Here is a 57,671-nt window from a genome sequence, read left to right as displayed (position 1 = left end):
TGACGGTCCTCCAGCGGGGCTTCCGCTCGCCGCGGGCCTTCGTCGAGGCGCACCGCCGCCCCGAGCCGCCGTACCACGCCGGCCCGGCCGCCGCGGACCTCGGCGCCACGTCGATGGTCGACGTCAGCGACGGCCTGGTGGCCGACCTCGGCCACGTCGCCGCGGCCAGCGGGGTGGACATCGACCTGCGCGCCGCCGACTTCGACGTCCCCGCGCAGATGGCCGACATCGGGCAGGCGGTCGGCGTGGACCCGCTGCTGTGGGTGCTGTCCGGCGGCGAGGACCACGCCATCGTGGCGACCTTCCCCAAGAGCGTGCAGCTGCCCGCCCGGTGGCGGGTGGTCGGCGAGGTCGTGCGCACCGCCCGGCCCGGCCGCGGCGGCCGGGTCACCGTCGACGGGGCGCCGTGGGAACGGGTCGGCGGCTGGGACCACTTCGCCGCCGAGTGACCCCGAACGGGTGAGCCGGGGCCGGGCGCGGTGGGGCCGCCGGGACGGTGGCAGCGCGTAGTCTTGCCGTGGTGCCGGGGCGGCCGACCCGTCCGGCCCGGCCGCCCGGTGCCGACCGGCCCGGACCGTTGACGACTCGGGGCCGCCCCGCCCCAGGGAGACCAGGCCACCATGCGTATCGGCGTCCTCACCAGCGGCGGCGACTGCCCCGGCCTCAACGCGGTCATCCGCTCGATCGTCCACCGCGGCACCGACGTGCACGGGGACGAGATCATCGGCATCGAGGACGGCTTCCTCGGCCTGATCGAGGGGCGGGCCCGCACGGTCTCGCACGACGACGTCACCGGTCTGCTCACCCTCGGCGGCACCGTACTCGGCTCCGCCCGGGTACGGCGGGACCGCATCGAGCAGGCCGTCCGGGAGTCCCGCTCCCTCGCCGCCGGCCTCGGCATCGAGGCCCTGATCACCATCGGCGGCGAGGGCACGCTGACCGCCGCCGGGATGTTCAGCGACGCCGGGCTGCCGGTGGTCGGGGTGCCCAAGACCATCGACAACGACATCGACGCCACCGACGTCACCTTCGGCTTCGACACCGCCGTGCACGTCGCCACCGAGGCGATCGACCGGCTGAAGACCACCGCCGAGTCGCACCAACGGGTGATGGTGGTGGAGCTGATGGGACGGCACACCGGCTGGATCACCCTCACGGCGGGCATGGCCGGCGGCGCCCACGGCATCCTGATCCCGGAGAAGCCGTTCGACATCGAGGCCGTGGCGCGGATGGTCGAGGAGCGCTTCCGGCGCGGCAAGAAGTTCGCCATCATCGCCGTCGCCGAGGGCGCCCGGCCGATGCCCGGCACCCTGCGCTTCGACCACGGCGGCCTCGACCAGTACGGCCACCAGACCTTCGGCGGCATCGGCAACAAGCTGGCCCGCGAGCTGGAGGAGATCCTCGGCACCGAGGCCCGGCCGGTGATCCTCGGCCACACCCAGCGCGGCGGCTGCCCGACCGCCCGCGACCGGGCACTCGCCACCCGCTTCGGCTGGCACGCCGTCGAGGCCGTCCACAAGGGCGCCTTCGGGCACTTCACGGCCCTGCGCGGCACCGAGATCGAGCTGCTGCCGATCGCCGACGGCGTACGCGAACTCAAGACGGTCCCCGAGTACCGGTGGCTGGAGTCGGAAGCGGTGCTCTGAGGCCTCCCCGGTAGGTTGTCGGGCATGGCTTCGACTGAACCGTCCTCCGTGTCCGCCGCCGGCTCCGCCGCTCCGCCCCGTGTGCTCACGGTGGCCGGATCGGACAGCGGCGGGGGTGCCGGCATCCAGGCCGACCTCAAGGCGATGCTCGCGCTCGGCGTGCACGGGATGAGCGTGATCACCGCCGTCACCGCGCAGAACTCGCTGGGCGTCCAGGGCTACTGGGAGCTGCCCGCGGAGGCCGTCCGGGCGCAGTTCCGCAGCGTGGTCGACGACATCGGCGTGCAGGCGGTGAAGACGGGCATGCTGGCCTCGGTCGAGCTGGTCGAGACCGTCTCCGAGCTGCTGACCGGCATCGGCGCGCCGGTCGTGGTCGACCCGGTCGGGGTGTCCAAGCACGGGGACGCGCTGCTCGCCGCCGAGGCGGTCGCCACCGTCCGCGAGCGGCTGCTGCCGGTCGCGACGGTCGCCACCCCCAACCTGCACGAGGTGGCGCAGCTCACCGGCGTGGTCGTCGAGGACGAGAAGGACCTGCCGGCCGCCGCCGAGGCCGTGCTCGCCCTCGGGCCGCGCTGGGCGCTGGTCAAGGGCGGCCACCTGGCCGGCGAGGCCGTCGACCTGCTGGCCGGCGCCGACGGGGAGCGTCACTGGTACCGGGCGGCGCGCTACGACAACCGGCACACCCACGGCACCGGCTGCACCCTGGCCAGCGCGGTCGCCGCCGAGCTCGCCAAGGGCAGCGCCGTGCCGGAGGCCGTCGGCGCCGCCAAGGAGTACGTCACCGGCGCGATCGCGGCCGGCTTCGCCCTGGGTGCCGGGATCGGCCCGGTCGACCACGCGTGGCGCATCCGCGGCTGACCGCCACATCCCCGCGGGGGCCGGCGACGGCTCCCGCGGACCGCGCCGCGCGACCGGCCGGGCCGATCGGGCCGGCCGGACGGGAAAAGCAGGAAAGCCGACCCACCCGAGGGTGGATCGGCTGTCCGGAGGACCGGCTTACCGGTCTGCGCGTCAGCGCGAGACCTTACCGGCCTTGATGCACGAGGTGCAGACGTTGAGCCGCTTCGGCGTCCGCCCAATCACAGCGCGCACCGTCTGGATGTTGGGGTTCCAACGACGGGGGGTACGGCGGTGAGAGTGGGAGATGCTGTTGCCGAAGCCCGGCCCCTTGCCGCAGACGTCGCAGTTGGCAGCCACAGGAGTCACTCCAAGACTTCAGATCAGGTACGTTCGAAAACCCCGGCTGAACCCACCGGCACCACGCACGTGGAGCGAATCGGATCAAGGGGTGAGCCCGGGTTGTTCCAGGCAACCGGGAGAGCATACAACGGCTGCTCCCGAGCTACGAAACTACCATGTCGGGGCCGGTGATCGTGCCCGGGCGCCGCGCGGGCCCCGGACGCTCCCGGCCGCGACGCCCCCGCCCGGCCCCGATAACCTGCCAGCATCGCCCCACAGCCACCGCCTCCGGTCAGCCCGCGCGCCGGCGGGCGTTCCCGTGGCGTTCACCCGGAGGAGACCTGGTGCTGGACACGCTCGACGCCACGGCCGTCCGCACCTGGTGCCGCCTGGCGCTGACCGCCCTCGGTCAGGCCCGGGAGGAGATCGACGCGCTCAACGTCTACCCCGTCCCGGACGGCGACACCGGCACCAACCTCTACCTGACCGTCGAGGCAGCCGCCGAGGCCGCCGAGGAGGCCGCCGGCGACCCGGCCTCCGACGGCGACGGCCTCGGACCGATCACCGCGGCGATGGCCCGCGGCGCGCTCATCGGCGCCCGCGGCAACTCCGGCGTGATCCTCGCCCAGTGGCTGCGCGGCCTCGCCGAGGGCCTGGCCGACGGCGGCGACGCCCCCGCCCTGCGCCGCGCCCTGCCGCGCGCCGCCGAGGCCGCCTACCGGGCCGTCGCCGACCCGGTCGAGGGCACCCTGCTCACCGTCGCCGCCGAGGCCGCCCGCGCCGCCGCGGCCGAGGACGGCAGCCTCGCCGACACCGCCCGCACCGCCTGCGCCGCCGCCCGTACCGCCCTCCAGCACACCCCGGAGCAGCTCGACGTCCTCGCCGAGGCCGGCGTGGTCGACGCCGGCGGGCGCGGACTGGTCGCCGTCCTCGGCGCGCTCGCCGACACCGTCCTCGGCCACACCCCGATGGGACCGATGGCGCTGCGGCACGAGACCGTCCGGCCGCTCCCCGCCCACCACGACAGCTGCGAGGGCCACGCGCGGCTGCCCGGCCACCCCGCCTTCGAGGTCATCTACCTGCTGGAGGCCGAGGAGGACGCGATGCCCGCCCTGCGCACCCGCCTCGCCGCCCTCGGCGACTCCCTGGTGGTCGGCGGCGGCGACGGCCTGTGGAACGTCCACGTGCACGTCGACGACGCCGGCGCCGCCGTCGAGGCCGGCGTGGAGGCGGGCCGGCCCTACCGGATCCGGATCACCCACTTCGCCGAGGCGGCGGCCCGTGCCGGCGCCACCGGAAGCGGCTCCGAGCCCTCCGCCCCCGCCCGGGCCGTACTCAGCGTGGTCAGCGGCCACGGCCTCGCCGAGCTCTGCGAGCAGGCCGGCTCGGCCGTGCTGCACGCCGACCCGGACCGCCCGCCGGTCAGCGCCGAGCTCGCCGACGCCGTCCGCCGCTGCGCCGCCCGCGAGGTGATCGTGCTGCTCAACGACCCCGAACTGCGCGCCGCCGCCGGGGCCGCCGCCGACCAGCTCCGCGAGGAGGGCCTGCGGATCGCCGTGCTGCCCACCCGCTCCCCGGTCCAGGGACTCGCCGCGCTCGCCGTCCACGACGCCGGCCGCCGCTTCGACGAGGACGTGGTCGCCATGACCTCCGCGGCCGGCGCCACCCGGCACGCCGAACTCGCCGTCGCCGAGGGCGAGTCCTGGACGATGGCCGGCGTCTGCCAGGCCGGCGACGTGCTAGGCCTGATCGACGGCGACGTCGCCGTCATCGGCACCGACACCGCCGAGACCGCCGGCACCCTGCTCGACCGGATGCTCGCCGCCGGCGGTGAACTCGTCACCCTCGTGCTCGGCGCCGACGCCCCCGAGCACCTCGCCGAGGACCTCGTCGCCCACGCCCGGCGGCAGCGCCCCGAGGTCGACACCGTCGTCTACCACGGCGGCCAGGAGTCCGAGCTGCTGCTCATCGGCGTGGAGTGAGTCCGGGTGGGCCCGCACTGTCGTCGCCGTGGTGTCCAATAGGGCGTGATGGGCGCTCTCGATGAACCACTGACCAAGCTGGTCGGCGACCGCACCGCCAAGGTCCTCGCCGACTCCCTCAAGCTGCGCACGGTCGGCGACCTGCTGCACCACTACCCGCGGCGGTACGTCGAGCGCGGCCAGCTCACCAGCCTCGACGAGCTGGAGGTGGACGAGCACGCCACCGTCCTCGCCCGGATCGAGAAGGTCACCCTCATCCCGTTCCGCGGCCGCAAGGGCGACCGGCTGGAGGTGATCGTCACCGACGGCCGCAGCCGGCTCACCCTCGTCTTCTTCAACCAGGGCTGGCGGCAGAAGGAGCTCCGCCCCGGTGCGCAGGGCCTGTTCGCCGGCAAGGTCGGCCTCTTCAACCGCACCCGGCAGCTCGCCTCGCCCGACTACCAGCTGCTCGACGAGGACGCCGACAGCGGCGCCGCCAGCGCCTTCGCCGGCCGGCTCATCCCGGTCTACCCGGCCAGCGCCCAGATGCCCAGCTGGAAGCTGGTCAAGTGCGTCGAGGTCGCCCTGGACAAGCACCTCGAGGACGTCGGCGAACCGCTGCCCGCCGAGCTGCGCACCGCCCACGGCCTGATCCCGCTGCCCGAGGCCCTCGAACTCATCCACCGGCCGCGCACCCAGGCCGACCGCGAACGCGCCCAGGACCGGCTGCGCTGGGACGAGGCCTTCGTCCTGCAGGTCGCCCTCGCCCGCCGCCGCGCCGCCGACTCGGCGCTGCCCGCCACCGCCCGGCACCGCCGCCCCGCCGGCCTGCTCGACGCCTTCGACGAGCGGCTGCCCTTCCGGCTGACGGACGGTCAGCAGAAGGTGTGCGCCGAGATCTTCGACGACCTCGCGAGCGAGCACCCGATGCACCGGCTGCTGCAGGGCGAGGTCGGCTCCGGCAAGACCCTCGTCGCGCTGCGCGCCATGCTCGGCGTCGTCGACGCGGGCGGCCAGGCCGTGATGCTCGCCCCCACCGAGGTGCTCGCCCAGCAGCACCACCGCTCGATCGTGGAGATGATGGGCGACCTCGCCGAGGGCGGCATGCTCGGCGGCTCCGAACTCGGCACCAAGGTGGTGCTGCTCACCGGTTCCATGGGCGTGCCCGCCCGCCGCCAGGCGATGCTCGACATGGCCTGCGGCGACGCCGGGATCACCGTCGGCACGCACGCCCTGATCGAGGACAAGGTGCAGTTCCAGGATCTCGGCCTGGTCGTCGTCGACGAGCAGCACCGGTTCGGCGTCGAGCAGCGCGACGCGCTGCGCGCCAAGGGAGAGCGGCCGGCGCACCTGCTGGTGATGACGGCGACGCCGATCCCGCGCACCGTCGCCATGACCGTCTTCGGCGACCTGGAGACCTCCGTCCTCGACCAGCTGCCGGCCGGCCGCTCGCCGATCTCCAGCCACGTGGTGCCGGCCGCCGAGAAGCCCAACTTCCTCGCCCGCACCTGGGAGCGGGTACGCGAGGAGGTCGGCAAGGGCCACCAGGCGTACGTGGTCTGCCCGCGGATCGGCGACGAGCCCGAGGAGCCCCGGAAGAAGCGGAGGTCCTCCGAGGAGGACCTGGAGGACGTCGGCGCGGAGAGCGACGACCGGCGGCCGCCGCTGTCCGTGGTCGAGACGGCCGAGATGCTCGTGAAGGGGCCGCTCGCCGGCCTGCGGATCGAAATCCTGCACGGCCGGCTCGCGCCGGAGGCCAAGGACGACGTCATGAAACGCTTCGCGGCCGGCCAGGTCGACGTGCTGGTCGCCACCACCGTCATCGAGGTCGGCGTCAACGTCCCCAACTCCACCGTGATGGTCATCATGGACGCCGACCGCTTCGGCGTCTCCCAGCTGCACCAGCTGCGCGGCCGGGTCGGGCGCGGCAGCGCCGCCGGGCTCTGCCTGCTGGTCACCGACATGCCGGCGGCGAGCCCCGCCCGGGCCCGGCTGGACGCGGTGGCCGGCACCCTGGACGGCTTCGAGCTCTCCCGGATCGACCTGGAGCAGCGCCGCGAGGGCGACGTGCTCGGTCAGGCGCAGTCGGGCGTGAAGTCCTCGCTCAAGGTGCTCAGCGTCCTGGCGGACGAGGAGGTCATCGCCACCGCCCGCGAGGAGGCCACCCGCCTGGTCGCCGCCGACCCGGATCTCGCGGCCCATCCCGACCTGCGCACCGCCCTGGAGAGCCTGCTCGACGAGGACCGCGCCGAGTACCTGGAGAAGGGCTGACGGGCCGGCCCCGGGGCCCGGCGACTGTCAGTGCCCGGAGGGAGAATGGTGTTGTTCGGGCGCACTCCCAACATGCTTGCCCGGCACGACACTTGGGGGTCTCCATGGCATTCCGTCATCTCAACGAGCTGCCGCTCGGCGACAAGGTCTTCCGGATCGAGCTCGCGAGCGAGGACGACCGCGAGGTCACCCTCACCCTGAACGGCTGGCGCGAAGGGGCGGCCGCCACCCCGTTCGCCTCCGGCCGGCTCCGGCTGCCGGTGGAGGACGTCGCCAGCCTGCGCATCGCGCTCAACCGGGCGCTGCGCGCCCTCGCGATCGTCGCCGACGTCTCCGAGCCGATCCCCGACCGCGACGTGCTGCGCGAGCTGTACCCGGGCCACGGCGCCCCCTGGGTGCCGCAGCACGAGGAGGAGCTCGTCCGCCGCTTCCACGGCGGCGAGACGATCGCCCGGATCGCCGCCCGCTATGGCCGCACGCCGGACTCCGTCCGCACCAAGCTCCGCGAGCTCGGCCACGACCCGCGCCGCCCCGAGCACTGCCCGCCGGACGGCTGCCTGTCCTGGTCGCGGTTCGCCTCGCCGGCGCTGCTGGGGTCGGCCGCACCGGCCGAGTGACGCGTCCGGCCGCGCGGCGCGCTTGAATGGGGGAGCCCCGCCGCTCGCCGGCGGGGCTCCCCAGCGACAGGCACGAGAGGACCGCGCACCCCATGACCCGCGTCATCGCCGGCACCGCCGGCGGCCGCCGGCTGGCCGTACCGCCCGGCCGGACCACCCGCCCCACCTCCGACAAGGCGCGGGAGGCGATGTTCTCCACGCTGGAGGCGCTGCGCGGCACCGTGCACGGGGCGCGGATGCTCGACCTGTTCGGCGGGTCCGGCGCGGTCGGCCTGGAGGCGCTCTCCCGCGGCGCGGAGCACGCGCTGATGGTGGAGTCGGACGCGAGCGCGGCCCGGGTGATCCGGGAGAACGTGCGCACCCTGGGCCTGCCGGGCGCCGAGGTGCGCGCCGACCGGGCCGAGCGGGTGATCGCCGGGCCCGCCCCGGCGGCCCCGTACGACCTGGTGTTCATGGACCCGCCGTACTCGGTGACGGACGACCAGGTGCGCGAGATGCTGATCACACTCCGTGCAGGGGGCTGGATCGCGGAGGACGTTCTGGTCACCGTGGAACGCAGCACCCGCGGTGGCGGGTTCGGCTGGCCGGAGGGCTTCGAAGCGCTGCGCTCGCGCAGGTACGGCGAGGGCACCCTCTGGTACGGTCGCGCCGCCGACGAGGCCGATCGACACTCGTAGCACCGGTTACCCCACAAGGGAGCACACGACATGCGCCGCGCCGTCTGTCCGGGGTCCTTCGACCCCATCACCAACGGACACCTCGACATCATCGAGCGGGCCTCGCGGCTCTACGACGTGGTCCATGTCGCCGTCCTGATCAACAAGAACAAGCAGGGCATGTTCACCATCGAGGAGCGCATCGGGCTCATCGAGGAGACCACCGCCAAGCTCGGGAACGTGCAGGTCGAGTCGCACAACGGCCTGCTGGTCGACTTCTGTCGGGAGCGCGGCATCCCGGCGATCATCAAGGGCCTGCGGGCGGTCAGCGACTTCGACTACGAGCTGCAGATGGCCCAGATGAACCACGGGCTCACGGGTGTCGAGACGCTCTTCGTGCCCACGTCGCCGACCTACAGCTTCCTCTCCTCGACCCTGGTCAAGGAGGTGGCCTCGCTCGGCGGCGACGTCTCGCACCTGCTGCCCGCGACGGTGCACCGCCGGCTGGTCGACCGGATCGCCGAGCGCAGCGGCTGACGACGCCGAGCGCAGCGGCTGACGACGCCGGGCGCAGCGGCCGGCGGTGGGGGGCGCGCCCGGGTCGGAACGACTGCGGCCGAAACGGACAATCCTGGCGAACCGTCACAACCCCCGGCCGGCCGGAACGGTCCGGCCGCGCCGGATGTTGTGAGCCGCGCCCCCTGTGGCCGTACAGTCTGTAGTCCTGCCCCGCGGCGACTCTGTGCCGCCGGGGCCTGCCTCCGCCAGGATCCCCGGCGGCACACGGAAAGACAGAAGCGCCCGTGGACGTGCAGCAGCAACTGGACGAGATCGTCGCGTCGGTGGAGAACGCCCGCGCCATGCCGATGTCGGCGTCGTGCGTGGTGAACCGGGCCGACCTGGTCGGCATGCTCCGCGACCTGAAGGCCGCGCTGCCCGCCGAGCTCGCGCAGGCCCAGTCGGTGGTCGCCGACCACCAGCAGATGGTCGCGGACGCGCACGCCCAGGCCGAGGAGATCATCCGCGGGGCGCACGACGAGCGCGGCTCGCTCATCTCCGACACCGAGGTCGTGATGCGCGCCCGGGCGGAGGCGGACCGGATCCTCGCCGAGGCCCGCGCCGAGGTGGAGGCCAAGCGCGCCGAGGCCGACGACTACGTCGACTCCAAGCTCGCCAACTTCGAGGTCGTGCTGACCAAGACGCTCGGCGCGGTCGGCCGCGGCCGGCAGAAGCTGCGCGGCGCGGGCGTGTACGAGCCGGAGGACGGCACGGGCGAGGACGGCGAGGAGTTCCAGCCGCGGGTCAGCCCGAGCCCGGAGGCCGACGAGTACGTCGACGCCAAGCTCGCCACCCTGGAGGCGGTGCTCGGCGCCACCCTGGAGGCGGTCGGCAAGGGCCGCGACAAGCTGCTCGGCAAGAAGCCGATCGACGAGCTCGGCGCCTACCTGGCCGCCGCCGACGAGGCCCAGCAGCAGAAGGACCGTGCCGAGGCGGTCGCCGCCGGCTTCGCGACCGAGGGCGAGGAGCAGCCCTGGTACCGCGAGGAGGTGCCACAGCAGCAGGCCTGGCCCGACCAGACGCCCGCCGCGGCCGGCTGGCAGAACCCGGGCGAGGACCCGTACGGCAACCAGGGCGCCCCGCAGTACGCCGACGTGTACGGCGGCGGCTACGACCCCTCCGCGGGCGGCCAGGCCGACCCGTACGGCAACCAGTACGGCTACCAGCAGCCCGCCGCGGCCTACCAGGGGCAGGAGGGCGTGGCGGACGGCTACTACCAGCAGCAGGGCTACCAGGCCGACCCGTACGGCAACCAGTACGGCTACCAGCAGCAGCCGCAGGCCCAGCTGCCGCACCAGCAGCAGGCCGGTCTGGACGAGACGAGCTTCTTCGACACCAGCATGATCGACATGACCCGGCTGAGGGAGCTCGGCGGCCGCTGACGGACGGAGGGTCGGGCACCGACTTTGGGCCTGGCCCGAGTCTCCGGTAGTCTGACCACTCCGGCCTGTTCGCACCGGCCCCGTCGCGTGCCCGCACACCGGCCACGCACACCCCCGAAGAAGGATCCGCGGAACGCAGGGATGCGTACCGCCCCCCAGGAAGTCAGGACACCTTGAACCGCCTCGACCACCGCGACCCACTCGTGTTCGACACGCACGAACTCGGTCGTCGCCCCGGCTCGATGCGCACGGTGTCGCGGACCCTGGAGGCCCCGCAGGGCCTGGGCATCGCGGACGTCATCGGGGTGCCGGAGAAGAGCGGGATCTCCCTGGAGCTCCGCCTGGAGTCGGTCGTCGAGGGCGTGCTGGTCACCGGCACCGCCGAGACGCACGTCGAGGGCGAGTGCGTGCGCTGCCTGGAGCCGATGGAGGACGACCTGGAGGTCGACTTCCAGGAGCTCTACTACTACCCGGAGTCCGACGAGCGCCACCGCGCCCGGACGGCCGGGACGGAGGACCTCGACGAGGACTCCGAGGACGAGACTTACCGACTGGAGGGCGACTTCTTCGACCTCCAGCCGGTGCTGCGTGACGCGGTGGTGCTCGCACTGCCGCTGCAGCCGGTGTGCCAGGACGACTGCCTGGGCCTCTGCCCCGAGTGCGGGGCACGCCTGAGCGACGACCCGGCCCACCACCACGACGCCGTCGACCCCCGGTGGGCGGCTCTGCAGGGACTCTCCGCCGCCCCCGGCGACGAGGGTGACGAGAACAAGAACAGCGACACCCGTGAGGGTCTCGCCGAGAACCAGGAGAAGTAGCCGTGGCTGTTCCGAAGCGGAAGATGTCGCGCAGCAACACGCGCCACCGCCGGTCCAACTGGAAGGCCGTCGCGCCCGCGCTCGTCGCGTGCGACCGCTGCCACGAGCCGAAGCTCGCGCACATCGCGTGCCCGAGCTGCGGCACGTACAACCGTCGCCAGGTCCTCTCGGTCTGATCGGCGGGGTGCACGGATCGATGTCGGACGGCAACTCCTCCCGCAAGCCGGGCCCTTCGAACGGGGGCAAGGGCGGCGGGCCGGCCTCGACCGAATACGACGTCCTGGAAGGGCGCCTCGGGTACGAGCTCGAGCGCGCCCTTCTGGTACGCGCCCTCACCCACCGCTCGTACGCGTACGAGAACGGCGGGCTGCCCACCAACGAGCGCCTCGAGTTCCTCGGCGACTCGGTGCTGGGCCTGGTGGTGACCGACACCCTCTACCGCCTCCACCCGGAGGTCGCCGAGGGCACGCTCGCCAAACTCCGCGCCGCGGTGGTGAACTCCCGCGCGCTCGCCGAGGTCGGCCGCGGCCTGGAGCTCGGCACCTTCATCCGCCTCGGCAAGGGCGAGGAAGGCACCGGCGGCCGCGACAAGTCGTCGATCCTCGCCGACACCGTCGAGGCCGTGATCGGCGCCGTCTACCTCGACCGCGGCCTGGACGCCGCCACCGAGTTCGTCCACCGGCTGTTCGACCCGCTGATCGAAGAGTCCTCGCAGCTCGGCGCCGGCCTGGACTGGAAGACCAGCCTCCAGGAGCTCACCGCCGCCGTCGGCATCGGCGTGCCGGAGTACGTGGTCTCCGAGTCCGGCCCCGACCACGAGAAGACCTTCGACGCCGCCGCGCGCGTCGCCGGCCAGGACTTCGGGCACGGCAGCGGCCGCTCGAAGAAGGAGGCCGAGCAGAAGGCCGCCGAGAGCGCGTGGCGCGCCATCAAGGCCAAGTACGCCGAGAGCACGCCCGACACCACCGGCTGAGGCGGCCCGCATGCCCGAGCTCCCCGAGGTCGAGGTGGTCCGCCGCGGCCTGGCCCGCTGGACGGCCGGCCGCACCGTCGCCGAGGTGCAGGTCCTGCACCCGCGCTCGGTCCGCCGGCACACCGCCGGCGGCCAGGACTTCGCCGCCCGCCTCGTCGGCACCACCTTCGGCGAGGCCCACCGCCGCGGCAAGTACCTCTGGGTGCCGCTCCCCGGCACCGGCCACTCGATGGTCGGCCACCTCGGCATGAGCGGACAGCTGCTCGTCCAGGACCCGGCCGCCCCCGACGAGACCCACCTGCGGGTGCGGTTCCGGTTCACGGACGGCGGCCGCGAACTGCGCTTCGTCGACCAGCGGACCTTCGGCGGCCTCGCGGTCGAGGAGGCCGAGGACGGCGATCCGGAGGCCACCCCCGTCTCGCTCGCCCACATCGCCCGCGACCCGCTCGACGGACGCTTCGACGACGCCGCCTTCGTCACCGCACTGCGGGCCCGGCGAACGACCGTCAAGCGGGCCCTGCTCGACCAGACGCTGATCAGCGGCGTCGGCAACATCTACGCCGACGAGTCGCTCTGGCGCGCCAAGCTCCACTACGACCGGCCCACCGCCGGCATCACCCGCCCCCGCGCCGCCGAACTCCTCGGCCACGCCCGGGACGTGATGAACGCGGCGCTCGCCGTCGGCGGCACCACCTTCGACAGCCTCTACGTCAACGTGAACGGCGAGAGCGGCTACTTCGCCCGCGACCTCGACGCCTACGGGCGCGAGGGCGCGCCCTGCCACCGCTGCGGGACACCGATCCGCCGCGCCGCGTGGATGAACCGCTCCAGCTACTTCTGCCCCCGCTGCCAGCCCGTACCGCGTCAGCGGTAGATGCACGGCAGACCGCCAGGGGCGCGGGGAACTGCGTAATGGGGGAGCGGGCCGCCGTAGAGACTCAGGGCCTGATCGACTGCGTACCGGTGCCCAATCCCGGACTGCGCAGCTCTCCCCCCCCAGCCTTCGGCCGGGAGCGGCCCCACGCGCCCCTGAGGTGCTGCCCCCCGGGGTGCTGCCCCCGGGGGGAGTGCTCAGCGCTCGGCGAGCTCGGGCTGGTGGGGTTCGACGCCGTGGAGGGCACCCTCGTCCTCGCCGAACCAGGCGACGCCGACCGCGCTCACCACCGCCAGGACGAAGCCGATCGCGGCCAGCCAGCCCAGGCCGTCCCGCGAGGAGTCGCCCAGCCAGATCACCCCGACCGCGCCCGGCACCACCGTCTCGCCGACCACCAGCGCGGCGGTCGCCCCGTTCACCGAGCCGACCTGCAGGGCCACCGTGTGCAGGTACATCCCGCCGAGGCCGCCGACCAGGATGGTGTACAGGGCCGGGTCCGACACCAGCGCCACCAGGTCGAACGGGTCGACGCCGTCCAGGATCCGCACGCCGATGCCCAGCGCGCCGAAGCCGAGGCCCGACAGCAGGCCCGCCACGATCGCCCCGCTGCGCCCCATCCGCCGCACCAGCAGGCTGCCGCCCGCGATCAGCACCACCGTCACCGCCAGCAGCCACCAGTGCACCGCCCGCGCGACCACGTGGCCGCCCTCGGGCCCGGCCGCCACGGCCAGCATCACCAGGGCCCCGCACAGCACGCCGATCGACACCCATTCCAGCTGCTTGAGCCGCAGCCCCAGCAACTTGACGCTGAGCAGGGCGGTGATCACCAGGTTGGCGCTGATGATCGTCTGGGAGAGGAACAGCGGCAGCAGCCGGGCCGCCAGCGCACCCAGGCCGAATCCGACGAAGTCCAGCACCGTGCCGAGGATGAACTCCCAGGTCACGGCCGCCTTCGCGGTCGACGACAGGCTCGGACCGCCGTGCTCGGTCAGCGACACCCCGCCCTCGGACCGGGCCGCCTCCTCGCGCGCCGAGCGCCGGGCGCCGAGCGCCTGCAGGACGGAGCCGGTGCCGTAGCAGGCGGATGCCGCGACGGCGGTGACGAGACCGATGAACACTGGGGCTCCGATCATGAGCGGGCTGGCAGGCACCACTATGCCGGGTCCGCGGCGCAGCCCGTTCCCACCGGGGGGTGTTCCGGCCGGTCGGCGGGGGCGGGATCAGACCGGGGGTGCAGATCCGGGCGCCTGCCGTGCGACCGCAGGAGGGGGAGCACCCGCCGGGGCGGTAGCGTCGGAGACATGAGAACCCTCCTGCACCGCCCGGCGCTCGCGCTCACCGCGCTGCTGACCGGCGTGCTGCTGCTCCTCGCCCCGGCGGCGGCGTCCGCGGCCGGGGTGCCCGACGCCGCGGCGGCCCTCAAGCAGGGCAAGGTCTACGTCGACCCGTCGATGACCGGACGCTTCACCGAGGCCCAGGCCGCCGACCTCACCAAGAAGATCGCCGACACCGGCAAGCCGATCTTCGTCGCGGTCGTCCCGGCGAACGACCAGTACCCCGCCGCCACGGTCGCCGGCGACCTGCGCGCCGAGGTCGGCATCGTCGGGGTGTACGCGATCTGGCGCGGCGAGCAGTTCAAGGCGTTCTCCGACCGCCAGGCTCTGCCCCCGGTCTCCGCCGACCGGATCGCCGGTGCCGCCTTCCGGGCCCACCCGAACGACATCAACGGCACCCTGAACGACTTCGTCGACCAGGCCGCCCCGCAGACCCGTGGACACGGCGTGGCCTCCGGCGGGGTGAGCACCGCCGCGATCGTGGTGCCGCTCGTCCTGCTGGCCCTCGCCGGCGGCGGCGTCCTGCTGCTCTTCCGGCGCGCCAAGCGGCGCAAGGAAGAGCAGCGCCGGACCGAGCTCGCCCAGCTGCGCACCGTCGTCGACGAGGACATCACCGCCTTCGGCGAGGAGCTCGACCGGCTCGACTTCGACCCCCGCGCGGCCGACGCCGACGACGAGCAGCGCACCGACTACACCCGGGCGCTGGACGCCTACGAGCAGGCCAAGCAGCGAATGGACGCGGCCGCCGGGCCGGAGGACGTCCGGCCGGTGACCGAGGCGCTGGAGGACGGCCGGTTCTCGCTGGCCGTGCTCGCGGCCCGCCGCGAGAAGCGGCCGCTGCCCGAGCGCCGCCCGCCGTGCTTCTTCGACCCGCGGCACGGCCCGTCCGTGGAGGACGCCGACTGGGCGCCGGCCGGCGGGGCGCCGCGCGGCGTGCCCGTCTGCGCGCAGGACGCCGCGCGGCTGCGCTCCGGCCTGGACCCGGACGTCCGCACCGTGCCCACCGCGCACGGCCGCGAGCCGTACTGGAACGCCGGGCCCGCCTACAGCCCCTGGGCCGGCGGCTACTTCGGCTCGGGCATGCTGCCCGGTCTGGTGGCCGGCACCGTGCTCGGCTCGGTGCTCGCCTCGCCCGGCAGCGCCTGGGGCGCCGACGGCTACCAGGGCGGCCCCGAGGGCGGCGAGTACTCCGGCGCGGACTTCGACCAGAACGACTTCGGCGGCTTCGACGGCGGTGGCGGCGGAGACTTCGGCGGCGGAGGGGACTTCGGCGGCGGCTTCTGAGCCGTCACGCCACACTCCGCCGCGCGCGCCGGGCGGCCGGCGCACGGCCGGGCGGGTGATTCCGTCCGATCGCATTCCGCTCACCCTTCCGAGGGACTCGCGAAGGGCTCCGCGGGGTCGCGGAGGTGCCGTGCGGGTGCGGTGAAACCGCTTCGCACCGGCCGTCCGGGGGCGCACTATGGTCGTGGCATGCACGGTCACGACAGTTACGGCCATCACACGCTGGGGCACGACGGTGTCCGGCCCGTCCGGGTCACCGCCTGGGTCCGCGGCCGGGTCCAGGAGGTCGGCTTCCGGTGGTGGACCAGGGCCCGCGCCCTGGAGATCGGACTGACCGGGTACGCCGTGAACCTCGGCGACGGCCGGGTGCAGGTCGTGGCCGAAGGACTGCACGCCGACTGCGAGGAACTCCTCGTCCTGCTGCGCGGCCCGGACACTCCGGGCCAGGTCAGCGGGGTCACCGAGATCTGGACCGCGACCGGGGACGGGTACGACGGATTCGCGATCCGCTAGCACACCGCAGTTGCCGGAGGGGTGGAGAGACCCTCCGGCAACTGCCGGTGTCGTCCGGTTGCCATTCGGGCAGACTCGTGGTTGACTCCGCACCAGCAGTGATCCACCGGCTCTGGTGGCCCGCCCTACCCCATGGTGTGACCTGTCCGCCATGCAGGTGAGAGGGGTGCGGTAGCGTGCGGTGATCGTGTTGACCCGTACCGTCTTTGGTGAGACGCTGGAAGCCCGCGCACCAGTCCGCGTTTACCCGGCAGGGTCGAGCCGTCGTGTGCCCAGCTCACTGCGGCCGCCCTGGAGTGCCCAGCCAGCACGTTCGGGTGGACGAGGAGTGCGCACCCCTTCCCCCTAGACCAGTACCGCAAAACGGTTCGGTCACTCAGCGTGGAGGACCATACATCATGGCAAAGGCGCTTCTCGGGTACGTCGGCGGCCCCGACCCGCGAATGCTCTCCGAGATGCGACGGCTGCAGCAGCGTGTTCAGGATCTGGAGGCCGAACTTCTCCGGCTCCGGACGGAGAACGACGCTCTCGCCGCTGTCGCCGACGAGCACTCGCTGCTCACCAGCATCGACATGGATCACCGGGAGCCTGCGCTGACCTGATCCTCGCACGATCCGATCGATCGACGCCGTCGGTGCACTGAGCTTCCCGAAAGGGATCGCAGCCTGCAAGGGACGTCCGGTGTGGCGTCCCTTCGTCGTGTCCGGAGCCCTCCCCGCGCGAATGCTGCCCATGCCGCGTCGCAGTCAAACCGCCTCCTGACGCCGTCTCCTGCCCATGGCCGGATACAGTCGCCAGCACAGCGCCGCACGCTGGCGAGGAGGTCGGACGGGTGCACCTGAAGAGTCTGACGCTGCGCGGGTTCAAGTCGTTCGCCTCGGCCACGACCCTGCGGTTCGAACCCGGCATCACCTGCGTGGTCGGCCCGAACGGATCCGGGAAGTCCAACGTCGTCGACGCCCTCTCGTGGGTGATGGGCGAACAGGGCGCCAAGTCGCTGCGCGGCGGCAAGATGGAGGACGTCATCTTCGCCGGCGCCGGCGGCCGCGCCCCGCTCGGCCGCGCCGAGGTCAGCCTCACCATCGACAACACCGACGGCGCGCTGCCCATCGACTACTCCGAAGTCACCATCACCCGGACGATGTTCCGCAACGGCGGCAGCGAGTACGCGCTCAACGGCACCGTCTGCCGGCTGCTCGACATCCAGGAGCTGCTCTCCGACTCCGGCATCGGCCGCGAGATGCACGTCATCGTCGGCCAGGGCCGGCTGGACTCCGTCCTGCAGGCCGACCCGATGGGTCGCCGCGCCTTCATCGAGGAGGCCGCCGGCGTCCTCAAGCACCGCAAGCGCAAGGAGAAGGCGCTGCGGAAGCTCGACGCGATGCAGGGCAACCTCAACCGCGTCCAGGACCTGGTCGCGGAGCTGCGCCGCCAGCTCGGCCCGCTCGGCCGACAGGCCCGGATCGCCCGCCGCGCCGCCGGAATCCAGGCCGAACTGCGCGACGCCCGGCTGCGCCTGCTCGCCGACGACCTGCTCGCCCTGCGCCGTGCCGTCGAGGCCGAGATCGCCGACGAGCTCGCCCTCAAGGTCCGCCGCACCACCGTCGAGCAGCAGCTCGCCGCGGCGGTCCAGCGCGAGGCCGTCCTGGAGGCGCAGGTCGAGCAGCTCGGGCCGCGGCTGGAAGTCGTCCGGCAGACCTGGTACCGGCTCTCCGCGCTCACCGAGCGCACCCGCGGCACCATCGGACTCGCCGAGGCGAAGGTCCGGCACGCCCAGGCCGGCGTCCAGGGCGAGGAGCGGCGTGGCCGCGACCCCGAGGAGCTCGCCGCCGAGGCCGCCCGGGTCCGCGAGGAGGAGACAGCCCTCACCGAGGCCCTGGAGGAGGCGCAGTACGCCCTCGCCGAGGCCGTCGAGACCCGCGGCGAGCTCGAACGCTCCCTCTCCGCCGAAGAAGCCCGGCTGAAGAGCGCGGCCCGCGCCATCGCCGACCGCCGCGAGGGCCTCGCCCGGCTGCAGGGCCAGGCCGCGGCCGCCCGCTCCCGGGCCGCCGCCGCCGGTGCCGAGATCGGCCGGCTCACCGAGGCCGCCGCCGAGGCCCGGCAGCGCGCCGACACCGCCCAGCAGGAGTACCGGCAGCTCCAGGAGGAGAGCGACGGCCTCGCCGCCGCCGACGACGACCAGGAACGCGCCCACGAACAGGCCCGCGCCGACCTGCAGGAGGCCGAACGCGCACTGGCCGCGGCCCGGGACGCCGCCGCGGCCGCCGAACGCGAACGGGCCGGCCTGACCGCCCGCCACGAGGCGCTCTCCCTGGGCCTGCGCCGCAAGGACGGCAGCGGCACGCTGCTCACCGCCGCCGACCGCCCCGCCGGCGTGCTCGGCTCCGCCGCCGAACTGATCACCGTGCACCCCGGCCATGAGACCGCCCTCGCCGCCGCGCTCGGCGCCGCCGCCGAGGCCGTCGCCGTCGACGGACCGGACACCGCCGCCGAGGCGCTCCGGCTGCTGCGCAAACAGGACGCCGGCCGCGCCGCCCTGCTGCTCGCCGACGCCCCCGGCCCGACCGCCGCACCTGCCACCGGGCCGACCGAACGGCCCCAGCTCCCCGACGGCGCCCGCTGGGCGGCCGACCTGGTCGACGCCCCCGCCGGCCTGCGCGCCGCCGTCGACACCCTGCTCGCCCGGACGGCCGTCGTCGCCGACCTCGCCGCCGCCGGCCGGCTGACCGCCCGGCACCCCGGACTCACCGCCGTCACCGCCGACGGCGACCTGTTCGCCGCCGCCTGGGCCCAGGGCGGCGCGGCCGGTGCGCCCAGCCTGCTGGAGACCCAGGCCCAGGTCGCCGAGGCGGCCCGCCGTATCGACGAACTCGACACCCAGTGCGAACAGTTGGCGGAAGAACTCGCCGCCGCTGCCGAACGCCGCCGCGAACTCTCGCTCGCCCAGGACGAGTCGGCCGCCGCCCGGCGCCGTGCGGAGAAGGAACGCGCCCAACTGGCCGGTGCCCTCGGCCGGTCCGCCGGACAGGCCCGGGCCGCCGCCGACGAGTCCGAACGCCTCGCCGCCGCCGCGCAGCGCGCCGAACAGGGCCTGGTCGAGGCCCAGGACGCAGCGGAGGAACTCGCCGCCCGGCTGGAGGCCGCCGAGGAACTCGACGCCGCCGGCGAGGACGAGCCCGACACCGCCGAACGCGACCGCCTGGCAGCCGCCGGAACCGCCGCCCGGGCGGCCGAGGTGGAGGCCAGGCTCGCCGTCCGCACGCATGAGGAGCGGGTCCGTTCGCTGGCCGGCCGCGCCGACCAGCTCGACCGCGCCGCCGCCGCCGAACGCGAGGCCCGCGCCCGCGCCGCCCGCCGCCGCGCCCGCGCCCGGCACGAGGCCGCGGTCGCCACCGCGGTCGCCGCCGGCGCCCGGGTGCTGCTCGCCGCCGTCGAGTCCTCGCTCGCCGCCGCCGACGCCGAACGCACTGCCGTCGAGGAGGACCGCACCGGCCGGGAGGCCGAACTGCGCACCGCCCGCGAGCACGGCCGCGAACTCAAGGCCGAGCTCGACCGCCTCGTCGACGCGGGCCACCGCGACGAGGTGCTGCGCGCCGAGAAGCGGCTGCGCATCGAGCAGTTGGAGTCCCGTGCGCTGGAGGAGTTCGGCATCGGCGGCCAGGAGCTGATCGACGGCTACGGCCCCGACCAGCCCGTCCCGCCGCCCGTGCCGGAGGACGGTGCCGAGCCCGGCGAACCCCGCCCGTACGACCGGGCTGAACAGGAGAAGCGGCTCAAGGCCGCCGAACGCGCCTACCAGCAGCTCGGCAAGGTCAACCCGCTGGCACTGGAGGAGTTCGCCGCGCTGGAGGAGCGGCACCGCTTCCTCGGCGAGCAGCTCGACGACCTCAAGAAGAGCCGACGCGACCTGATGGACATCGTCCGCGACGTCGACGCGCGGGTCGAGCAGCTGTTCAGCGCCGCGTTCCAGGACACCGCCGCCCAGTTCGAAGGCGTCTTCTCCCGGCTCTTCCCCGGCGGCGAGGGCCGGCTGGTGCTGACCGACCCCGAATCCATGCTCACCACCGGCGTCGAGGTGGAGGCCAGGCCGCCCGGCAAGAAGGTCAAGCGGCTGTCGCTGCTCTCCGGCGGCGAGCGCTCGCTGACCGCGGTCGCCCTGCTGGTCTCCATCTTCAAGGCCCGCCCCAGCCCCTTCTACGTGATGGACGAGGTGGAGGCGGCGCTCGACGAGACCAACCTGCGCCGACTGATCGCGATCATGGAGGAGCTCCGGGAGAGCTCCCAGCTGATCGTCATCACCCACCAGAAGCTCACCATGGAGGCCGCCGACGCCCTCTACGGCGTCACCATGAAGGGCGACGGCATCTCCCAGGTGATCAGCCAGCGCCTGCGCGAAGAGCACAAGGAGAGGCGCACCCCGGCCCCGGCCGGCTGAGCCCCGGCCACGGCGGCCCACGGATGGTGACCGAGCCACGCCGTCCGGCTACTCCCGGCGGCACGGGGGCGTCGCCGATACTGGGGGGGTTATGGAATACGTGATCCTTGCCGTAGTCATCGCCGTGGTCGCCATCGGCGCGATCGCGGGACTCGTCGTCAACGGCAGACGACGCAAGCCGCTGCCTCCCAAGTCCGAGGCACCCGTCATCACGCCGCCGCGCGAGCCGCAGGTCGGCGAGGAGTCCGCCCCGCCCGTCGAGGCGCCCGTCCAGACCATCGAGGAGGTACAGCTCCCCGAGGCCCCCGAGGCCGCCCCCGTCCCCGAGGCCCCCGAGGTTCCGGTGGAGGCCCCGGCGGAGGCCGCGGCCCCGCCGGCGGTCGAGGTTCCCGAACCCACCGCGGGCCGGCTCGTCCGGCTGCGCTCCCGGCTCTCCCGTTCGCAGAACGCGCTCGGCAAGGGCCTGCTCACCCTGCTCTCCCGGGACCGCCTCGACGAGGACACCTGGGAGGAGATCGAGGAGACCCTGCTCACCGCGGACATCGGCGTCGCGGCCACCCAGGAGCTGGTCGACAACCTCCGCACCCGGGTCAAGGTGCTCGGCACCCGTACCCCGGCCGAGCTGCGCGGCCTGCTGCACGAGGAGCTCGTCGCGCTGATCGGCCCGGACGCCGACCGCACCGTCCGCTCCACCAAGCACGAGGAGGGCCCGGCGGTCGTCCTGGTCGTCGGCGTCAACGGCGTCGGCAAGACCACCACCACCGGCAAGCTCGCCCGCGTGCTGGTCGCCGACGGCCGCCGGGTGGTGCTCGGTGCGGCCGACACCTTCCGTGCCGCCGCCGCGGACCAGCTGCAGACCTGGGGCGAGCGGGTCGGCGCCCACACCGTCCGCGGGCCCGAGGGCGGCGACCCGGCCTCGGTCGCGTTCGACGCCGTCAAGGAGGGCATCGCCGAGGGCGTCGACACCGTGCTGATCGACACCGCGGGCCGGCTGCACACCAAGACCGGCCTGATGGACGAGCTCGGCAAGGTCAAGCGCGTCGTCGAGAAGCACGGCCCGGTCGACGAGGTGCTGCTCGTCCTGGACGCCACCACGGGCCAGAACGGCCTCGTCCAGGCCCGGGTCTTCGCCGAGGTCGTCGACATCACCGGCATCGTGCTGACCAAGCTCGACGGCACGGCCAAGGGCGGCATCGTGGTCTCCGTCCAGCGCGAACTCGGCGTGCCGGTCAAGCTGGTCGGCCTCGGCGAGGGGGCCGACGACCTGGCGCCGTTCGAGCCGGCAGCCTTCGTGGACGCCCTGATCGGCGACTGAACCGCACGGCCACCACAGCACAGCGGCGGGCCGCCGCCCCGGCACCGGGGCGGCGGCCCGCCGCTTTCGGTACGACGCGGCTCAGGAGGCCAGCCAGGCCGGCTCGCACTCGCGGGCCCGCCCGCGGTGGCAGGCGTACGCCAGCGTGCCGAGCAGGAGCCGGGCCTCGGGCGGACAGGCCGCGCTCTCCCGGGTCGGGCGGCGCAGCCAGCGCATCGGACCGAGCCCGCCGAGCACGGTCGGCGGCGCCGCCACGTACGACCCCGCGCCATGGCAGACCAGGTCGAGAGAGGCGTCGTCCCAGCCCATCCGGTAGAGCAGTTCGGGGAGCCGGCGCGCGGTGCCGGGGGCGACGAAGAACAGCAGCCGGCCGGCCGGCGAGGAGATCACCGGTCCGACCTGGGTGCCCATCCGCTCCAGCCGGACGAGCGCCTGCAGACCGGGCTGCTCCGGGACGTCCAGGACGTCGAAGTGCAGTCCCACCGGCAGCAGCACCGGCGCGTCCGCGGCGAGCAGCGTCCGCAGTTCGTCCGCCGGGGTGCCGGGCGCTGCCTTCGGGCCGGGCACCGCGTGCAGACCGGGGGCGGCGCAGTGCGCGGCGGCGCAGTCGCAGACCGCGGGGGAGCGGTGGTGGGCGCGGGCCGCCCCCGCGACGACCGTCCAGCCGAGGCGGGCGGTGTACTCGCCGGCCGCCCGGAGGGTGGTGGCCCTGGTGCGCCGCAGGGTGCCGCGCGGCGCCAGCCGCAGGTGCCGCAGCCGGAGTTCGCCGAACAGGTTGTCCATGCCTCCCCCAACAGGTTCTGGATGCCGGTGGTTACGGGACTGTGACGGTGCGTCGGACGGTCCGCGCGGTGCGGGTGGTGCACCGGAGGCGCGCGCCGTCGGATGCGCTCCGATTCGTGTGGCGCGTTCCAGCAGCCGGCGGGCCCCGGAGCTGCGCAGACCGGGAGGTCGCAGTCGCACGAGGGTTCCTCCGTCGTCTGGCGTGCCGTCAAAACCGGTAGCATCGGCGGCAGTTGATCCGCCCCCAGGGCGGGAGCCCATTCGTCGGGCATGTGCCGGGGTCACTGCGAACCGGCTACCTAGTGAAGCGCGACGCAGCCACTGTTTGTTCACTCTCAGGGGTGGCGAAAGGTGGCGTTTCCTCGGCGGTGCTCCCCCGGATGGCGGAAATCACGTTACGTTCGGCACACGGAGCACAGCGGACCGTCCACAGTACGGGGGTCCGCCTCCTCGGCAGTCGAGCAGGCACGGTACGTCGAGCAAGCGCCCGAACCGTCGGGCACCACGAGCGGGGCCCCGAGGCGGGGCCGGGCGGGATGGGGACGTTCCCATGGGAGAGAAGCAACCGAACGAGAAGCTGACGTCGTGGTTCGCCCGAAGCGGCTGGTCCAAGGGCGAGTTGGCACGTCAGGTCAACCGTCGGGCCCGCCAGATCGGCGCCCACCACGTCAGCACCGACACCTCCCGGGTGCGCCGCTGGCTCGACGGCGAACAACCGCGCGAGCCCATCCCGAAGATCATGTCCGAACTGTTCTCCGAGCGCTTCGGCTCGGTGGTCTCGGTGGAGGACCTCGGTCTGCGCGCCGCCGTCCCGGTGTCCACCGTCGGCGGCGGCGTCGACCTGCCCTGGAGCGGCGACCAGACCGTCCAGCTGATCAGTGAGTACTCCCGCAGCGACCTGATGCTCAACCGCCGCGGCTTCCTCGGCACCTCGCTCGCCCTGACCGCCGGCGCCGCCCTGATCGAGCCGATGCAGCGCTGGCTCACCCCCGGCCCCGGCGGCGCGCCGACCCCGATCCTCACCGCCGCCAACGGCGGGGAGCCGTACACCGGCCGGCTCTCCGAGCCCGAGATCCAACTGCTCGAACAGACCACGGTGATGTTCCGCCAGTGGGACGCGCAGAACGGCGGCGGCCTGCGCCGCAAGGCCGTGGTCGGCCAGCTCCACGAGGTCACCGACCTGCTGCAGGAGTCCTACCCGGAGGGCACCACCAAGCGGCTGTTCCGGCTCACCGCCGAACTCGCCCACCTGGCCGGCTGGATGTCCTACGACGTCGGCATGCACCCCAGCGCCCAGAAGTACTACGTGCTGGCCCTCCATGCCGCCAAGGAAGCGGGGGACCGCCCGTTCGGCGCCCTCATCCTGACCGACATGAGCCGCCAGATGATCCACCTCAACCGCGGTGAGGACGCCCTGGAGCTGATCCACCTCGCCCAGTACGGCAGCCGCGACACCGCCACCCCCCGCCAGCAGGCGCTGCTGTACGCGATGGAGGCCCGCGCCTACGCCACCATCGGCGAGGTCAACCGCTGCGCCCGGGCCGCCCGCCTGGCCGAGGACACCTTCAGCGACTGCCGCACCGGCGACGCCGATCCGAACTGGCTCAAGTTCTTCTCCGAGGCCGAGCTCAACGCCGAGAACGCGCACTCCTTCCGCGACCTCGCGTACCACTCCAGCCGCAGCCAGCTGTACGCCTCGATGTCCGCGCCGGTGATGGAGCGCGCCGTCGACCTGTTCCGCCAGGACGGCGACCACGTCCGCAGCTACGCCTTCAACCTGATCGGCATGGCCAGCGTCCACCTGCTGCAGAACGAACCGGAGCAGGCCGCGGTGATGGCCGAGCAGGCCGTCGACATCGCCACCAAGGTCCGCTCCGAGCGGCTGAACACCCGGGTGCGCAAGACCACCGAGGCCGCCAACCGGCAGTACAAGGGCGTGCCCGAGGTCGCCCGGCTCGCCGAGCGGGTCGTGCAGGACATCCCGGAGTTCGCCTCGGCGGTCTGACCGCCCCCGCGAGGGCCGGATTCCGGCCACTCGCACCCCCGACCCCGACCGTGGGGGTCCGTGCGGCCTCGTCACCGTACGGGCTCCCCCGCCCTCCGGCCCGCGGGCCTCCACGGTCGGTGAACCACCCCGTACCCGCTGTATCGAGCGGCGGAACGGTATCGCAAGATCTGTCATGGCACGGCCGTGGTTCACGCGCTCGTAACGCTCCTGTCGGTTGCGTCACGGCAGCGAAACACCGAGCCGCATCGGCCGAAATCAGCCTTCGGCACTCTCCTTCACATCGCCGACACCCCGGGTGGCACGGGACAGGGATCCCGGGCGTGGAGCGGCTTCCATTCACGAGGAGACGCCGATGCCGGACGGCTTCAGCGCGGGCGATACCGCCTTTGTGTTCATCTGTGCGGCCCTGGTCATGTTGATGACACCGGGTCTGGCCTTCTTCTACGGAGGCATGGTCAGGGTAAAGAGCACCCTCAACATGCTGGTCATGAGCTTCATCACGCTCGCGATCGTCAGCGTCCTGTGGGTCCTCTACGGCTACAGCCTCGCCTTCGGGCCGGACGCCGGCGCCGGTCTGATCGGCAACCTGGACTTCCTGGGCTTCCGCGGCATCGGGCTGAACGACCTCAGCGGCACCATCCCGGTCACCGGGTTCGCCGCCTTCCAGCTGATGTTCGCGATCATCACCCCGGCGCTGATCAGCGGTGCCATCGCGGACCGCGCCAAGTTCACCGCCTGGTCGCTGTTCGTGGCGCTGTGGGTCACCGTGGTCTACTTCCCGGTCGCGCACTGGGTGTTCGCCTTCGACAAGGGCAACGGCGGCTGGCTCGGCGACCGCAACGGCGTCATCGACTTCGCCGGCGGAACCGCCGTCCACATCAACGCCGGTGTCGCGGGCCTGGCGCTCGCCCTGGTCCTCGGCAAGCGGATCGGCTTCAAGAAGGACCCGATGCGTCCGCACAGCCTCCCGCTGGTGATGCTCGGCTCCGGCCTGCTGTGGTTCGGCTGGTTCGGCTTCAACGCCGGTTCGGCGCTGGCCGCCAACGGCGTCGCCGGCATGGCCTTCCTCAACACCCAGGTGGCCACCGCCGCCGCCGTCCTCGGCTGGCTCGCCTACGAGAAGATCAAGCACGGCGCGTTCACCACGCTGGGCGCCGCCTCCGGTGCGGTCGCCGGCCTGGTCGCCATCACCCCCGCCTGCGGTTCGGTCTCCGCGCTCGGCGCCATCGCCATCGGCCTCATCGCCGGTGTCGCCTGCGCCGCGGCGATCAGCCTCAAGTACAAGCTCGGCTTCGACGACTCGCTCGACGTGGTCGGCGTCCACCTCGTCGGCGGCGTCATCGGTTCGCTGCTGATCGGCCTCTTCGCCACCGGCCACGTCGGCCAGACCGCCCAGGGCCTGTTCTACGGCGGCGGGTTCGAGCAGCTCGGCAAGCAGGCGCTCGGCGTCGTGGCGGTCGCGGTGTACTCCTTCGTCGTCACCGGCATCCTCGGCCTCGCCATCCACAAGACGATCGGCTTCCGGGTCTCCGAGGAGGTCGAGGTCTCCGGCATCGACCAGGCCGAGCACGCCGAGTCCGCCTACGACTTCACCGCCGTCGGCGCCAGCCTCGCCCGCGCCGTCTCCGCCGCCCCCGCCCCCGCCACCGCCGAGAAGGCCGAGGTCGACGCCTGATGAAGCTCATCACCGCAGTCATCAAGCCGCACCGCCTGGACGACGTGAAGGAGGCCCTGCAGGCCTTCGGCGTCCACGGCCTGACCGTCACCGAGGCCAGCGGCTACGGCCGGCAGCGCGGCCACACCGAGGTCTACCGGGGCGCGGAGTACACCGTCGACCTGGTGCCCAAGGTCCGCATCGAGATCCTCGTCGAGGACGACGACGCCGAGCAGCTGATCGACGTCGTGGTCAAGGCCGCCCGCACCGGCAAGATCGGTGACGGCAAGGTCTGGGCCGTCCCGGTCGACACGGCGGTGCGCGTCCGCACCGGCGAGCGCGGCCCCGACGCGCTCTAGGACCCGTCGGACGGTTCGCGCGCGGCGGGAACCGTCGGACGAGGCCTAGCATCAGCACCACACGCTCTTGGCGGACCTGCCCACCGGCAGGTCCGCCGGACGCGTATCCGGCACCCCGCCCCACGGATGGGATCTCCGACGTGACCGCGACCGAAGCCCACCCCTCCGACCCGGCCCGCCCGGACGACCACGGCGCGGCCCGCACCCGGCTGCTCGCCGACCCCGGTCTCGGCGGCGCCGCCCGCCGCACCGCGCTCGCCCGGCTCACCGACGGCTGGCTCGCGGGGCTCTACCGGGACGCGGGCGCTCCCGCCGGCACGGCCCTGGTCGCCGTCGGCGGCTACGGCCGCGGCGAACTCTCCCCGCGCAGCGACCTCGACGTCCTGCTGCTGCACGACGGGCCCATCGACCCCCGGCTGCCGGAACGCATCTGGTACCCGGTCTGGGACTCCGGCGCCGCCCTCGACCACGCCGTCCGCACCCTCGACGAGGCCCGCACCGTCGCCGCGGACGACCTGAAGGCCCAGCTCGGGCTGCTGGACGCCCGCCACATCGCCGGCGACGCCGCGCTCACCGCCTCGCTGCGCTCCACCCTGCTCGCCGACTGGCGGGCCGGCGCCGCCGGCCGGCTGCCCGAACTCCAGCAGCTCTGCGCCGAACGCGCCGAACGCCACGGCGAGCTCTCCTTCCTCCTCGAACCCGACCTCAAGGAGGCCCGCGGCGGCCTGCGCGACGTGGTGGCGCTCAACGCCATCGCCGCCACCTGGCTCGCCGACGCCCCCCGCGACGGCCTGGAGGCCGCCGCCGCCCGCCTCGCCGACGTCCGCGACGCCCTGCACCTCGCCACCGGCCGCGCGACCGAGCGCCTCAGCCTGCAGGACCAGGACCAGGTCGCCGCCCGGCTCGGCGTCCTCGACGCCGACACCCTGCTGCGCCAGGTCTACGAGGCCGCCCGCACCATCACCTACGCCTCCGACGTCACCTGGCGCGCCGTGGACCGCGTCCTCGCCGCCCGCAGCAGCCGCGGCCGCCGGCTCGCCCGGATCGCCTTCCCGTTCAGCGGCACCGGCCGCGGCTCCGGCGCGGTCGCCAAGGGCGCCGTCGAGCGCCGCCCGCTCGCCGAGGGCGTCGTCGAGCAGGACGGCGAGGCCGTGCTCGCCCAGGGCGCCCGCCCCGCCCAGGACCCGGTGCTGCCGCTGCGCGCCGCCGCCGCGGCCGCCCAGGCCGGCCTCACCGTCGGCTACGCCACCGTCCGGCGGCTGGCCGCCGAGACCAAGCCGCTTCCGGTGCCCTGGCCGGACGAGGCCCGCGAGCAGCTGATCACCCTGCTCGGCGCCGGAGAGGCATGCCTGCCGGTCTGGGAGGCGCTGGAGGCGGAGGGCCTGATCACCCGGCTGCTGCCGGACTGGGAGCGGGTCCGCTGCCGCCCGCAGCGCAACGCCGTGCACCGCTGGACGGTCGACCGGCACCTGATCGAGACCGCCGTGAAGGCCGCCGCGATGACCCGCCGGGTGGCCCGCCCCGACCTGCTGCTCGTCGCCGCCCTGCTGCACGACATCGGCAAGGGCTGGCCCGGCGACCACTCCGAGGCCGGCGAGGTCATCGTCCGCGACGTCGCCGCCCGGATGGGCTTCGACAAGACGGACACCGACACCCTCGCCCTGCTGGTCCGCCACCACCTGACCCTGATCGACACCGCCACCCGCCGCGACCCCGACGACCCGGCCACCGTCGACGCGCTCACCAAGGTGGTCGGCACCCTGCCGCACCTGGAGCTGCTGCACGCCCTGACCGAGGCCGACGCCACCGCCACCGGCCCCGCCGCCTGGAGCAGCTGGCGCGCCTCGCTGGTGGGCAACCTGGTGGCCCGCGCCGCCGCGCGCCTGGCCGGCGGCGTCAGCCACCCGCCGGCCGGCGACCCGACCGCCGAGGAGGAGCGGCTCGCGGTGGAGGCCGCCCGCACCGGCGGGCCCGCGCTCTCGCTGCACGCCCACGCCGAGCAGGACACCACCGGCACCGAGCCGATGGGCGTCGAACTCACCCTGGCCATCCCGGACCGCCCCGGGCTGCTCGGCACCGTCGCGGGCGTCCTGGCGCTGCACCGGCTCACCGTCCGCTCCGCCTCGCTGCGCGAGCTCGACCCGATCGACGCCGGCCCGGTCCTGCTGCTCTCCTGGACGGTCGCCGCCGAGTACGGCGAACTGCCGGAGGCGGCCCGGCTGCGCGCGGACCTGCGCCGCGCCCTGGACGGCTCGCTGGACGTCGCCCGCAAGCTCGCCGAACGCGACGCCGCCGCGCCCCGGCGGCGCGGCATCGCCACCCCGCCCCCGGTGGTCTCGGTCGCCCCCGGCGCCTCATCCAGCGCGACCATCCTGGAGGTCCGCGCGCACGACGCACCCGGTCTGCTGCACCGGATCGGCCGGGCCCTGGACGCGGCCGGCGTGCGGGTGCGCACCGCACACGTCTCCACCCTCGGTGCCGACGCGGTGGACGCCTTCTACGTGACCGACGCGGAGGGCCTGCCGCTGGCGGCGGCCCGTGCGGCGCAGGTGGCCGCAGCGGTGCAGGAGGCGCTCGGCTGAGCCCGGCGCGGGCGCCCGGGACACCGGTGCGCCCGCCGGGATTCCGGGGTGGAGACCGTTCGCCGGGCGGGCGGATACCCTGGGGGGCGACGACAGTACCCGTACCGATGCCGCAAGGGACCCGCGACCGACGTGTTCGACACTCTCTCCGACCGCCTCGCAGCGACGTTCAAGAACCTCCGGGGCAAGGGCCGCCTCAGTGAGGCGGACATCGACGCCACCGCCCGCGAGATCCGGATCGCGCTGCTGGAGGCGGACGTCGCTCTCCCGGTGGTGCGGGCCTTCATCAAGCAGGTCAAGGACCGCGCCCTCGGCGCGGAGGTCTCCGGCGCGCTGAACCCGGCGCAGCAGATCATCAAGATCGTCAACGAGGAGCTCATCAGCATCCTCGGCGGCGAGACCCGGCGCCTGCGCTACGCCAAGAACGGCCCGACGGTCATCATGCTGGCCGGTCTGCAGGGTGCCGGTAAGACCACCCTCGCCGGCAAGCTCGGCCACTGGCTGAAGAAGCAGAAGCACACCCCGCTGCTGGTCGCCTGCGACCTCCAGCGCCCCAACGCGGTCACCCAGCTCGGCGTCGTGGCCGAACGCGCCGGTGTGGCCTTCTACGGCCCGGAGCCGGGCAACGGCGTCGGCGACCCGGTGAAGGTGGCCCGCGACTCGATCGAGTACGCCCGCCAGAAGCAGTACGACGTGGTCATCGTCGACACCGCCGGCCGCCTCGGCATCGACGCCGAGATGATGCAGCAGGCCGCCGACATCCGGGCCGCGATCAACCCGGACGAGGTCCTGTTCGTGGTCGACGCCATGGTCGGCCAGGACGCGGTCACCACCGCGCAGGCCTTCCTCGACGGCGTCGACTTCACCGGCGTGGTGCTCTCCAAGCTCGACGGCGACGCCCGCGGCGGTGCCGCGCTCTCCGTCGCGCACGTGACCGGCCGCCAGATCATGTTCGCCTCCAACGGCGAGAAGGTCGACGACTTCGACGCCTTCCACCCGGACCGGATGGCCTCGCGCATCCTCGGCATGGGCGACATGCTCTCGCTCATCGAGAAGGCCGAGCAGACCTTCTCGCAGGCCGAGGCCGAGAAGATGGCCTCCAAGCTGCAGGGCGGCGGCAAGGACTTCACGCTGGACGACTTCCTGTCCCAGTTGGAGCAGGTCCGCAAGATGGGGTCGATCTCCAAGCTGCTCGGGATGCTGCCGGGCATGGGCCAGATCCGCGACCAGATCAACAACATCGACGACAAGGACGTCGACCGCGTCGGCGCGATCATCAAGTCGATGACCCCGGCCGAGCGCACCGACCCGAAGCTGATCAACGGCTCGCGCCGGCTGCGCATCGCCAAGGGCTCCGGCGTCCAGGTCGGCGAGGTCAACAACCTGGTCGAGCGGTTCTTCGAGGCCCGCAAGATGATGTCCGCGATGGCCTCGGGCAAGGGCATCCCCGGCATGCCGGGCATCCCCGGGATGGGCGGCGGCGGCAAGCGCTCCGCCAAGAAGGCGCCCGTCGCCAAGGGCAAGCGCAAGTCCGGCAACCCGCTGAAGCGGGCCCAGGAGGAGGCGGCGGCCGCCGAGCGCCGCGCCCTCGGGCCCGGCCAGCAGCAGACCACGCCGGGCGGCGCCTTCGGCCTCGGCGCGGGCAAGGGCCCGGCCGACTTCGAACTGCCCAAGGAGTTCAAGGACCTGCTCTGACGGGTCCCCGCCCGCCGGCCCGCCGCCCCTCGCCCGGGGCTGCGGGCCGGCGGCGTCCCCGGTGCCCCGGCGCCGGTCCCGTCGCCCGCGGCGCCGGTTCCGGCGTCCCAGGACCCGCGGCGGCCGTCCGCGCGGGGTCGCCCGGCGTCCGACCGCACACATGCCCGATGATGGTGGTGTGCGAGTGAGGATCAGGGAACCCCGACCGGACGACGTGGCCCCGTACGCCGAGGCGGTGCGGCGCTCGGCCGAGCACATAGGGCGGTGGAACCCGGTGGAGCCGGACGGCCTCGCCGAACTGCTGGACCGTCAGGGGCCGGGCCTGCGCACCTTCCTGATCGAGGACATCGCCACCGGCGGGCTCGTCGGCAAGTGCAACGTGGCCAACATCGTGATGGGCCGCTTCTGCAACGGCGCCCTCGGCTACGACTCCTACCTGCCCTACGCGGGCACCGGGCGGATGTCCGAGGGCATGCAGCTGGTGGTCGACCGCTGCTTCGCCCCCAACGAGCGCGGCGGACTCGGCCTGCACCGGCTGGAGATCAACGTGCAGCCCGACAACACCCGCTCCATCGCCATGGCCGAGCGGCTCGGCTTCCGGCACGAGGGCTTCACCCCGCGGATGCTCTTCCTCTCCGGCGCCTGGCGCGACCACGAGCGGTACGCGCTCACCGCCGAGGAGTGGACCCCGCTCGACCGCTGACCCGCGGCCGCCCCGCTCGGCCGGGCCGTGCCCGGAGCGGACGGTCGTCGGCCCCGGGCCAGCGGCGGCTCAGCGGGGCTGCTCGGCCACCACGTACCGGAACACGTTGGCCATCCGGACGGAGGCGTCCGCCTGCACGAAGGGGTGCAGCGCCTCCTCCAGCTCCTTGGTCACCAGGGCCGGTCCCCACTCCTCGATCGCACCCTCGTACAGACCGGTGGAGAGCATGCCGCGTACCGCGCTGTCGAGGTCCGGGTAGGCGAAGGGGCAGGAGACCCGGCCGCTGCCGGCGGGTCGGAGCCCGACGCCCGCGCACAGCTCCTCCAGTGCGCCGGGGGAGCTCAGCGCGAACGGGTCGACCGACGGTGTCCGGGCCGACCGGCGCCGGGCCACCTCCAGCACGCTCGCGCTCTCGCACCGCTCCGGCGGGCCCCAGCCGGCCAGCACGACGTGCCCGCCCTGCAGGGTGAGCGCCGCCGCCTCCAGCACCAGCACGGCCGGATCAGCCACGTAGGCGAGCTCCTCGAAAACGGTGACCAGCGAATACGCCGAGCGGGGGACGGGTTGACCCGACCGGTCGACGCCGCCGACGCCCGCCACCCGCAGCCGCCGGCCCTCCGCGAGCTCGCGCAGCTCCGCCTCCGGCTCCAGCCCGGCCACCTGCGCGCCGCGCTCCGCGGCGAGCAGCAGGGCGAGCCCCGAGCGGCATCCGAGGCCGAGCAGGCTGGTCGCCGGACCGACCTCCAGCCGCCGGTAGACCGCCTGGTAGAGCGGCACCAGCATCCGCTCCTGGATCTCCGCCCAGTCACGCGCCCGACCGTGCGACCCCGCTCCGCCACCCGCGTGCGGGCGCTGCGCGGTCGTACCGGTCACCTGCGCTGAAGCCATCGCGGCCTCCCAATCGGTGTGTGCGTCCGATGCTCCGGCTCCCCCCGGTCGTGTCCCGCCCCGCCTTCCAGCGAACAGCGCCCCGGCCCCGACGTCCAGAGGTGTGCAGGGAGTGTCCGTGCGCCGAGGTGTGCGCCCCCGCAGTGCGCCGGTGAAACGGATTCACGGTCGGCACGTCGATCGCCGTACCATTCGCCCCATGGCCAAGACACCCGTACTCACCCCCCAGTCGGAAGACTTTCCCCGCTGGTACCAGGACCTGATCAACAAGGCCGAACTGGCCGACAACGGTCCGGTGCGCGGAACGATGGTGATCCGACCGTACGGGTACAGCCTGTGGGAGCGGATGCAGCAGGAGATGGACGCCCGCATCAAGCGAGCCGGCGCCCAGAACGCCTACTTCCCGATGTTCATCCCGCAGTCCTACCTGACCAAGGAGGCCGAGCACGTCGAGGGCTTCGCGCCCGAGCTCGCCGTGGTCACGCACGGCGGCGGCAAGGAGCTGGAGGAGCCGGTCGTCGTCCGCCCCACCTCCGAGACGATCATCAACGAGTACTTCTCGAAGTGGGTCCAGAGCCACCGCGACCTCCCGCTGCTGATCAACCAGTGGGCCAACGTCGTCCGCTGGGAGCTGCGCCCGCGGGTCTTCCTGCGCACCACCGAGTTCCTCTGGCAGGAGGGCCACACCGCCCACGCCACCTACGAGGACGCCCGCGCCTACGCCTCGCGCATCCACACCGAGGTGTACGGCGACTTCATGACCAACGTGCTCGGCATCGACGTGGTGCTCGGCCGCAAGACCGCCCGCGAGCGCTTCGCCGGCGCCATCAACACCCTCACCCTCGAGGGCATGATGGGCGACGGCAAGGCCCTGCAGATGGGCACCAGCCACGAGCTGGGCCAGAACTTCGCCAAGGCGTTCAACACCACGTACCAGCTGCAGGGCGCCGAGCGCGAGTACGTCTGGCAGACCTCCTGGGGCGTCTCCACCCGCATGGTCGGCGGCCTGATCATGTCCCACGGCGACGACAGCGGCCTGCGGGTGCCCCCGCGCCTCGCCGCCGTCCAGGCCGTGGTGCTGGCGATCAAGGGCGACGACGCGGTGCTCGCCAAGGTCCGCGAGATCGGCGCCGCGCTGGAGGCCGCGGGCGTGCGCACCGTGGTCGACGACCGGACGGACACCCCCTTCGGCCGCCGCGCGGTCGACTGGGAGCTCAAGGGCGTTCCGCTGCGCATCGAGATCGGCCCGCGCGACCTGGAGAACGGCACCGCGATGCTGGTCCGCCGGATCGCCGGCGGCAAGGAGCCCGTCCCGGCCGACTCGCTGGCCGCGACCGTGCCCGGCATCCTCGACGAGGACCAGGAGCTGCTGCTCCGCCAGTCCCGCGAGCGCCGCGAGGCCCGCACGGTCGACGTCACCTCCATCGAGGAGGCCGTCGAGGCCGCCGCCACCGGCTGGGGCCGCATCTCCTGGGCCGACCTCGGCCCGGAGGGCGAGGCCAAGCTGGCCGAGCAGGGCGTCTCGGTGCGCTGCATCGTCGCCGCCGACGGCTCCGTCCCGGAGACCGACGACCAGCCCGGCAACGTCGCGATCGTCGCCCGCGCCTACTGACCGGCTCCGCCCGCTCCGGGAGCCAACGATCGTGGAGCGGGCGGGTGGCACCGTGCAGGGAACGGTACAAACCGAAGCCGTTGCGGAACCGGTTCCGTTGCAATTCGGTGCCGATTCAGCGGATTGTTAACCGTGGTTTGCACACTGCTCGTCGATGCTACTCGCCGGTCAACTCCCGGCGGTGCGAAACAAGCGGTACGGTATACGGCCCGTGGCCCTGTCAATTTTGACCGGGCTGCGGCCGTCCGCCTAGGGGCGGCGTGCGCGTTCCCGGGTGATAGCCGAGAGCCCGCCGAGAATCGACGGGTCCACAGATGCAGGGGGTTGGTCTTGCGTCAGGTCAGAACAACGCAATTCAGGAGCGAGTGCGCATTCCTGAGAGATAGCTGGGAATTCCCGGTGAACGGGAACTCGCGGAACATCGGCCCTCTCTCCATCGTTGGTCCAGCGTGAGCACGACACAGCCTCTCGTCCTCGCGGCCGAACTGGCCGCCGCCTGGAGCGACATCCAGGCCCACCACCAGGACCTGCCCGATCTCGCCTCGCCCGAGGCGCTGATCGGCGAGTCCTCCTCGGCGTGCGGCACCCGGCTCGGTTTCGAGCGCCTGCTGCACGAAGCCGCCCACGGACTGGCCGCTGCGCGGGAGATCCGCGACACCTCGCGGGCCGGTCGCTACCACAACCGGCGCTTCCTGATGCTCGCCTCCGAGCTCGGGCTGGCCCACCCGGTCGAGCCGCACGCCAGCAGCGGCTTCTCCCAGGTGACCATGCTCAAGGAGACGCAGGACAGGTACGCCGACACCATCGAGCGACTGGAGCGCGCCCTCGGCGCCCACCAGCTCGCCGTGGCGGGCGAGGGCGGCCACCGGGCCTTCCGCGGCCCGGCGGCGAGGCACGGCTCGTCCGGTGGCGGCGTGCGCGTCAAGGCTGTGTGCGGTTGTGGGCGGAACGTCCGTGTCGTCCCCTCCGTGCTCGCACAGGCGTCCATCGTCTGCGGTGCCTGCCAGCAGCCGTTCAAGATCGGCTGAGTACCGGCCGGCGGCCGTGCGCCGTCGGTGACCACCCTCCAACTCGACAGTTCGCTGTGCTCGGCTCTACCGGGGGCGGGGGCCCTCGGTCGGGCCGATCTGCAGTGCTGTCGTCCGTGCTGTCGTCCCGCTCGTCGCCGTGCACCGCCCCCGGCAGATCTGCCGGGGCTCCGTGCCGTGCCGGCGTCGCCCTCCCCGGGTCATCGGCGGTCTCCGCGTCCTGCGTGCCCCTGCCGCCGCCCTACCTTCCGCCCCCCCGTCGCTCCCCGTCCACCGCTCCGGCGGCGGCGGCCCCGCGCGGGCCGGTTCGGGGCCTCGGCCCGACTGTGGCAGAATGGACAGCTGAGTACTCGGCAGCCGGGCAGGACCCCTCTCTCCTACGGCTGGCGTGTCCCTTGAACGGCCGGTCGCCGCAACCCCACGCGGTGGCAGCGGCCGCTCACCCACGTCAACACCAGGAGAATCCACTCCCGTGGCAGTCAAGATCAAGCTGAAGCGTCTCGGCAAGATTCGCTCCCCGCACTACCGCATCGTCGTCGCCGACTCCCGCACCAAGCGTGACGGCCGCGCGATCGAGGAGATCGGCATCTACCAGCCGACCTACAACCCCTCGAAGATCGAGGTCGACGGCGACCGCGCCCAGTACTGGCTGTCCGTCGGCGCCCAGCCGACCGAGCCGGTCCTCGCCATCCTCAAGCTGACCGGTGACTGGCAGAAGTTCAAGGGCCTGCCCGCGCCGGAGCCGCTGAAGGTCGCCGAGCCCAAGGTCGAGGACTTCTCGCACCTGTTCGCCAAGGCCGTCGCCGGGTTCGAGGACAGCACCACCGGTGTTGCCATCACCCCGAAGGCCAAGAAGGCGGACAAGGCCGAGGCTGACGCCGAGGCCGCCTCCACCGAGGCCTGAGCATGATCGAGGAAGCCCTCGACCACCTGGTGAAGGGCATCGTCGAGCACCCCGACGAGGTGCAGGTGCGCTCGCGCAACCTGCGCCGGGGCAACACCATCGAGGTCCGGGTCCACCCCGACGACCTCGGCAAGGTGATCGGCCGCGGGGGCCGCACGGCCCGCGCACTGCGCACCGTGGTGGGTGCGCTCGGCGGCCGCAACGTCCGGGTCGACCTCGTCGACGTGGACAGCATCCGCTGACGCGGAGCCGTCAGGTCATCGTCAGGTACCAGGGGCCGGCCGGGACGCACGTCGTCCCGGCCGGCCCTTCTGGCGTTCACCGCCGGCCGCGGCGCCGGACGCCGCCGGGTCGGCCCTCCATGGGGTCGGCCCTCCGCCGGGCAGGCCCTCCGCGGGGTCGGACGGATCCAGATCCGCCAGTGCCAGATCCGCCAGTGCCAGGTCAGCCAGCCAGGAACGCGCCGTGGGGCGCGGCAACACCCAGGAGAACGATCACCGTGCAGCTCGTCGTCGGCCGGATCGGCCGTGCCCACGGCATCAGGGGCGACGTCAGTGTCGAAGTCCGCACCGACGAACCCGAACTCCGGCTCGGGCCGGGCGCCGTCCTGCTCACCGACCCGGCGTCCACCGGCCCGCTGACGGTCGAGTCCGGCCGGGTGCACAGCGGCCGACTGCTGCTCCGCTTCGCCGGCGTCAAGGACCGCAACGCCGCCGAGGCGCTGCGCGGCACCATGCTCATCGCCGAGATCGACCCGGACGAGAGCCCCGACGACCCGGACGAGTACTACGACCACCAGCTGATCGGCCTGGACGTGGTGCTCGCCGACGGCACCCTGGTCGGAGAGCTCTCCGAGGTCCTCCACCTGCCGTACCAGGACCTGCTGACCGTCACCCGGCCGGACGGCACCGAGGTGCTGGTGCCGTTCGTCGAGCAGATCGTCCCCACCATCGACCTGGAGAACCAGCGCGCGGTGATCACGCCGCCGGCCGGGTTGATCGAGCCGCTGGAGTCCTCCGACGAGTCCGGGGCAGACTCCGACGGGCCGGTGTCCGGGAGCGGTGAGTCCGAGGCCGGGGCCGGTGACGCCGACGGCGGCGAGGCACCGGCGGGTGGTGCCGGGCGTGAGTGAGATGCGGATTGACGTCGTCACGATCTTCCCCGAGTACCTGGAGCCGCTGAACGTCTCCCTGGTCGGCAAGGCGCGGGCGCGCGGCCAGCTGGACGTGCACCTGCACGACCTCCGCAGCTGGACGACCGATGTGCACCGCACCGTCGACGACACCCCGTACGGGGGCGGGCCCGGCATGGTGATGAAGCCCGAGCCGTGGGGCGCCGCCCTGGACGCCGTCCTCGCCCAGGGGCCGGAGGGAGAGGTGCCGACCCTGGTCGTCCCGACCCCCAGCGGCCGCCCGTTCACCCAGGAGCTTGCCCAGGAACTGGCCGGCCGCTCCTGGCTCGCCTTCGCCCCGGCCCGGTACGAGGGCATCGACCGCCGGGTCATCGAGGAGGCCGCCACCCGCATGCCGGTGGTGGAGGCGTCGATCGGCGACTACGTGCTGGCGGGCGGCGAGGTGGCCGTCCTGGTGATGGTCGAGGCGATCGCCCGGCTGCTGCCGGGTGTGCTGGGCAACGCCGAGTCCCACCGGGACGACTCCTTCGCCCCGGGTGCCATGGCAGACCTGCTCGAAGGCCCCGTCTACACCAAGCCCGCCGAATGGCGCGGCCGCGAGGTGCCGGAGGTGCTGCTCAGCGGCCACCACGGCAGGATCGCGCGCTGGCGCCGTGAGCAGGCCTTCGCCCGGACCCTGGCCAACCGGCCCGACCTGGTCGAGCGTTGGCGGCTCGGCGCCTTCGACAAGAAGGAGCGCGAGGCGCTCAACCTGCTCGGCCTGGTCTGGGACGAGGAGGCCGGCCGATTTCGGCCGACGGCCGGAGCTGTGGAAGAATAGGCGACTGTTGTCTGTCGCTGGGCGTCCCCTCGGGGCCGTCACGTGGCCCGATGCGCTCGCCACAGGGGGTTCGTCGCCAGCCGATGCGGCCCGCAGCACCATCCTTTCTCACGATTTTCCGTGGACGGCCTGTGGCGTCTGCGATGGAGAGCACCATGAGCAACAAGCTCGCTGCTGTCGACGCGGCCTCGCTGCGGTCCGACATCCCCTCCTTCCGTCCGGGTGACACCCTCAAGGTTCACGTCCGGGTCATCGAGGGCAACCGCTCCCGCGTCCAGGTCTTCCAGGGCGTCGTCATCCGCCGTCAGGGCTCCGGCATCGGTGAGACCTTCACCGTTCGCAAGGTCAGCTTCAACGTCGGCGTGGAGCGCACCTTCCCGGTGCACACCCCGGTCGTCGAGAAGATCGAGGTCGTGACCCGCGGTGCCGTTCGCCGCGCCAAGCTGTACTACCTCCGTGACCTGCGCGGCAAGGCCGCGAAGATCAAGGAGAAGCGCGACAACTGATCCGTCGTCCCGGCTCGCCGGGGCACGGAGTCTCGGGTCGGGCCCAAGCTCCCGGGCCGTAGGCCTTGGCCTTTCAGGCCTGGGGGATAAGCTCAGCCCGATGACCACGCACGAACCTTCCACGGACTGCGACGGATGGTCCGCACCCGACGGTGCGGACCATCCGGCGCGGTCCGTGGTCGTTTCCGCCGGTCCGGACCGGGAGCCCGGTCCGGAAGGAGGGCAGGAGGAAGGCCCGGAGGACGAGCCCGGCAGGGGGTGGGGGCGCGACCTCCTGCTGATCGGCGGGACGTGCCTGATCCTGCTGCTCGTGGTGAACGCCTTCGTGGCACGGCCGTTCGCGGTGCCGTCCGGTTCGATGGAGAACACCCTGCGGCCCGGCGACCGGGTGGTCGCCAATGAACTCGCGTACGCCTTCGGCGGGCACGTCCGGCGCGGCGACATCGTTGTTTTCGACGGCACCGGTTCCTTCCTGCCGTACGCGGACGAACCCTCGGCCGGTCGGCGGCTGCTCGACCGGCTGGGACTCGCTCCCGGAGGCGACTCGGTGTTCGTGAAGCGGGTGATCGGCGTGGGCGGCGACAGGGTGACGTGCTGCGGATCGGACGGACGGCTCAGGGTGAACGGGGTACCGCTGGACGAGAGCGCCTACCTGGCGCCGGGGGACGCGCCGTCGCGCGTGCCCTTCGACGTGGTGGTGCCGAGCGGACGGCTCTGGGTGATGGGGGACCACCGCAGTGACTCCCGTGACTCGCGCGACCACCTCGGGGAGCCCGGCGGCGGCACGGTCCCGGAGTCCAAGGTGATCGGCCGCGCCGAGTGGGTGGTCTTCCCGTTCGGCCGATGGACGTCGCTCGACCGGCCGGAGGCTTTCGCCGCAACAGGGGGGACTGGTGGCCATGGGCACCCGAGGTAGGGGAAGGACGATCGAGGCGGAGCCGGTGGACGGCCGCTCGACCGCCCCGGTACGCGGTCGCGCCGACCGGCGCCGGACGGCACAGCGGGCCGCCCGCCGGCGGCGGCGTTCGCTGCTGCGCGAGATACCCCTGGTGGTGGTCGTCGCCCTGGTGATCGCGCTGGTGCTGAAGACGTTCTTCGTCCAGGTCTTCGTCATCCCCTCGGGGTCGATGGAGGAGACCATCCAGATCGGCGATCGCGTCCTGGTGGACAAGCTCACGCCCTGGTTCGGCAACGAGCCGGGCCGGGGCGAGGTCGTGGTCTTCCGCGACCCCGGCGGCTGGCTGGAGACCGACCGCGGGACGTCCGACGACGGACCGGTGGTCAAGAAGGTCAAGCAGGTCTTCTCCTCGGTGGGCCTGCTGCCCTCCGACAACGAGCACGATCTGATCAAGCGGGTCATCGGCGTCGCCGGCGACACCGTGGAGTGCTGCGACGCCAAGGGCCGGGTGAGCGTCAACGGCACGCCGGTGGACGAGCCCTACCTGGCACCGGGCAACGTGCCCTCCCGCCAGCCGTTCAAGGTCAGCGTGCCCGCGGGGCGGCTGTGGGTGATGGGCGACCACCGCGACCTCTCGGCGGACTCCCGCTTCCACATGTCCAACCCCGGCAACGGCACCATCCCGGTGAGCAACGTCGTCGGACGCGCCTTCCTCATCGCCTGGCCGCTGCCGAGGCTCGGTCAACTCGACGTGCCGACGTCACTCTCCTCGATCCGGGCCGGTTCCGCGGTCGGAACGTCCCCCGTTCCGACCGGTTCGACGGCACGGGCTCAGGCCGCGGCGCTGCCCGCGCCGACCGGATTGGTCGGCCTTCCGCCGACTCCTGCGGAACCCTCGCTCGTTATGGGTGTGTTGGGCGTCCTTCCGTTCGCCGTCAGGCGGAGGTCGGCCGGGTCGCGGCGGACACGCCGGTCCGGTTGATGTCCGGTTGATGGATCGGCCCGCCGTGTGGGAGCACGGACGGGCCGATCGGGAGTGATAGAGAAGTGCTGGAATGCTCGGCGCATGGTCTCTCGTGACCTTCCCGGGTTCCCGGGTCGCCACCGGTGTCGGACAAGCCCTCGACGGGCAGGCTGATGCGGGTCGACGGTCGGTTACGGAGCGTGGTGCCCGCTGTGCGGCACTGGTGAGCGCGGGCGCGCGGGCGTCCGCACAGCAGGGAGGAGATGTCGTGGGGGATCTGGTGGTCGGTGCCCGCTCGGGCGCCCCGGAGCCCGAGGGCACGGGGGGCCGCGCGGTCCGGTCGGCCCAGTCCGCACAGGCCGTGCAGCCCGTCGACGCGGGCACGGCTGCCGCGGCCGGCGGTAGGCTCGTCGGTGCCCCGAACGACGCGGAGGACGTGGTGAGTGAGGCCGCGGAGGAGAACGACACCGCGCAGGACAGCCCCGATCAGGCTGCGCCGCGGCCGCAGCGGCAGCGGTCGTTCTGGAAGGAACTGCCGATCCTGATCGGCATCGCGCTGATCCTGGCGCTGGTGATCAAGACCTTCTTCGTCCAGGCCTTCTCGATCCCGTCCGGCTCGATGGAGCAGACGCTGAAGATCGGCGACCGCGTCCTGGTCGACAAGCTGACCCCCTGGTTCGGATCCGAGCCGGAGCGCGGTGAAGTCGTCGTCTTCCACGACCCGGGCGGCTGGCTGAACGACGAGCCGACCCAGCAGAACAACAACGCCTTCGTCCGCGGCATCCAGAACGTGTTCAGCTTCATCGGCCTGATGCCCTCCTCCAACGAGAAGGACCTGATCAAGCGGGTCATCGCGGTGGGCGGCGACACGGTCGAGTGCCAGGGCAGCGGCCCGGTCAAGGTGAACGGCGTCGCGCTCGACGAGCCGTACCTCTACCCGGGCAACACCCCCTGCGGCGAGAAGCCCTTCGGCCCGGTGAAGGTCCCGGAGGGCCGCATCTGGGTCATGGGCGACCACCGCGGCGACTCGCTGGACTCCCGCTACCACCAGGACCAGCCCGGTGGCGGCACGGTGCCGGTCAAGAACGTCGTCGGCCGCGCCTTCGTCGTCGCCTGGCCGATCGGCGACTGGGCCACCCTGCCGGTGCCGGACACCTTCGACCAGAAGGGCCTCTCCGCCTCCGCGCCGCTCGTGCCGCCGATGGCGGGCGCCGCGGCCGCCGTGCCGGCCGTCTGGTGGCTGCGCCGCCGCCGCTGACACGGACGCCGGCCGGAGGAGCCGGTCGGGCGGGTCCTGGGAAACGGACCGCTGCCGATCCGCCGCCGACTCTTGCGCGAGCCGCGGTACCGACGAGTAATCTGCTCGGACGTGCCGCGGCTCGCCGGCTCTCCGGAGCCCGGTGCAGTGCCCGTACCGCAGGCGCGGACCACTCGGGAGCGGGCCGGACGGGCCCGCACCGACCAGGAAGGTGCGACCGCGATGAGCAGTGTCACGGAGCGTCCGCCCACCGCGGCGACACCCCGCAGGCCCCGCCGGAGCATCGCCTCGGTGCTGCAGGGCGTCGCCATCGCCGTCGGCTTCGCGATGCTGGTCGGCGGATTCGCCCTCCTTGCGCTGCAGTACGAGCCGTACCGCATCCCCACCACGTCGATGACGCCCACCCTGCAGAACGGCGACACCGTGCTCGCCCACCGGACCGACGGCGCGTCGGTCGGCCGGGGCGACATCGTCGTCTTCAGCGAACCCCTCTGGGGCGGCGCGACCATGGTCAAGCGGGTCGTCGCCGTGGGCGGCGACACCGTCGCCTGCTGCGGCTCGGACGGCCGCCTCACCGTCAACGGCACCCCCGTCGACGAGCCCTACACCGACCAGCACCTCGGCCCCGGCGAGGGGTACCGCATCGCCGTGCCCGAGGGACGGATCTTCCTGCTCGGCGACTCCCGGTCCAACTCGCTCGACTCCCGCAGCCACCTCGACCTCGCGAGCGGTACCGTGGCCGCGACCGACGTGGTCGCCCGGGTCGAGGGCATCGTCTGGCCCTCGGCCAGGATGGCCGCCGTGCCGCGGACGACGGCCTTCGACACCGTGAAGGGGCCGGCAGCCTCGAAGCACGGGCTGCTCGTCCCCGCCGCGTACGCGGCGGTCGGCGGCGGCACCCTCGTCCTCGCGGCCGGGGCCGCCGGCTGGGCGGTGTCGCTCGTCCGCTGGGCGGCCCGCCGATCCCGCCGCTGACACCGCCGGCCGCCGCGGCGGACCCTGGGACCAGGAGGTGACCGGATTGGCCGTCCTGCGCCGGCGCGCCGCCCGCGTCCTGCTGCTGGACCGCAGTGACCGGGTGCTGCTCCTCCGCGGCCTCGACCCGGCCGTCCCCGGCACCACCTGGTGGATCACCCCGGGCGGCGGGCTGGAGCCGGGCGAGAGCGTCCGCGAGGCGGCTCTGCGCGAGCTGGCCGAGGAGATCGGGCCGGCCGAGGTGGAACTGGGGCCCGTGGTCGCGTACGGCATGGTGTCGTTCTCCTTCCGGGGGCAGGCGTACGAGCAGGAACAGTGGTTCCACCTGGCCCGGACCGAGGCCGAGCCGGACGCCTTCGGCCTCGTCGACGCCGGGGCGGCAGGTCCCGAACCGGCGACCACCGGCACGACTGGTGGCGGCGGGGCGAGTGCCGGCCCGGTGAGTGGCGGGGACGGTGAGCACGCCCAGCTGCTCGCCGCCCGCTGGTGGACGGTCGACGAGCTCCGCGCCACCGCCGAGACGGTCTACCCGGTGGGCCTGGCCGAGCTGGTCGAACAGCTGCTCACGGAAGGCCCGCCAGTCCCGCCGGTACGGCTTTGACGGCGGGTGCGGTGGTCCACAATGGGGTGGACGTGACGAGTGAGGGGACGCCTGGATGAGTGCCGAAGACCTCGAGAAGTACGAGACCGAGATGGAGCTCAAGCTCTACCGGGAGTACCGGGACGTCGTCGGGCTCTTCAAATTCGTGATCGAGACCGAGCGACGGTTCTACCTCACGAACGACTACGACCTGCAGGTCCACTCGGTGCAGGGCGAGGTGTTCTTCGAGGTGTCGATGGCGGATGCGTGGGTCTGGGACATGTACCGGCCGGCCAGGTTCGTCCGCAAGGTGCGGGTCCTGACCTTCAAGGACGTCAACATCGAGGAGCTGGCGAAGAGCGACCTGGAGCTGCCGTCGGACGACGCCTCGTTCGGCAACTGAGCCGCGAGGCGTCCGGCGCGCCTGTCGGGCGCGGATGCCACGGCCGAGAGCGATCGGCGGCATCGGCTGTCGGCAGCGGGCATCGCCGCGTCCGGAGCACCGAGCATGGACGGGCCGATCGCCCGGTGTCCAGAGCGGCTCCCGAAAGCCACCCCTGAGGGGGACCCGGGTTATCCACAGGCCCCGGTTGTCCACAGGTTCTGACACTGCACCGCTCCCGCCACGGCCCGCACGGCAACCTCCCTGGCACGGAGGTGATGGCCGTGCAGAGTCCCAACAACGGTCTCGGCCGCTACGGCGAAGAAGTGGCCGCCCGCAGGCTCGCCCACGAAGGCCTGCACATCCTCGAACGCAACTGGCGGTGCGCCGAGGGTGAACTCGACATCGTCGCGCTGGACGGCGACACCCTCGCGATCTGCGAGGTCAAGACGCGTTCGGAGAACGCGTTCCAGCAACCCACCGAGGGCATCGACAGGTCGAAGGCCGACCGGCTGCGAAGACTCGCCGAGCGATGGCTCGCCGAACGCTGGCCCACCTACTTCGAACTGCTCGCCGAGCGAGTGACCTACCTGCCCCGGAGCGACGGCCTGGTCGCGCCGTCGACGGCGGACGGGCTCCCACGGCCGGACTGCCCGGATCGGGATCGCTCGGACCGGGACCTCGCGGCGCCGGCGGAAGCCGCTGGTGGGCGCCCGAGGATGAAGACCGCGCGGCGTACCGGGAGTCCGGCCCGGGAGCGGTCGGAGCAGGAGCGGTCGGCCCAGGAACTGCCGGCCCGGGAACACGCCGAAGCGCCGGGCGACAAGCCCGTGGCCGGGAAGGGCCGGGCCCGGAAGCGGACCGCGACGAAGGGCGGCGCCACGTGCGCCCCGGACGCGGCAGTCCTCCGTGCCGGCCCGCCGACGCCACCGCCGCCCGGCGGTGTCCGCATCGACCTGGTGGCCGTCGTCAACCGGCTCAAGGGCGCTGCCCAGGTCGAGCACCTCCGAGGGGCGGTCTGAGATGACCTTCGCCCGCACCTGTTCGGTCGCGCTCGTCGGCGTCGACGGCGTGGTGGTCGAGGTCCAGGCCGACCTCGAACCCGGCGTGGCCGCGTTCACCCTGGTCGGACTGCCCGACAAGGCGCTCTCGGAGGCCCGCGACCGGGTCCGCGCCGCGGTCGTCAACAGCGGAGAGAGCTGGCCGCAGCGCAAGCTCACCGTCGGCCTCAGCCCGGCCTCCGTACCGAAGAGCGGAAGCGGCTTCGACCTGGCCGTCGCGTGCGCCGTGCTGGCGGCCGCGGACCGGATCGATCCTGCCGTCATCGCCGAACTCCTCATCATCGGCGAGCTGGGCCTGGACGGCCGGGTACGGCCCGTCCGGGGCGTCCTGCCGTCCGTCCTCGCAGCGGCCGATGCGGGTTACCGCCAGGTCGTCGTGGCGGAGCAGACCGCGGCGGAGGCCTCCCTCGTCCCGGGAGTCTCCGTGATGGGCGTCCGCAGCCTGCGCCAACTGATCGCCCTGCTCACCGACGCCACCCCGCCCGACGACGAGCCGGAGACGCTCCTCGGCCGGCCGGACCCCCTCCTGGCCGGGCTGCTGCTGCCCGGCATCGGCGTCCGCGACATCGCAGCCGAGAACGCGATCCGGCCCGACCTCGCGGACGTCGCCGGCCAGTACGAGGCCCGCCACGCCCTGGAGATCGCGGCCGCCGGCGGCCACCACCTCTACCTCAAGGGGCCGCCAGGCGCGGGCAAGACCATGCTGGCCGAGCGGCTGCCCTCGCTGCTCCCGCCGCTCACCGAGACGGAGGCGCTGGAGGTGACGGCCGTGCACTCGGTCGCCGGACTGCTGCCGCCCAACCGGCCGCTCATCGACAGCCCGCCCTACTGCGCGCCGCACCACTCCACGACGATGCCCGCCATCGTCGGAGGCGGCAGCGGGATGCCGCGACCCGGGGCCGTCTCCCTGGCCCACCGCGGAGTGCTCTTCCTGGACGAGGCGCCCGAGTTCCCGGTGCGGGTCCTCGACGCCCTGCGGCAACCGCTGGAGTCCGGCGAGGTGATGATCGCCCGCGCGGCCGGGTCCATGCGCCTGCCGGCCCGCTTCCTGCTCTGCCTGGCGGCCAACCCGTGCCCGTGCGGGCGTCATTCGATCCGCGGCGAGGGCTGCGAGTGCACACCGACCATGGTCAACCGGTACCAGGCCAGACTGTCCGGCCCCCTGCTGGACCGCGTCGACCTCCAGGTCCAGGTGACCTCGGTCTCGCGGGCCGAACTGATGACCCGCGACAACGCCGCCGAGACCACCGCCGTGGTGGCCTCCCGCGTCCTGGCCGCCCGCCAACGGGCGGCCGCCCGGCTCGCCGAGACACCGTGGCGCACCAACGCGGAGGTTCCCGGTCACGAGCTGCGGACGCGCTGGCGACTGCAGCCCGACGCGCTCACCGACGCCGAACGCGACCTGGAACGTGGACTGCTGACGGCCCGCGGGCTCGACCGGGTGCTGCGGGTGGCCTGGACGATCGCCGACCTCTCGGGCCGCGACCGACCCGGGCGGTCCGACGTCCGGACGGCCCTCGCCCTGCGGACCGGTGTGCACCGCGGCCCGATGGCCGAGCGCCCCCGACTCCCGCGTGACACCCACCTCGACCACGGCGAGTGCATCGCCGACGTCTGACCGCACGGCCCGCCGAACCGGCGCAGCTTCCCGAGGAGTCCGGCATGGACAGCACCACCAGCACCAGAACCATCGGCACGAGCACCGGAGGCATCTCCACGGCTTCGCCGCACACGGCCGACATCGAGGACGCGCCTGCGGAGGTCCGCCCCCGCACGTGCCTGCCGGGCGAAGCGGCGCGGGAGTCGCCGCCCGGCGGAGCTCCACCCCCGTCACCCGAGCGTCTGGCCAGGGCCGCCCTCACCCGGTTGATCGAACCCGGCGATGCGGTGATGGGGCGTTGGCTCGGCGAGCTCGGCGCCACCACGGTCGTCGATGTCGTGCGAGGCCGGTTGCATCCCGGACCGCTCGGCCTCGACCCGGGCCGGGTCGCCGACTACCGGGCCCGCTGCGGGGCGCTCGATCCCGTCGCAGACCTCCGCCACGTCCGGGGCCACGGCGGACGGTTCATCATTCCGGGCGATCCCGAATGGCCCAGTCAGCTGGACGACCTCAAGGAGGGACGGCCGGTCGGCCTCTGGGTGCGGGGCACCGGGTCACTCCGATTGCTGGCCCTGCGCTCGGTCGCCCTGGTCGGCTCCCGGGCGTGCACCGCCTACGGTGCGCACGTCGCCGGCGAGATCGCCTCGCAACTGGCCGAGCGCGGCTGGGTGGTGGTGTCCGGAGCGGCGTACGGGATCGACTCGGCCGCACACCGGGGTGCCCTCGCCGTGGGCGGTGCCACCGTCGGCGTCCTCGCCTGCGGGGTCGACATGAGCTACCCGCCCGGCAACGCCGAGCTGATCCGCCGCATCTCCGAGCAGGGGCTGCTGGTCAGCGAGCTGCCACCGGGCGTCCACCCCAACCGCTTCCGCTTCGTCCTGCGGAACCGCGTCATAGCGGCGCTCACCCGTGGCACCGTCGTCGTCGAGGCGGCCGTCCGCAGCGGAGCACTGAGCACTGCCCGGCGCGCGCGGGACCTCAACCGGCACACGATGGGCGTCGCCGGACCGGTCACCTCGGAGCTGTCGGCCGGTGTGCACGCGCTGATCCGCAGCGGCGGCGCCACGCTGGTGACCGACGCCGCCGAGATCGCCGAACTCGTCGGAGCGATCGGCGACGACCTCGCACCACCCCGGTCCGGCCCGGTCCTGCCCCGGGACCTGTTGGAGCCGTCGGTGGCCCGCGTCCTGGAGGCCGTACCCGCATGCGCGGACGGCGCACCGGTCGACCGACTCGCCCGGGAGGCAGGACTTTCTCCGGATGCGGTGCTGCAGCATCTGTACGAGTTGGTGTCGCTCGGCTACGTCGAGCGATTCGGCGCCCACTGGCGGCTGGTGAGGCGTCGTTGAAGGTCGCGACACACCCCGGCGCGCGTCGCGGGCACGCGCCGGGTGGGCCACCGGATCGGGCGACGACCGAGTGGCGGTAGCACACCGCAGCGACGTGGTCACGCTACGCTCCTTTGTGGCTTCCCTATCAGCACATGACTCGGCAGAACGGCGCAGACCAACGCATGCCCACAAACATTCCGGGACACAGGGTGACCGGTGACGCCCGGTCTGCGGGAAGGGCTGGGGCCGGGGCCCGTCCCGCGGCGGACCTCGGACCGCAGGGGCCGACGCTGTTGAACCCCGCCCGGTCGGTGGGCCCGACCCGCGTACCGGGTCGGCCGCTCTCACCAGGCCAGCAGGACGCCCGCAGCGCAGGAGCCCCGCCCTCCCCGCCCCAGCGGCCCGGACCGGCGGCACCCACGCCGTCCGCGGCGCCCGCCGCCCCGCCCACTCCGGCGCAGCCGCTGGTGCCGCGCGCCCCCATGGGCCCTGCTGCCGCGGCATCGACCGAGGTGTCGGGCGCGCCGGCCGACCCCGTGACATCCGCCCGTCCGCCGGCCGTCCCGTCCGCCGCGGCCACCACGCATGCACGGTCGGTCGGTCTGCCGACGGCCCCGGACGCGGCCTGCGGTCCGCAGTCGCACGAGTGGCAGCGCGCGGAGCTGAGGGACCGCACGGACGGCACGGACAGAGCCCGGCTGGGTGCGGCCCGCCAGCGGTACCCGGAGGCACGTCCCGAGCAACGGCGCCCCGCCGAGGGCGGCGCAGGCGAGCGGTCCTTCCGCGGCGGCGCACGCATCACCGAGTACGAGGCCGAGCCGAGCCACGCCCGTGTCCATGCCCGCGCTGACCAGCCCCCGGCGGCCCTGAGCACGCCGTCGGCGTCGGGCGGGGACGGGCGCTGGCCGACCGCCCGCCGCGCCGGATCCGACGGCACCGTGGGCTCCGGCGGAGCCGGGAGTGCAGAGCGGTCGGCGGCGCGACGGCTGCCGGGCCCAGTCCGGCCGGTGCCGATGCGTCCGCCCGGCGGGGGAGGAGGACACGAACGGGTGCCGGACGGCGTCGAGACCGTCGGACGGCCGGTGGCACCCCGGGAGCCCGCCCACCCGGAACCGGCCGAAGCGGACCAGGCCCGGAATGGCTCGTCCGCAGCGAAAACCGTCCGCCCGACGCCGACGCCGACCTCCACCTCGACCCCGACGGTTCCGACACCCGGGCAGCCGCCGACACCGCAGGCGGTTTCCGCCACGGACTCGGGCAGGGCGGACGACGTCCGCACGGAGCCCGGCGGCCACCGATCGGCTGACCCCGAGCCGGGCACATCGGCAGTGCCCCACCCGGAGATCACGGCCACCAAGCCGGTGCCGTCGCCCGTCAAGCCACCCGTGTCACCCGCTGCGGCTCAGCCTGCGGTGTCGCCGTCCGGGAGGCTCGGTCAGCAGCCCTCGGGGGGCCGTGCGGCGAAGGTTCCCGCCGAGCGCAGTGCGCTGGAGATGCTCTGGCGCTCCTACAAGGAGTCGGGGGACCCGCGGCTCCGTGAACAGCTGATCCTGCACTATTCGCCACTGGTCAAGTACGTGGCGGGCCGGGTGGGCGTGGGCCTGCCGGCCAATGTGGAACAGGCCGACTTCGTGTCCTCCGGGGTGTTCGGGCTGATCGACGCTATCGAGAAGTTCGACATCGATCGCGCGATCAAGTTCGAGACCTACGCGATCAGCCGGATCCGTGGCGCGATCATCGACGAACTCCGTGCGCTCGACTGGATCCCCCGGTCGGTGCGGCAGAAGGCCAAGACCGTTGAGCGAACGTACGCCACCCTGGAGGCCCGGCTGCGGCGCACGCCGCACGAGCCCGAAGTGGCCGCCGAGATGGGCATCACGCTGGAGGATCTGCACGCGATCTTCAGCCAGCTGTCGCTCGCCAACGTGATGGCCCTCGACGAGCTGATCCATCCCATCGGGGAGAGCGGCGACGCCCTCACGCTGATGGACACCCTGGAGGACACCGGCGCGGACAATCCGGTGGAGATCGCGGAGGACCGCGAGCTCCGCCGCCTGCTCGCCACCGCGGTCAGCACCCTGCCCGAACGGGAGAAGACGGTGGTGACGCTCTACTACTACGAGGGCCTCACCCTGGCGGAGATCGGTCAGGTGCTCGGAGTGACCGAGAGCCGGGTCAGCCAGATCCACACCAAGTCGGTGCTGCAACTGCGGGCGAAGCTCTCGGACGTCCGCTGACGCCCTTGACGCGATCGGGCAGCTGCTCAGCGGCCACGCCGGGGTCGAGCGTGGCCAGCAGACCGGTTCGGACCGGACAGGTTCGGACCGGCTCGAATCGGACCGGCTCGAATCGGGCGGGATCGGACTGGACGGGATCGGACTGGACGGGGTGGCGCCGTGTCGGGACGCGGCGCGCGGATCGGGCTGTGCGCCGGGGCGCGCCGGGAGGTTCGCGTGGTGGCGGTCGGCCCTGCCGTAAGGCTCCGTACAGTAGGGGTGTGCCGAAGATCAGGGCCGCCACGGTGGCCGAGCATCGCCAGTTGCAGCGGGCCGCCCTCCTGGACGCCGCCCGCCTGCTGCTCGCCGAGGGTGGCCGGGAGGCCTTGACCTTCGCGGCCCTCGCCGCCCGGACGGGGCTGGCGCGGTCTTCCGTGTACGAGTACTTCCGCTCCCGGGCGGCCGTGGTGGAGGAGCTCTGCGCTGTCGACCTCCCGCTCTGGACCGCCGAGATCGAGGCGGGGATGGCCGTGTGTGACAACGCTCGGGACCGGCTGGAGGCGTACGTCCGCGGGCAGCTGCACCTGGCGGCCGACCCGCGGCACCTCGCGGTGACGGCTATCTCCGAGGTGGAGCTGGACGATGCGGCCCGCGAGCGGATCCGGGCGGCGCACAGCGGCCTGGTCACCCTGGTCGTCGAAGCCCTGGCCGAGCTCGGCCACGCGAATCCGCGCCTCGCCGCTCTGCTGCTGCAGGGCGTGGTCGACTCGGCCTCGCGCCAGGCGGAGCGGGCCACACCGGAGGAGGCCGCGGTGATCGCCGACGCAGCCGTCGCCCTGGCCCTGGACGGGCTGGCGGGCTCCGACCGCAGGTAGGCCGGCCCCGCAGACAGCCGCCGCTCCGGATCCGGCCGTCGACCGCCGACAGTCGGACTCCGCCTCAGGGGACTCCACCTCGGGGGACGCCGGCTGAGGTGCCCGGTTCGCAGTCACCGCCCGGCTGCCACCGTTACTGCCAGTGCGATTGCCGAAGGCGCGGTGGTCCAGCGGGAGCAGCCGGACGCGGCCGGTGCCGAGCAGGGCGAGCGGGTCGAGGTAGCGCGGGCCGCGCAGCAGTCCCCAGTGCAGGCAGTTCCCGGCGGGGCAATGGTGGCCGCTGTCGGCGAGCGTCCCGATGACCTCGCCGGCGCCGACGGCTGTACCAGCGGCGACCGAGCCCTCGACGGGCAGGTAGGTCGTCCGCAGCGGGGGATTGCCGGAGGCCGGGTGCGTCACCGTGACCACCGGGCGCCCGGCCACCGATCCGGAGAACGAGACGACGCCGGGAGCGGCGGCCCGGACCGAGGTACCGGCGGGCGCCGCAACATCGACGCCCCGATGCCCGGCCGCCCATCGTGCGGGCGGCGGCTCGAACCGACGAAGCAGCGCAGACGGCCCGCCCACCGGCCACACCCGGCCGCCACCCTGCCCGGGCGTTCCACCCTGCCCGGGCGGCGCACCCTGTCCGAGCGTTGCACCCTGATCGGGTCGGACGCCGTCCGACCCTTGTCCGTCCTGCCAGACGGCTGTCCTCAAAGCCGCATCCGAAGCCTCCGCACCGACCAGTCGGACCGCACTCGGCCGGCCGGCACGATGGCCGCCGGGCCCGGGTTGCGCCGCCGGAAGCATCAGGGAGACGGTCCCGGCGAGCATCAGCGCAAGCAGCAGCCCGCCGCGGTAGTCCGGCGCGGGCGGCGGCGCCGGACGGGCTGTGAGGACCCGGCCTTGCGTGGGGCGCACCCCGAAGGCCTTCCCGACCCACCGGAGCGGGCCCGACGAAGCAACCGCCTCCGGGGAGGGCGACGGCGACAGCGGAGACCCACGGAACAGGGCCCGCCGGGACAGGGGCTCCCAGGGCACGGACTTCCAGGACAGGGACTTCCAGGGCACGGACTTCCAGAACAGGGACTCCCAGGACAGGGCCCGCCAGGACACGGACTTCCAGGACAGGGGTCGGCAGGACGGTGGCCACCGGCGCGGCAGAAGGATCGGACGGTTCATGCCGGCCAGGCTGGCCCCCGCGGGCCCGGACCGTGCGCCCCGCCACAAGGCCTGTGGACAACCCCGCCCTGTGGACAACCGCTGTCACCCGGCAGGGTGAACAACGCCGGACCTCTGGGGAGCGGGGCCCGGCCGGGAGTGAACGCCGTCTCACGCCGCGCTGAAATGATCCCCGCTCGCCCCTGCCCGCCCCGGTGCACCGGACCGCCGGAGTCGCCCGCAACTCGGGCCTTCCCGTACACTTCACACGCGACCCGGTCCACCGGGTCGACTTCGCACGCCCCGCCACTGGTGGAGCGGCCGCCCCGCAAGGGGTCGGCGTGGTCTCCGTCCGGTGCGAGTGCCGCTCGGTCCGCCGAGCCTGCCGGCCCAGTGCCGCCCAGGCCGCGGCGGCTTGGCACGTCCGGGGCGTCAGGCGTGGCGGTCACCCGGCCGTCGCGGACACAACCGAGAGACCCGGTTCCCCGACTCCTCCGCGGAGCGGCGCGCCGGGCGTAAAACTGAGGAGCACGGCCATGGCCGTCGTCACGATGCGGGAGCTGCTGGAGAGCGGCGTCCACTTCGGTCACCAGACCCGTCGTTGGAACCCGAAGATGAAGCGCTTCATCTTCACGGAGCGCAACGGCATCTACATCATCGACCTCCTGCAGTCGCTGAACTACATCGACCGCGCCTTCGAGTTCGTCAAGGAGACCGTTGCCCACGGCGGCAGCATCCTCTTCGTCGGCACCAAGAAGCAGGCCCAGGAGGCCATCGCCGAGCAGGCCACCCGCGTGGGCATGCCCTACGTGAACCAGCGCTGGCTCGGCGGCATGCTGACCAACTTCTCGACCGTCTACAAGCGTCTGCAGCGCCTCAAGGAGCTCAGCGAGATCGACTTCACGGATGTGGCCGGTTCCGGCCTCACCAAGAAGGAGCTCCTGGTCCTCCAGCGTGAGTACGACAAGCTGGAGAAGACCCTCGGCGGTATCCGCGACATGCAGCGCGTTCCCAGCGCCGTCTGGATCGTGGACACCAAGAAGGAGCACATCGCGGTCGGCGAGGCCCGGAAGCTCAACATCCCGGTCGTCGCCATCCTCGACACCAACTGCGACCCCGACGAGGTCGACTACAAGATCCCGGGCAACGATGACGCGATCCGTTCCGTCACCCTGCTGACCCGTGTGATCGCCGACGCCGTCGCCGAGGGCCTGAAGTCCCGTGCCGGTGTCGCCAAGGGCGACGCCAAGGCCGAGCCGGGCGCCGACCAGCCGCTGGCCGACTGGGAGAAGGACATCCTCGAGGGCCAGAAGGCCGCCGAGGCCCCCGCCGCCGAGGCACCGGCCGCCGAGGCGCCGGCCGCTGAGGCCCCCGCCGCCGAGGCTCCGGCCGCCGAGGCCGAGCAGGCCTGACGTACCAAGGGTGAGGGGCACCCACCGGGTACGACACCGGTAGGTGCCCCTCTCTCCCGTGCCGGGGCCGAACCAGCGGCCCCCGGCACCACCCCACGCAGACACGCGAGACGTGAGAAGAGATCACACCATGGCGAACTTCACCGCCGCGGACGTCAAGAAGCTCCGTGAGCTCACCGGCGCCGGCATGATGGACTGCAAGAAGGCCCTGGACGAGGCCGAGGGTGACGTCCAGAAGGCCGTCGAGCTCCTCCGCATCAAGGGCCAGAAGGGCGTGGCCAAGCGCGAGGGCCGTGACGCCTCCAACGGCGCCGTCGCCTCGCTGATCGCCGAGGGCAACAAGGCCGGCGTCCTGGTCGAGCTGAACTGCGAGACCGACTTTGTCGCCAAGGGTGGCAAGTTCGTCGAGGTCGCCAACGCGATCGCCGCGCACGTCGCCGCCACCTCCCCGGCCGACCTCGAGGCCGCCCTGGCCTCCGAGATCGCCGCCGGCCAGACCGTCCAGCAGTTCGTGGACGAGGCCAACGCGACCCTGGGCGAGAAGATCGTCTTCCGTCGCTTCGCGCAGTTCGACGGTGACGGCTACGTCGGCGTCTACATGCACAAGTCCGACCCGGACCTCCCGCCGACCATCGGTGTCCTCGTCGAGCTCGACAAGGAGAACGCCGAGGTCGCCAAGGACGTCGCGCAGCACATCGCCGCCTTCGCGCCGAAGTACCTCTCCCGCGAGGACATCCCGGCCGAGGACCTCGAGAACGAGCGCCGCGTCGCCGAGGCCACCGCTCGCGAGGAGGGCAAGCCCGAGGCTGCCCTGCCGAAGATCGTCGAGGGCCGCGTGACCGGCTTCGTCAAGGAGAACTCCGTTCTGGAGCAGGCGTTCGCCAAGGACAACAAGAAGACCGTCGCCAAGGTCCTCGAGGAGAACGGCGTCGCCCTCAAGCGCTTCGTCCGCTTCCGCGTCGGCGCCTGAATCCGTTCCCCGGCGCTTCCGGCCTAAGGTAGGAAGCGCGCCGGGCCGCAGCAGCGGCCGGGAACGCGCCGATCGGGCTCTCCAGCACCCCTCGGGGGGCGCGTCGGCACCATGAACGACGAGGAGGCCATTGCCGTGCAGGACACCGTACCGGTTCCCGCGGCAGTGGCCTCCTCGCGTGTACGCGCCCAGCGTGTACGCACAGAGCCGGGCACCGCACTCCCGGTGTTGTGAGCAGCACATGCAGCCCTGCGAGTCCGCAGGTGAAGAAGGAGAAGCCCATGCAGGAGACGCTGGAGACCGGCCGGGACACGCAGGACGGTTCGCGCCGCCGGGTGCTGCTCAAGCTGTCGGGTGAGGCCTTCGCCGGCGGCGGCGGCCTCGGCGTGGACCCGGACGTGGTGCACGCCATCGCCCGCGAGATCGCCACCGTCGTCCGCGCCGGCACCGAGGTGGCCGTGGTGATCGGCGGCGGCAACTTCTTCCGCGGCGCCGAGCTGCAGGTCCGCGGCATGGACCGGGCCCGCTCGGACTACATGGGCATGCTTGGCACCGTGATGAACTGCCTGGCGCTGCAGGACTTCCTGATCAAGGAAGGCATCGAGACCCGCGTCCAGACCGCCATCACGATGGGCCAGGTCGCCGAGCCCTACCTGCCGCTGCGCGCGGTGCGGCACCTGGAGAAGGGCCGAGTGGTGATCTTTGGCGCCGGTATGGGCATGCCGTACTTCTCCACCGACACGACCGCGGTGCAGCGCGCGCTGGAGATCCACGCCGAGGTGCTGCTGATGGGCAAGAACGGCGTCGACGGGGTCTACGACTCCGACCCGCGGACCAATGCGGCGGCGGTCCGGTTCGACTCGCTGGACTACACCGAGGTGATCGCCCGCGACCTCAAGGTGGCGGACCTGACGGCCATCACCCTGTGCAAGGACAACGACCTGCCGATCCTGGTCTTCGAGCTGCTGGCCGAGGGCAATATCGCCCGGGCGGTGAAGGGTGAGAAGATCGGCACACTCATCAGCCAGGAAGCCGCCCGGCCCTGAGCAGCAATCAGCCGTCCGGGGCACCGGTACGGGACTACAGCAGATGAACCGGACAGGGAGCAGACAGTGATCGAAGAGACCCTCCTCGAGGCCGAGGAGAAGATGGAGAAGGCCGTCGCCGTCGCCAAGGACGACTTCGCCGCCATCCGGACCGGCCGTGCCCACCCGGCGATGTTCAACAAGATCGTCGCGGACTACTACGGCGCCCTGACGCCGATCAACCAGCTCGCGTCGTTCTCCGTGCCGGAGCCGCGGATGGCCGTCATCACGCCGTTCGACAAGAGCGCGCTGCGCAACATCGAGACCGCGATCCGCGACTCGGACCTCGGCGTCAACCCGTCCAACGACGGCTCCATCATCCGCGTGGTGTTCCCGCAGCTGACGGAGGAGCGCCGCAAGGAGTACATCAAGGTCGCGCGCGGCAAGGGCGAGGACGCCAAGGTCTCGATCCGCTCCATCCGCCGCAAGGCCAAGGACGCCATCGACAAGCTCATCAAGGACGGCGAGGTCGGCGAGGACGAGGGCCGCCGCGGCGAGAAGGAGCTCGACGACACCACGGCCCGCTACGTGGCCCAGATCGACGAGCTGCTGAAGCACAAGGAAGCCGAGCTCCTCGAGGTCTGATGAACGACGCCCCCGACGCCCAGGGCATCCGGGGCGGAACCGAAACGCTCGCCACCGAGTTCTCTGCTGCGGGTGGCCCCCGTGCCGACGGCCCCCGTCGGCCCCGAACGGGTCACTCGCAGCAGCCTGTGGTGTACCGAAGGGGCACTGCGGCACAGAATCGGACCATGCCCCCCGCGCAGGAGACACCCGTGGCCCCAACCGACCAGCAGCCCCGCAAGCAGCGCGGCGGCCGCAATCTGCCGGCCGCGATAGGCGTGGGGGTCGGCCTCGGCGCTGTGATCGTCGCCTCGCTGTTCTTCGTAAAGGCGCTCTTCCTGGTGGTCGTGGTCGCGGCCGTCGCGGTGGGCGTCTGGGAGCTGAACTCCCGTCTGGCGGAGACCAAGGGCGTGCACGTGCCGATGGTCCCGCTGATCGCCGGCGCGGTGGCCATGCCGCTCGTCGGCTACACCGCGGGCGGGCAGTGGGCGTCCGCCGTGCTGGCGCTCACCGGCCTCGCGGTGCTGGTCTGGCGGATGAGCAAGCCCCCGGAGAACTACCTGCGGGACATAACGGCCGGTGTCTTCACCGCCTTCTACGTCCCGTTCCTGGCGACCTTCGTGGCGCTGATGCTGGCCGCCGACGACGGGGCCTGGCGGATCCTGATCTTCCTCGTGGTCACCATCTGCAGTGACACCGGCGCGTACGCGGTGGGCTACAAGTTCGGGCGGAACAAGCTCGCGCCGACGATCAGCCCCGGCAAGACCCGCGAGGGCCTGGCCGGCGGAATCGGCCTGTCGATGATCGCGGGCGCGCTGCTGATGGAGTTCGTGATCGACGGCGGTGCCTGGTGGCAGGGCCTGATCCTGGGCGGCTGCGCGGCGGTCACCGCGACCCTGGGTGACCTGGCCGAGTCCATGATCAAGCGCGACATGGGCATCAAGGACATGGGCACCCTGCTGCCGGGCCACGGGGGCATCATGGACCGGCTCGACTCCCTGCTGCCGACGGCCCCGGTGGCCTGGCTGCTGCTCGCCGTCTTCGTCGGCGGCTGAGCCACACCACCCGCTCCACCCCCTGCGAGCCCCGGGCGTCCACCGCCCGGGGCTCGCGGCGTTCCCCACCTTCGAAAGCCGGGCACCCACGGCGCCGGGCCGAGGACGAGTCGGCATCTGCGACACTGGATGCACCATGCCTAAGCCCGGAGAACAGCACCGGGCGGACGCAAGAAGGGCCCTCTACCAGCGGGTTTTCCGCCAGGAGAGGGCCCTTCTGTGTTCCCTGGGCCGTGTCGGGGCCGTCAGGTGGTGGACTTCCCTTCAGTGGCGCCTACGGCCGAAGGCACCAGCAGGAACAAGGCAGCCACTGCCGGCACCTTGTGGGCCCCTCTGCATGATGTCCGCATGAAGAATGCAAGAGTGGATCTCTCAGCGGATCGCGCGGACCTCTACGAGCCGCTGATGAGGTCCGCTTCCCCATCCTGCGAGGGCGAGGCGGCAGTCAGGTTGGTCTTCCGGGTCGAGGCACTCTGGGACTGGCTGCTCCGGTGGCAGTGCATCAAGCACGTACCGACAGACAGGTACGACTACTTGCAGGTCGACTTCGCCAAGGCGCTTGAACTCGCCCGGACTGTCGAAGGCGATCCACAGAACGCACGGGCCCAGCTGGATCGTTCCGCCAGGTCCGCCCTAATGGTGGCGGCCAACCTGGCCGGAGCGGAACAGTCGTCGCTGCGGAACGTCCTCTACTACCTGGAGGAGGCCGACATGCGGCATGTTGCCGAGGCGATGATGTTCAGCGCGGGCTTCGTGGACGGCACAGTCGATCTCTGGGGCGGCGAAGGAGAAGACGATTCCCGTGGATTCGG

General features: G+C 73.0%; 52 protein-coding genes and 1 pseudogene (2 of these 53 only partly in view). 48 read left to right on the top strand and 5 right to left on the bottom strand.

The features are described from left to right. The 3 genes from KSNIM_RS13830 to thiD form a co-directional block, all read left to right on the top strand. Positions 1 to 449, top strand: the final stretch of a protein-coding gene (locus tag KSNIM_RS13830) for a thiamine-phosphate kinase (protein WP_263103526.1). It extends 520 nt beyond the left edge of the window; the window shows 449 of its 969 coding nt (coding positions 521-969); its start codon lies beyond the left edge, outside the window; it ends in the stop codon at positions 447 to 449. Between the two features lie 171 nt (positions 450 to 620). After that, positions 621 to 1,646 (top strand): ATP-dependent 6-phosphofructokinase, encoded by a 1,026-nt coding sequence (locus tag KSNIM_RS13825; RefSeq protein WP_263103525.1) that lies wholly within the window; start codon positions 621 to 623, stop codon positions 1,644 to 1,646. Between the two features lie 24 nt (positions 1,647 to 1,670). After that, entirely contained in the window at positions 1,671 to 2,504 is an 834-nt protein-coding gene (gene thiD, locus KSNIM_RS13820; protein WP_263103524.1) for a bifunctional hydroxymethylpyrimidine kinase/phosphomethylpyrimidine kinase, read from the top strand. A 153-nt stretch (positions 2,505 to 2,657) separates the two neighbouring features. On the opposite strand, the gene rpmB is transcribed toward thiD, so the two are convergent. After that, positions 2,658 to 2,843: a 50S ribosomal protein L28 gene (rpmB, locus tag KSNIM_RS13815; RefSeq protein WP_014138233.1), complete on the bottom strand. Its 186-nt coding sequence runs from the start codon at positions 2,841 to 2,843 to the stop codon at positions 2,658 to 2,660. A gap of 326 nt (positions 2,844 to 3,169) precedes the next feature. Between rpmB and KSNIM_RS13810 the strand changes: the two genes are divergently transcribed. The 10 genes from KSNIM_RS13810 to mutM all read left to right on the top strand — a co-directional run bounded on the left by KSNIM_RS13810 (position 3,170) and on the right by mutM (position 12,935). Further along, positions 3,170 to 4,807 (top strand): DAK2 domain-containing protein, encoded by a 1,638-nt coding sequence (locus tag KSNIM_RS13810; RefSeq protein WP_263103523.1) that lies wholly within the window; start codon positions 3,170 to 3,172, stop codon positions 4,805 to 4,807. A gap of 48 nt (positions 4,808 to 4,855) precedes the next feature. Next, on the top strand, positions 4,856 to 7,057 hold the full coding sequence (gene recG, locus KSNIM_RS13805; RefSeq protein WP_263103522.1) for an ATP-dependent DNA helicase RecG: 2,202 nt from the start codon (positions 4,856 to 4,858) through the stop codon (positions 7,055 to 7,057). Positions 7,058 to 7,161: 104 nt separating this feature from the next. Further along, positions 7,162 to 7,674, top strand: a complete 513-nt coding sequence (locus KSNIM_RS13800) for a hypothetical protein (protein WP_263103521.1) — start codon at positions 7,162 to 7,164, stop codon at positions 7,672 to 7,674. Positions 7,675 to 7,766: 92 nt separating this feature from the next. Continuing rightward, complete coding sequence (gene rsmD / locus KSNIM_RS13795) at positions 7,767 to 8,351, top strand: 16S rRNA (guanine(966)-N(2))-methyltransferase RsmD (RefSeq protein WP_263103520.1); 585 nt, start codon at positions 7,767 to 7,769, stop codon at positions 8,349 to 8,351. A 30-nt stretch (positions 8,352 to 8,381) separates the two neighbouring features. Continuing rightward, positions 8,382 to 8,867: a pantetheine-phosphate adenylyltransferase gene (gene coaD / locus KSNIM_RS13790; protein ID WP_263103519.1), complete on the top strand. Its 486-nt coding sequence runs from the start codon at positions 8,382 to 8,384 to the stop codon at positions 8,865 to 8,867. Positions 8,868 to 9,133: 266 nt separating this feature from the next. Further along, positions 9,134 to 10,270: a cell division initiation protein gene (locus tag KSNIM_RS13785; RefSeq protein ID WP_263103518.1), complete on the top strand. Its 1,137-nt coding sequence runs from the start codon at positions 9,134 to 9,136 to the stop codon at positions 10,268 to 10,270. 173 nt (positions 10,271 to 10,443) lie between these two features. Further along, positions 10,444 to 11,088, top strand: a complete 645-nt coding sequence (locus KSNIM_RS13780; RefSeq protein WP_263103517.1) for a YceD family protein — start codon at positions 10,444 to 10,446, stop codon at positions 11,086 to 11,088. A 2-nt stretch (positions 11,089 to 11,090) separates the two neighbouring features. Continuing rightward, the gene (gene rpmF, locus KSNIM_RS13775; RefSeq protein ID WP_030275709.1) at positions 11,091 to 11,264 is read left to right on the top strand and encodes a 50S ribosomal protein L32; all 174 of its coding nucleotides are present in this window, start codon (positions 11,091 to 11,093) and stop codon (positions 11,262 to 11,264) included. Between the two features lie 20 nt (positions 11,265 to 11,284). Further along, positions 11,285 to 12,061: a ribonuclease III gene (rnc, locus tag KSNIM_RS13770; RefSeq protein ID WP_043175798.1), complete on the top strand. Its 777-nt coding sequence runs from the start codon at positions 11,285 to 11,287 to the stop codon at positions 12,059 to 12,061. A gap of 10 nt (positions 12,062 to 12,071) precedes the next feature. After that, the gene (mutM, locus tag KSNIM_RS13765; protein ID WP_263103516.1) at positions 12,072 to 12,935 is read left to right on the top strand and encodes a bifunctional DNA-formamidopyrimidine glycosylase/DNA-(apurinic or apyrimidinic site) lyase; all 864 of its coding nucleotides are present in this window, start codon (positions 12,072 to 12,074) and stop codon (positions 12,933 to 12,935) included. 197 nt (positions 12,936 to 13,132) lie between these two features. Here mutM and KSNIM_RS13760 read toward each other — a convergent pair whose 3' ends face one another. Next, positions 13,133 to 14,053: a hypothetical protein gene (locus tag KSNIM_RS13760; protein WP_263107949.1), complete on the bottom strand. Its 921-nt coding sequence runs from the start codon at positions 14,051 to 14,053 to the stop codon at positions 13,133 to 13,135. A gap of 183 nt (positions 14,054 to 14,236) precedes the next feature. Between KSNIM_RS13760 and KSNIM_RS13755 the strand changes: the two genes are divergently transcribed. The 5 genes from KSNIM_RS13755 (at position 14,237) to ftsY (ending at position 21,816) form a co-directional block, all read left to right on the top strand. After that, entirely contained in the window at positions 14,237 to 15,553 is a 1,317-nt protein-coding gene (locus KSNIM_RS13755) for a hypothetical protein (protein ID WP_263103515.1), read from the top strand. A gap of 189 nt (positions 15,554 to 15,742) precedes the next feature. After that, positions 15,743 to 16,066: an acylphosphatase gene (locus tag KSNIM_RS13750; RefSeq protein WP_263103514.1), complete on the top strand. Its 324-nt coding sequence runs from the start codon at positions 15,743 to 15,745 to the stop codon at positions 16,064 to 16,066. A gap of 398 nt (positions 16,067 to 16,464) precedes the next feature. Continuing rightward, positions 16,465 to 16,668, top strand: a complete 204-nt coding sequence (locus KSNIM_RS13745) for a hypothetical protein (RefSeq protein ID WP_263103513.1) — start codon at positions 16,465 to 16,467, stop codon at positions 16,666 to 16,668. Positions 16,669 to 16,898: 230 nt separating this feature from the next. Next, a complete protein-coding gene (smc, locus tag KSNIM_RS13740; protein WP_263103512.1) occupies positions 16,899 to 20,501 on the top strand; it encodes a chromosome segregation protein SMC in 3,603 nt (1,200 codons plus the stop codon). A 91-nt stretch (positions 20,502 to 20,592) separates the two neighbouring features. Next, complete coding sequence (gene ftsY, locus KSNIM_RS13735) at positions 20,593 to 21,816, top strand: signal recognition particle-docking protein FtsY (protein WP_263103511.1); 1,224 nt, start codon at positions 20,593 to 20,595, stop codon at positions 21,814 to 21,816. An 81-nt stretch (positions 21,817 to 21,897) separates the two neighbouring features. On the opposite strand, the gene KSNIM_RS13730 is transcribed toward ftsY, so the two are convergent. Then, positions 21,898 to 22,599 carry a bifunctional DNA primase/polymerase gene (locus KSNIM_RS13730; protein WP_263103510.1) on the bottom strand — a complete coding sequence of 234 codons (702 nt, stop codon included), beginning with the start codon at positions 22,597 to 22,599 and terminating at the stop codon, positions 21,898 to 21,900. A gap of 550 nt (positions 22,600 to 23,149) precedes the next feature. Here KSNIM_RS13730 and KSNIM_RS13725 point away from each other — a divergent pair. From KSNIM_RS13725 to KSNIM_RS13700, 6 genes are all read left to right on the top strand, one after another. Further along, a complete protein-coding gene (locus KSNIM_RS13725) occupies positions 23,150 to 24,604 on the top strand; it encodes a hypothetical protein (RefSeq protein WP_263103509.1) in 1,455 nt (484 codons plus the stop codon). A gap of 355 nt (positions 24,605 to 24,959) precedes the next feature. Then, positions 24,960 to 26,282, top strand: coding sequence for an ammonium transporter (locus KSNIM_RS13720; protein WP_263103508.1), 1,323 nt, complete (start codon positions 24,960 to 24,962; stop codon positions 26,280 to 26,282). Then, positions 26,282 to 26,620: a P-II family nitrogen regulator gene (locus KSNIM_RS13715; protein ID WP_030275697.1), complete on the top strand. Its 339-nt coding sequence runs from the start codon at positions 26,282 to 26,284 to the stop codon at positions 26,618 to 26,620. The genes KSNIM_RS13720 and KSNIM_RS13715 overlap by 1 nt, the downstream gene beginning before the upstream one ends. A 140-nt stretch (positions 26,621 to 26,760) precedes the next feature. Further along, the gene (locus tag KSNIM_RS13710; RefSeq protein ID WP_263103507.1) at positions 26,761 to 29,202 is read left to right on the top strand and encodes a [protein-PII] uridylyltransferase; all 2,442 of its coding nucleotides are present in this window, start codon (positions 26,761 to 26,763) and stop codon (positions 29,200 to 29,202) included. Between the two features lie 132 nt (positions 29,203 to 29,334). Continuing rightward, positions 29,335 to 30,897, top strand: coding sequence for a signal recognition particle protein (gene ffh / locus KSNIM_RS13705; RefSeq protein WP_263103506.1), 1,563 nt, complete (start codon positions 29,335 to 29,337; stop codon positions 30,895 to 30,897). A 160-nt stretch (positions 30,898 to 31,057) separates the two neighbouring features. Beyond that, positions 31,058 to 31,600, top strand: a complete 543-nt coding sequence (locus KSNIM_RS13700; protein WP_263103505.1) for a GNAT family N-acetyltransferase — start codon at positions 31,058 to 31,060, stop codon at positions 31,598 to 31,600. A gap of 69 nt (positions 31,601 to 31,669) precedes the next feature. On the opposite strand, the gene KSNIM_RS13695 is transcribed toward KSNIM_RS13700, so the two are convergent. Beyond that, positions 31,670 to 32,488, bottom strand: a complete 819-nt coding sequence (locus KSNIM_RS13695; protein ID WP_263103504.1) for a class I SAM-dependent methyltransferase — start codon at positions 32,486 to 32,488, stop codon at positions 31,670 to 31,672. A 199-nt stretch (positions 32,489 to 32,687) separates the two neighbouring features. On the opposite strand from KSNIM_RS13695, the gene proS reads away from it, so the two are divergent. From proS to KSNIM_RS13605, 18 genes are all read left to right on the top strand, one after another. Then, entirely contained in the window at positions 32,688 to 34,100 is a 1,413-nt protein-coding gene (proS, locus tag KSNIM_RS13690) for a proline--tRNA ligase (protein ID WP_263103503.1), read from the top strand. A 449-nt stretch (positions 34,101 to 34,549) separates the two neighbouring features. After that, positions 34,550 to 35,128 (top strand): hypothetical protein, encoded by a 579-nt coding sequence (locus KSNIM_RS13685; protein WP_030275691.1) that lies wholly within the window; start codon positions 34,550 to 34,552, stop codon positions 35,126 to 35,128. Between the two features lie 472 nt (positions 35,129 to 35,600). Further along, on the top strand, positions 35,601 to 36,032 hold the full coding sequence (gene rpsP / locus KSNIM_RS13680; protein WP_030275690.1) for a 30S ribosomal protein S16: 432 nt from the start codon (positions 35,601 to 35,603) through the stop codon (positions 36,030 to 36,032). Between the two features lie 2 nt (positions 36,033 to 36,034). Continuing rightward, positions 36,035 to 36,274: an RNA-binding protein gene (locus KSNIM_RS13675; protein WP_030275689.1), complete on the top strand. Its 240-nt coding sequence runs from the start codon at positions 36,035 to 36,037 to the stop codon at positions 36,272 to 36,274. Positions 36,275 to 36,531: 257 nt separating this feature from the next. Next, the gene (gene rimM, locus KSNIM_RS13670) at positions 36,532 to 37,164 is read left to right on the top strand and encodes a ribosome maturation factor RimM (protein ID WP_263103502.1); all 633 of its coding nucleotides are present in this window, start codon (positions 36,532 to 36,534) and stop codon (positions 37,162 to 37,164) included. 1 nt (position 37,165) lies between these two features. After that, entirely contained in the window at positions 37,166 to 37,984 is an 819-nt protein-coding gene (gene trmD, locus KSNIM_RS13665) for a tRNA (guanosine(37)-N1)-methyltransferase TrmD (protein ID WP_263107948.1), read from the top strand. A 155-nt stretch (positions 37,985 to 38,139) separates the two neighbouring features. Continuing rightward, complete coding sequence (gene rplS / locus KSNIM_RS13660) at positions 38,140 to 38,490, top strand: 50S ribosomal protein L19 (protein ID WP_263103501.1); 351 nt, start codon at positions 38,140 to 38,142, stop codon at positions 38,488 to 38,490. A gap of 100 nt (positions 38,491 to 38,590) precedes the next feature. Beyond that, positions 38,591 to 39,406 (top strand): signal peptidase I, encoded by an 816-nt coding sequence (gene lepB / locus KSNIM_RS13655; RefSeq protein ID WP_263103500.1) that lies wholly within the window; start codon positions 38,591 to 38,593, stop codon positions 39,404 to 39,406. Beyond that, a complete protein-coding gene (gene lepB, locus KSNIM_RS13650) occupies positions 39,390 to 40,370 on the top strand; it encodes a signal peptidase I (protein ID WP_263103499.1) in 981 nt (326 codons plus the stop codon). Before lepB (KSNIM_RS13655) ends, lepB (KSNIM_RS13650) begins: the two co-directional genes overlap by 17 nt. Positions 40,371 to 40,620: 250 nt before the next feature. Then, the gene (gene lepB, locus KSNIM_RS13645) at positions 40,621 to 41,610 is read left to right on the top strand and encodes a signal peptidase I (protein ID WP_263103498.1); all 990 of its coding nucleotides are present in this window, start codon (positions 40,621 to 40,623) and stop codon (positions 41,608 to 41,610) included. Between the two features lie 222 nt (positions 41,611 to 41,832). Next, positions 41,833 to 42,585: a signal peptidase I gene (gene lepB, locus KSNIM_RS13640; protein WP_263103497.1), complete on the top strand. Its 753-nt coding sequence runs from the start codon at positions 41,833 to 41,835 to the stop codon at positions 42,583 to 42,585. A gap of 37 nt (positions 42,586 to 42,622) precedes the next feature. Further along, on the top strand, positions 42,623 to 43,186 hold the full coding sequence (locus tag KSNIM_RS13635; RefSeq protein ID WP_263103496.1) for an NUDIX hydrolase: 564 nt from the start codon (positions 42,623 to 42,625) through the stop codon (positions 43,184 to 43,186). A 55-nt stretch (positions 43,187 to 43,241) separates the two neighbouring features. Continuing rightward, positions 43,242 to 43,568, top strand: a complete 327-nt coding sequence (locus KSNIM_RS13630; protein WP_030275680.1) for a DUF2469 domain-containing protein — start codon at positions 43,242 to 43,244, stop codon at positions 43,566 to 43,568. Positions 43,569 to 43,831: 263 nt separating this feature from the next. Further along, the gene (locus KSNIM_RS39100; protein ID WP_317634018.1) at positions 43,832 to 44,569 is read left to right on the top strand and encodes a YraN family protein; all 738 of its coding nucleotides are present in this window, start codon (positions 43,832 to 43,834) and stop codon (positions 44,567 to 44,569) included. Position 44,570: 1 nt separating this feature from the next. Then, the gene (locus KSNIM_RS13620) at positions 44,571 to 46,226 is read left to right on the top strand and encodes a YifB family Mg chelatase-like AAA ATPase (RefSeq protein ID WP_263103495.1); all 1,656 of its coding nucleotides are present in this window, start codon (positions 44,571 to 44,573) and stop codon (positions 46,224 to 46,226) included. 44 nt (positions 46,227 to 46,270) lie between these two features. Further along, positions 46,271 to 47,557: a DNA-processing protein DprA gene (dprA, locus tag KSNIM_RS13615; RefSeq protein ID WP_263103494.1), complete on the top strand. Its 1,287-nt coding sequence runs from the start codon at positions 46,271 to 46,273 to the stop codon at positions 47,555 to 47,557. 1,394 nt (positions 47,558 to 48,951) lie between these two features. After that, a complete protein-coding gene (gene whiG, locus KSNIM_RS13610; protein WP_263103493.1) occupies positions 48,952 to 49,776 on the top strand; it encodes an RNA polymerase sigma factor WhiG in 825 nt (274 codons plus the stop codon). Positions 49,777 to 50,060: 284 nt separating this feature from the next. After that, on the top strand, positions 50,061 to 50,630 hold the full coding sequence (locus tag KSNIM_RS13605; protein WP_263107947.1) for a TetR/AcrR family transcriptional regulator: 570 nt from the start codon (positions 50,061 to 50,063) through the stop codon (positions 50,628 to 50,630). A 222-nt stretch (positions 50,631 to 50,852) separates the two neighbouring features. Here KSNIM_RS13605 and KSNIM_RS13600 read toward each other — a convergent pair. Beyond that, a pseudogene (locus KSNIM_RS13600) lies at positions 50,853 to 51,422 on the bottom strand (peptidoglycan DD-metalloendopeptidase family protein); the annotation flags it as partial. Positions 51,423 to 52,309: 887 nt separating this feature from the next. On the opposite strand from KSNIM_RS13600, the gene rpsB reads away from it, so the two are divergent. From rpsB to KSNIM_RS13570, 6 genes are all read left to right on the top strand, one after another. Continuing rightward, a complete protein-coding gene (gene rpsB / locus KSNIM_RS13595) occupies positions 52,310 to 53,185 on the top strand; it encodes a 30S ribosomal protein S2 (RefSeq protein WP_263103492.1) in 876 nt (291 codons plus the stop codon). A 130-nt stretch (positions 53,186 to 53,315) separates the two neighbouring features. After that, the gene (gene tsf, locus KSNIM_RS13590) at positions 53,316 to 54,155 is read left to right on the top strand and encodes a translation elongation factor Ts (protein ID WP_263103491.1); all 840 of its coding nucleotides are present in this window, start codon (positions 53,316 to 53,318) and stop codon (positions 54,153 to 54,155) included. Positions 54,156 to 54,436: 281 nt separating this feature from the next. After that, positions 54,437 to 55,201 carry a UMP kinase gene (gene pyrH / locus KSNIM_RS13585; protein WP_263103490.1) on the top strand — a complete coding sequence of 255 codons (765 nt, stop codon included), beginning with the start codon at positions 54,437 to 54,439 and terminating at the stop codon, positions 55,199 to 55,201. 66 nt (positions 55,202 to 55,267) lie between these two features. Beyond that, positions 55,268 to 55,825, top strand: a complete 558-nt coding sequence (frr, locus tag KSNIM_RS13580) for a ribosome recycling factor (protein WP_263103489.1) — start codon at positions 55,268 to 55,270, stop codon at positions 55,823 to 55,825. Further along, entirely contained in the window at positions 55,825 to 56,859 is a 1,035-nt protein-coding gene (locus KSNIM_RS13575) for a phosphatidate cytidylyltransferase (protein ID WP_263103488.1), read from the top strand. Before frr ends, KSNIM_RS13575 begins: the two co-directional genes overlap by 1 nt. A gap of 348 nt (positions 56,860 to 57,207) precedes the next feature. After that, positions 57,208 to 57,671 carry the 5' portion of a hypothetical protein gene (locus KSNIM_RS13570; RefSeq protein ID WP_263103487.1) on the top strand. It continues 43 nt past the right edge of the window, so the window shows 464 of its 507 coding nt (coding positions 1-464); the start codon lies at positions 57,208 to 57,210; its stop codon lies off the right edge, out of view.

Origin of the sequence: Kitasatospora sp. DSM 101779 (assembly GCF_025655475.1) — a bacterium.
Classification (GTDB): Bacteria; Actinomycetota; Actinomycetes; order Streptomycetales; family Streptomycetaceae; genus Kitasatospora.
Note: the sequence above shows the minus strand (reverse complement) of the source record. Positions and strands in the feature narration are given on the sequence as shown.

Coding starts and splice junctions, on each gene's coding strand:
- proS (WP_263103503.1), top strand. CDS start 32,688: ATGGCCAAGACACCCGTACTCACCCCCCAGTCGGAAGACTTTCCCCGC.
- dprA (WP_263103494.1), top strand. CDS start 46,271: ATGGACAGCACCACCAGCACCAGAACCATCGGCACGAGCACCGGAGGC.
- KSNIM_RS13620 (WP_263103495.1), top strand. CDS start 44,571: ATGACCTTCGCCCGCACCTGTTCGGTCGCGCTCGTCGGCGTCGACGGC.
- recG (WP_263103522.1), top strand. CDS start 4,856: ATGGGCGCTCTCGATGAACCACTGACCAAGCTGGTCGGCGACCGCACC.
- trmD (WP_263107948.1), top strand. CDS start 37,166: ATGCGGATTGACGTCGTCACGATCTTCCCCGAGTACCTGGAGCCGCTG.
- tsf (WP_263103491.1), top strand. CDS start 53,316: ATGGCGAACTTCACCGCCGCGGACGTCAAGAAGCTCCGTGAGCTCACC.
- KSNIM_RS13800 (WP_263103521.1), top strand. CDS start 7,162: ATGGCATTCCGTCATCTCAACGAGCTGCCGCTCGGCGACAAGGTCTTC.
- KSNIM_RS13700 (WP_263103505.1), top strand. CDS start 31,058: ATGCCCGATGATGGTGGTGTGCGAGTGAGGATCAGGGAACCCCGACCG.
- KSNIM_RS13695 (WP_263103504.1), bottom strand. CDS start 32,488: ATGGCTTCAGCGCAGGTGACCGGTACGACCGCGCAGCGCCCGCACGCG.
- mutM (WP_263103516.1), top strand. CDS start 12,072: ATGCCCGAGCTCCCCGAGGTCGAGGTGGTCCGCCGCGGCCTGGCCCGC.
- lepB (WP_263103497.1), top strand. CDS start 41,833: ATGAGCAGTGTCACGGAGCGTCCGCCCACCGCGGCGACACCCCGCAGG.
- KSNIM_RS13745 (WP_263103513.1), top strand. CDS start 16,465: ATGGCAAAGGCGCTTCTCGGGTACGTCGGCGGCCCCGACCCGCGAATG.
- KSNIM_RS13720 (WP_263103508.1), top strand. CDS start 24,960: ATGCCGGACGGCTTCAGCGCGGGCGATACCGCCTTTGTGTTCATCTGT.
- KSNIM_RS13730 (WP_263103510.1), bottom strand. CDS start 22,599: ATGGACAACCTGTTCGGCGAACTCCGGCTGCGGCACCTGCGGCTGGCG.
- rpsB (WP_263103492.1), top strand. CDS start 52,310: ATGGCCGTCGTCACGATGCGGGAGCTGCTGGAGAGCGGCGTCCACTTC.
- pyrH (WP_263103490.1), top strand. CDS start 54,437: ATGCAGGAGACGCTGGAGACCGGCCGGGACACGCAGGACGGTTCGCGC.
- KSNIM_RS13715 (WP_030275697.1), top strand. CDS start 26,282: ATGAAGCTCATCACCGCAGTCATCAAGCCGCACCGCCTGGACGACGTG.
- rplS (WP_263103501.1), top strand. CDS start 38,140: ATGAGCAACAAGCTCGCTGCTGTCGACGCGGCCTCGCTGCGGTCCGAC.
- KSNIM_RS13725 (WP_263103509.1), top strand. CDS start 23,150: ATGGGAGAGAAGCAACCGAACGAGAAGCTGACGTCGTGGTTCGCCCGA.
- KSNIM_RS13630 (WP_030275680.1), top strand. CDS start 43,242: ATGAGTGCCGAAGACCTCGAGAAGTACGAGACCGAGATGGAGCTCAAG.
- KSNIM_RS13750 (WP_263103514.1), top strand. CDS start 15,743: ATGCACGGTCACGACAGTTACGGCCATCACACGCTGGGGCACGACGGT.
- KSNIM_RS13575 (WP_263103488.1), top strand. CDS start 55,825: ATGAACGACGCCCCCGACGCCCAGGGCATCCGGGGCGGAACCGAAACG.
- rnc (WP_043175798.1), top strand. CDS start 11,285: ATGTCGGACGGCAACTCCTCCCGCAAGCCGGGCCCTTCGAACGGGGGC.
- coaD (WP_263103519.1), top strand. CDS start 8,382: ATGCGCCGCGCCGTCTGTCCGGGGTCCTTCGACCCCATCACCAACGGA.
- thiD (WP_263103524.1), top strand. CDS start 1,671: ATGGCTTCGACTGAACCGTCCTCCGTGTCCGCCGCCGGCTCCGCCGCT.
- KSNIM_RS13755 (WP_263103515.1), top strand. CDS start 14,237: ATGAGAACCCTCCTGCACCGCCCGGCGCTCGCGCTCACCGCGCTGCTG.
- KSNIM_RS13825 (WP_263103525.1), top strand. CDS start 621: ATGCGTATCGGCGTCCTCACCAGCGGCGGCGACTGCCCCGGCCTCAAC.
- ftsY (WP_263103511.1), top strand. CDS start 20,593: ATGGAATACGTGATCCTTGCCGTAGTCATCGCCGTGGTCGCCATCGGC.
- lepB (WP_263103500.1), top strand. CDS start 38,591: ATGACCACGCACGAACCTTCCACGGACTGCGACGGATGGTCCGCACCC.
- lepB (WP_263103499.1), top strand. CDS start 39,390: ATGGGCACCCGAGGTAGGGGAAGGACGATCGAGGCGGAGCCGGTGGAC.
- rsmD (WP_263103520.1), top strand. CDS start 7,767: ATGACCCGCGTCATCGCCGGCACCGCCGGCGGCCGCCGGCTGGCCGTA.
- KSNIM_RS13675 (WP_030275689.1), top strand. CDS start 36,035: ATGATCGAGGAAGCCCTCGACCACCTGGTGAAGGGCATCGTCGAGCAC.